At 35.3% G+C, this 57,671-nt stretch carries 60 protein-coding genes, 1 pseudogene and 3 riboswitches (1 of these 64 running past the window's edge); of the genes and pseudogenes, 46 read left to right on the forward strand and 15 right to left on the reverse strand.

Features of this window, described 5'->3' with window-relative positions:
* Positions 1-445: 445 nt before the first annotated feature.
* The 8 genes and pseudogenes from J4P91_RS12195 to J4P91_RS12230 all read left to right on the forward strand — a co-directional run.
* Positions 446-697: pseudogene (locus J4P91_RS12195) on the forward strand (glycoside hydrolase family 113); the annotation flags it as partial.
* 91 nt (positions 698-788) lie between these two features.
* Positions 789-980, forward strand: coding sequence for a DUF378 domain-containing protein (locus tag J4P91_RS12200; RefSeq protein ID WP_017151787.1), 192 nt, complete (start codon positions 789-791; stop codon positions 978-980).
* Between the two features lie 357 nt (positions 981-1,337).
* Positions 1,338-2,420 (forward strand): 3-phosphoserine/phosphohydroxythreonine transaminase, encoded by a 1,083-nt coding sequence (gene serC, locus J4P91_RS12205; protein ID WP_207994490.1) that lies wholly within the window; start codon positions 1,338-1,340, stop codon positions 2,418-2,420.
* Positions 2,421-2,432: 12 nt separating this feature from the next.
* Positions 2,433-3,605 (forward strand): phosphoglycerate dehydrogenase, encoded by a 1,173-nt coding sequence (locus tag J4P91_RS12210; RefSeq protein WP_207994333.1) that lies wholly within the window; start codon positions 2,433-2,435, stop codon positions 3,603-3,605.
* A gap of 15 nt (positions 3,606-3,620) precedes the next feature.
* Positions 3,621-4,868 (forward strand): DUF1015 domain-containing protein, encoded by a 1,248-nt coding sequence (locus tag J4P91_RS12215; RefSeq protein WP_207994334.1) that lies wholly within the window; start codon positions 3,621-3,623, stop codon positions 4,866-4,868.
* A gap of 320 nt (positions 4,869-5,188) precedes the next feature.
* The gene (locus J4P91_RS12220) at positions 5,189-5,854 is read left to right on the forward strand and encodes a formylglycine-generating enzyme family protein (protein WP_374192042.1); all 666 of its coding nucleotides are present in this window, start codon (positions 5,189-5,191) and stop codon (positions 5,852-5,854) included.
* Between the two features lie 226 nt (positions 5,855-6,080).
* Positions 6,081-6,752 carry a response regulator transcription factor gene (locus J4P91_RS12225; RefSeq protein ID WP_207994335.1) on the forward strand — a complete coding sequence of 224 codons (672 nt, stop codon included), beginning with the start codon at positions 6,081-6,083 and terminating at the stop codon, positions 6,750-6,752.
* Position 6,753: 1 nt separating this feature from the next.
* A complete protein-coding gene (locus J4P91_RS12230) occupies positions 6,754-8,130 on the forward strand; it encodes a sensor histidine kinase (RefSeq protein ID WP_207994336.1) in 1,377 nt (458 codons plus the stop codon).
* 335 nt (positions 8,131-8,465) lie between these two features.
* Here the strand turns inward: J4P91_RS12230 and J4P91_RS12235 are convergent, their stop codons facing one another.
* The 3 genes from J4P91_RS12235 to J4P91_RS12245 are packed head-to-tail and all read right to left on the reverse strand — an operon-like array spanning position 8,466 to position 9,984.
* On the reverse strand, positions 8,466-9,257 hold the full coding sequence (locus J4P91_RS12235; protein WP_207994337.1) for a DUF817 domain-containing protein: 792 nt from the start codon (positions 9,255-9,257) through the stop codon (positions 8,466-8,468).
* Positions 9,258-9,275: 18 nt separating this feature from the next.
* Positions 9,276-9,497, reverse strand: a complete 222-nt coding sequence (locus tag J4P91_RS12240; RefSeq protein WP_207994338.1) for a helix-turn-helix domain-containing protein — start codon at positions 9,495-9,497, stop codon at positions 9,276-9,278.
* A gap of 10 nt (positions 9,498-9,507) precedes the next feature.
* Positions 9,508-9,984 (reverse strand): DUF2975 domain-containing protein, encoded by a 477-nt coding sequence (locus J4P91_RS12245; protein ID WP_207994339.1) that lies wholly within the window; start codon positions 9,982-9,984, stop codon positions 9,508-9,510.
* Between the two features lie 407 nt (positions 9,985-10,391).
* Here J4P91_RS12245 and J4P91_RS12250 point away from each other — a divergent pair, with 407 nt between their 5' ends.
* The 7 genes from J4P91_RS12250 to cuyA all read left to right on the forward strand — a co-directional run bounded on the left by J4P91_RS12250 (position 10,392) and on the right by cuyA (position 16,935).
* Entirely contained in the window at positions 10,392-10,862 is a 471-nt protein-coding gene (locus J4P91_RS12250; protein ID WP_243763828.1) for a YbaK/EbsC family protein, read from the forward strand.
* Positions 10,863-11,148: 286 nt separating this feature from the next.
* Positions 11,149-11,973 (forward strand): helix-turn-helix domain-containing protein, encoded by an 825-nt coding sequence (locus J4P91_RS12255; protein ID WP_207994340.1) that lies wholly within the window; start codon positions 11,149-11,151, stop codon positions 11,971-11,973.
* Positions 11,974-11,997: 24 nt separating this feature from the next.
* Entirely contained in the window at positions 11,998-12,939 is a 942-nt protein-coding gene (locus J4P91_RS12260; protein ID WP_207994341.1) for a DMT family transporter, read from the forward strand.
* 505 nt (positions 12,940-13,444) lie between these two features.
* Complete coding sequence (locus tag J4P91_RS12265; protein WP_207994342.1) at positions 13,445-14,509, forward strand: ABC transporter permease; 1,065 nt, start codon at positions 13,445-13,447, stop codon at positions 14,507-14,509.
* Positions 14,509-15,180, forward strand: a complete 672-nt coding sequence (locus J4P91_RS12270; RefSeq protein WP_017151801.1) for an ABC transporter ATP-binding protein — start codon at positions 14,509-14,511, stop codon at positions 15,178-15,180. Before J4P91_RS12265 ends, J4P91_RS12270 begins: the two co-directional genes overlap by 1 nt.
* Positions 15,181-15,310: 130 nt before the next feature.
* Entirely contained in the window at positions 15,311-15,658 is a 348-nt protein-coding gene (locus tag J4P91_RS12275; RefSeq protein ID WP_207994343.1) for a DUF4260 domain-containing protein, read from the forward strand.
* 281 nt (positions 15,659-15,939) lie between these two features.
* On the forward strand, positions 15,940-16,935 hold the full coding sequence (gene cuyA, locus J4P91_RS12280) for a D-cysteate sulfo-lyase (protein WP_207994344.1): 996 nt from the start codon (positions 15,940-15,942) through the stop codon (positions 16,933-16,935).
* 112 nt (positions 16,936-17,047) lie between these two features.
* On the opposite strand, the gene J4P91_RS12285 is transcribed toward cuyA, so the two are convergent.
* Positions 17,048-17,440, reverse strand: a complete 393-nt coding sequence (locus tag J4P91_RS12285; protein ID WP_017151805.1) for a VOC family protein — start codon at positions 17,438-17,440, stop codon at positions 17,048-17,050.
* A gap of 114 nt (positions 17,441-17,554) precedes the next feature.
* Between J4P91_RS12285 and J4P91_RS12290 the strand changes: the two genes are divergently transcribed.
* Complete coding sequence (locus J4P91_RS12290; RefSeq protein ID WP_207994345.1) at positions 17,555-19,864, forward strand: AAA domain-containing protein; 2,310 nt, start codon at positions 17,555-17,557, stop codon at positions 19,862-19,864.
* A gap of 86 nt (positions 19,865-19,950) precedes the next feature.
* A riboswitch (SAM riboswitch) is annotated at positions 19,951-20,055 on the forward strand.
* Positions 20,056-20,148: 93 nt separating this feature from the next.
* A complete protein-coding gene (locus tag J4P91_RS12295; RefSeq protein ID WP_026049208.1) occupies positions 20,149-21,351 on the forward strand; it encodes a M20 family metallopeptidase in 1,203 nt (400 codons plus the stop codon).
* A gap of 208 nt (positions 21,352-21,559) precedes the next feature.
* Here J4P91_RS12295 and J4P91_RS12300 read toward each other — a convergent pair whose 3' ends face one another.
* Positions 21,560-22,624 (reverse strand): spore coat kinase CotI, encoded by a 1,065-nt coding sequence (locus tag J4P91_RS12300; RefSeq protein ID WP_017151808.1) that lies wholly within the window; start codon positions 22,622-22,624, stop codon positions 21,560-21,562.
* Between the two features lie 201 nt (positions 22,625-22,825).
* Between J4P91_RS12300 and J4P91_RS12305 the strand changes: the two genes are divergently transcribed.
* The 4 genes from J4P91_RS12305 (at position 22,826) to J4P91_RS12320 (ending at position 26,137) form a co-directional block, all read left to right on the forward strand.
* A complete protein-coding gene (locus J4P91_RS12305) occupies positions 22,826-23,971 on the forward strand; it encodes a glycosyltransferase family 4 protein (protein WP_017151809.1) in 1,146 nt (381 codons plus the stop codon).
* 16 nt (positions 23,972-23,987) lie between these two features.
* Positions 23,988-25,046, forward strand: coding sequence for a spore coat putative kinase CotS (gene cotS / locus J4P91_RS12310; protein WP_017151810.1), 1,059 nt, complete (start codon positions 23,988-23,990; stop codon positions 25,044-25,046).
* 1 nt (position 25,047) lies between these two features.
* A complete protein-coding gene (locus J4P91_RS12315) occupies positions 25,048-25,512 on the forward strand; it encodes a hypothetical protein (RefSeq protein WP_017151811.1) in 465 nt (154 codons plus the stop codon).
* A gap of 85 nt (positions 25,513-25,597) precedes the next feature.
* Entirely contained in the window at positions 25,598-26,137 is a 540-nt protein-coding gene (locus J4P91_RS12320; RefSeq protein ID WP_207994346.1) for a hypothetical protein, read from the forward strand.
* A gap of 195 nt (positions 26,138-26,332) precedes the next feature.
* Here J4P91_RS12320 and J4P91_RS12325 read toward each other — a convergent pair whose 3' ends face one another.
* Both J4P91_RS12325 and J4P91_RS12330 read right to left on the reverse strand, forming a co-directional pair.
* Positions 26,333-27,286: an NAD-dependent epimerase/dehydratase family protein gene (locus tag J4P91_RS12325; RefSeq protein ID WP_207994347.1), complete on the reverse strand. Its 954-nt coding sequence runs from the start codon at positions 27,284-27,286 to the stop codon at positions 26,333-26,335.
* Complete coding sequence (locus J4P91_RS12330; RefSeq protein ID WP_207994348.1) at positions 27,283-28,572, reverse strand: UDP-glucose dehydrogenase family protein; 1,290 nt, start codon at positions 28,570-28,572, stop codon at positions 27,283-27,285. Before J4P91_RS12330 ends, J4P91_RS12325 begins: the two co-directional genes overlap by 4 nt.
* Positions 28,573-28,774: 202 nt before the next feature.
* Here J4P91_RS12330 and J4P91_RS12335 point away from each other — a divergent pair, with 202 nt between their 5' ends.
* The 13 genes from J4P91_RS12335 (at position 28,775) to J4P91_RS12395 (ending at position 39,328) form a co-directional block, all read left to right on the forward strand.
* Positions 28,775-29,596, forward strand: coding sequence for a UTP--glucose-1-phosphate uridylyltransferase (locus J4P91_RS12335; protein ID WP_207994349.1), 822 nt, complete (start codon positions 28,775-28,777; stop codon positions 29,594-29,596).
* Between the two features lie 307 nt (positions 29,597-29,903).
* A complete protein-coding gene (locus J4P91_RS12340; protein WP_017151815.1) occupies positions 29,904-30,914 on the forward strand; it encodes a phosphotransferase enzyme family protein in 1,011 nt (336 codons plus the stop codon).
* A gap of 250 nt (positions 30,915-31,164) precedes the next feature.
* On the forward strand, positions 31,165-31,377 hold the full coding sequence (locus J4P91_RS12345; RefSeq protein WP_207994350.1) for a LysR family transcriptional regulator: 213 nt from the start codon (positions 31,165-31,167) through the stop codon (positions 31,375-31,377).
* A gap of 4 nt (positions 31,378-31,381) precedes the next feature.
* Positions 31,382-32,077: a LysR family transcriptional regulator substrate-binding protein gene (locus J4P91_RS12350; RefSeq protein ID WP_207994351.1), complete on the forward strand. Its 696-nt coding sequence runs from the start codon at positions 31,382-31,384 to the stop codon at positions 32,075-32,077.
* A gap of 307 nt (positions 32,078-32,384) precedes the next feature.
* Positions 32,385-33,131: an acyl-CoA dehydrogenase family protein gene (locus tag J4P91_RS12355; RefSeq protein ID WP_207994352.1), complete on the forward strand. Its 747-nt coding sequence runs from the start codon at positions 32,385-32,387 to the stop codon at positions 33,129-33,131.
* Positions 33,128-33,706: a GNAT family N-acetyltransferase gene (locus J4P91_RS12360; protein WP_207994353.1), complete on the forward strand. Its 579-nt coding sequence runs from the start codon at positions 33,128-33,130 to the stop codon at positions 33,704-33,706. Before J4P91_RS12355 ends, J4P91_RS12360 begins: the two co-directional genes overlap by 4 nt.
* A gap of 9 nt (positions 33,707-33,715) precedes the next feature.
* The gene (locus tag J4P91_RS12365) at positions 33,716-34,213 is read left to right on the forward strand and encodes a GNAT family N-acetyltransferase (protein WP_207994354.1); all 498 of its coding nucleotides are present in this window, start codon (positions 33,716-33,718) and stop codon (positions 34,211-34,213) included.
* 334 nt (positions 34,214-34,547) lie between these two features.
* Complete coding sequence (locus J4P91_RS12370; RefSeq protein WP_207994355.1) at positions 34,548-35,177, forward strand: YdcF family protein; 630 nt, start codon at positions 34,548-34,550, stop codon at positions 35,175-35,177.
* A gap of 168 nt (positions 35,178-35,345) precedes the next feature.
* A riboswitch (SAM riboswitch) is annotated at positions 35,346-35,435 on the forward strand.
* 58 nt (positions 35,436-35,493) lie between these two features.
* Positions 35,494-36,312, forward strand: a complete 819-nt coding sequence (locus J4P91_RS12375) for a MetQ/NlpA family ABC transporter substrate-binding protein (protein ID WP_207994356.1) — start codon at positions 35,494-35,496, stop codon at positions 36,310-36,312.
* A gap of 13 nt (positions 36,313-36,325) precedes the next feature.
* The gene (locus J4P91_RS12380) at positions 36,326-37,486 is read left to right on the forward strand and encodes an acyl-CoA dehydrogenase family protein (protein WP_207994357.1); all 1,161 of its coding nucleotides are present in this window, start codon (positions 36,326-36,328) and stop codon (positions 37,484-37,486) included.
* Between the two features lie 5 nt (positions 37,487-37,491).
* Positions 37,492-38,253 (forward strand): methionine ABC transporter ATP-binding protein, encoded by a 762-nt coding sequence (locus J4P91_RS12385; protein ID WP_207994358.1) that lies wholly within the window; start codon positions 37,492-37,494, stop codon positions 38,251-38,253.
* Entirely contained in the window at positions 38,243-38,905 is a 663-nt protein-coding gene (locus tag J4P91_RS12390) for a methionine ABC transporter permease (RefSeq protein WP_017151831.1), read from the forward strand. The genes J4P91_RS12385 and J4P91_RS12390 overlap by 11 nt, the downstream gene beginning before the upstream one ends.
* Before the next feature lie 201 nt (positions 38,906-39,106).
* Positions 39,107-39,328, forward strand: a complete 222-nt coding sequence (locus J4P91_RS12395) for a YdbC family protein (protein WP_207994359.1) — start codon at positions 39,107-39,109, stop codon at positions 39,326-39,328.
* A 156-nt stretch (positions 39,329-39,484) separates the two neighbouring features.
* Here the strand turns inward: J4P91_RS12395 and J4P91_RS28865 are convergent, their stop codons facing one another.
* Both J4P91_RS28865 and J4P91_RS12400 read right to left on the reverse strand, forming a co-directional pair.
* On the reverse strand, positions 39,485-39,829 hold the full coding sequence (locus J4P91_RS28865) for a hypothetical protein (protein WP_243763829.1): 345 nt from the start codon (positions 39,827-39,829) through the stop codon (positions 39,485-39,487).
* Between the two features lie 6 nt (positions 39,830-39,835).
* Entirely contained in the window at positions 39,836-40,984 is a 1,149-nt protein-coding gene (locus J4P91_RS12400; RefSeq protein ID WP_207994360.1) for an SH3 domain-containing protein, read from the reverse strand.
* Positions 40,985-41,381: 397 nt separating this feature from the next.
* Here J4P91_RS12400 and J4P91_RS12405 point away from each other — a divergent pair, with 397 nt between their 5' ends.
* From J4P91_RS12405 to J4P91_RS12455, 11 genes are all read left to right on the forward strand, one after another.
* Positions 41,382-42,059, forward strand: a complete 678-nt coding sequence (locus tag J4P91_RS12405) for a copper homeostasis protein CutC (protein WP_207994361.1) — start codon at positions 41,382-41,384, stop codon at positions 42,057-42,059.
* 28 nt (positions 42,060-42,087) lie between these two features.
* On the forward strand, positions 42,088-42,642 hold the full coding sequence (gene lepB, locus J4P91_RS12410; protein ID WP_207994362.1) for a signal peptidase I: 555 nt from the start codon (positions 42,088-42,090) through the stop codon (positions 42,640-42,642).
* Positions 42,643-43,044: 402 nt separating this feature from the next.
* Complete coding sequence (locus J4P91_RS12415; protein ID WP_207994363.1) at positions 43,045-43,962, forward strand: aminoglycoside phosphotransferase family protein; 918 nt, start codon at positions 43,045-43,047, stop codon at positions 43,960-43,962.
* Positions 43,963-44,270: 308 nt separating this feature from the next.
* Positions 44,271-45,038: an IclR family transcriptional regulator gene (locus J4P91_RS12420; protein ID WP_207994364.1), complete on the forward strand. Its 768-nt coding sequence runs from the start codon at positions 44,271-44,273 to the stop codon at positions 45,036-45,038.
* Complete coding sequence (gene pxpB / locus J4P91_RS12425) at positions 45,038-45,745, forward strand: 5-oxoprolinase subunit PxpB (protein ID WP_207994365.1); 708 nt, start codon at positions 45,038-45,040, stop codon at positions 45,743-45,745. Before J4P91_RS12420 ends, pxpB begins: the two co-directional genes overlap by 1 nt.
* On the forward strand, positions 45,742-46,731 hold the full coding sequence (locus J4P91_RS12430) for a 5-oxoprolinase subunit C family protein (RefSeq protein WP_207994366.1): 990 nt from the start codon (positions 45,742-45,744) through the stop codon (positions 46,729-46,731). The genes pxpB and J4P91_RS12430 overlap by 4 nt, the downstream gene beginning before the upstream one ends.
* A gap of 20 nt (positions 46,732-46,751) precedes the next feature.
* Positions 46,752-47,510, forward strand: a complete 759-nt coding sequence (gene pxpA / locus J4P91_RS12435; RefSeq protein ID WP_207994367.1) for a 5-oxoprolinase subunit PxpA — start codon at positions 46,752-46,754, stop codon at positions 47,508-47,510.
* A gap of 20 nt (positions 47,511-47,530) precedes the next feature.
* Entirely contained in the window at positions 47,531-48,226 is a 696-nt protein-coding gene (locus J4P91_RS12440; RefSeq protein WP_207994368.1) for a DUF969 domain-containing protein, read from the forward strand.
* A 1-nt stretch (position 48,227) separates the two neighbouring features.
* Positions 48,228-49,190, forward strand: a complete 963-nt coding sequence (locus J4P91_RS12445; protein ID WP_207994369.1) for a DUF979 domain-containing protein — start codon at positions 48,228-48,230, stop codon at positions 49,188-49,190.
* Between the two features lie 15 nt (positions 49,191-49,205).
* The gene (pcp, locus tag J4P91_RS12450) at positions 49,206-49,853 is read left to right on the forward strand and encodes a pyroglutamyl-peptidase I (RefSeq protein ID WP_207994370.1); all 648 of its coding nucleotides are present in this window, start codon (positions 49,206-49,208) and stop codon (positions 49,851-49,853) included.
* Positions 49,854-49,921: 68 nt separating this feature from the next.
* Positions 49,922-50,635, forward strand: a complete 714-nt coding sequence (locus J4P91_RS12455) for an NAD-dependent protein deacylase (protein WP_207994371.1) — start codon at positions 49,922-49,924, stop codon at positions 50,633-50,635.
* Positions 50,636-50,709: 74 nt separating this feature from the next.
* On the opposite strand, the gene J4P91_RS12460 is transcribed toward J4P91_RS12455, so the two are convergent.
* Positions 50,710-51,471, reverse strand: a complete 762-nt coding sequence (locus tag J4P91_RS12460; RefSeq protein WP_207994372.1) for a class I SAM-dependent methyltransferase — start codon at positions 51,469-51,471, stop codon at positions 50,710-50,712.
* Positions 51,472-52,250: 779 nt separating this feature from the next.
* Here J4P91_RS12460 and J4P91_RS12465 point away from each other — a divergent pair.
* Positions 52,251-53,030, forward strand: a complete 780-nt coding sequence (locus J4P91_RS12465) for a TerC family protein (RefSeq protein ID WP_207994373.1) — start codon at positions 52,251-52,253, stop codon at positions 53,028-53,030.
* Between the two features lie 39 nt (positions 53,031-53,069).
* On the opposite strand, the gene J4P91_RS12470 is transcribed toward J4P91_RS12465, so the two are convergent.
* From J4P91_RS12470 to J4P91_RS12490, 5 genes are all read right to left on the reverse strand, one after another.
* Positions 53,070-53,378 (reverse strand): iron-sulfur cluster biosynthesis family protein, encoded by a 309-nt coding sequence (locus J4P91_RS12470; RefSeq protein WP_207994374.1) that lies wholly within the window; start codon positions 53,376-53,378, stop codon positions 53,070-53,072.
* A gap of 97 nt (positions 53,379-53,475) precedes the next feature.
* Positions 53,476-53,985, reverse strand: coding sequence for a GNAT family N-acetyltransferase (locus J4P91_RS12475; RefSeq protein WP_207994375.1), 510 nt, complete (start codon positions 53,983-53,985; stop codon positions 53,476-53,478).
* Positions 53,982-54,554, reverse strand: coding sequence for a GNAT family N-acetyltransferase (locus J4P91_RS12480; protein ID WP_207994376.1), 573 nt, complete (start codon positions 54,552-54,554; stop codon positions 53,982-53,984). Before J4P91_RS12480 ends, J4P91_RS12475 begins: the two co-directional genes overlap by 4 nt.
* Positions 54,555-54,722: 168 nt before the next feature.
* Entirely contained in the window at positions 54,723-56,186 is a 1,464-nt protein-coding gene (locus J4P91_RS12485) for an amino acid permease (protein ID WP_207994377.1), read from the reverse strand.
* A 112-nt stretch (positions 56,187-56,298) separates the two neighbouring features.
* Positions 56,299-56,491: riboswitch (Lysine riboswitch) on the reverse strand.
* Between the two features lie 346 nt (positions 56,492-56,837).
* On the reverse strand, positions 56,838-57,671 hold the 3' portion of the coding sequence (locus J4P91_RS12490) for a sulfite exporter TauE/SafE family protein (RefSeq protein WP_207994378.1). 66 nt of this gene lie beyond the right edge of the window; the window shows 834 of its 900 coding nt (coding positions 67-900); its start codon lies beyond the right edge, outside the window — the gene reads right to left on this strand; the stop codon is at positions 56,838-56,840.

Raw genomic sequence — 57,671 nt, forward strand, 5'->3', positions numbered from 1 at the left:
CACCACTGGAGCCATTGGCATCAATTAAACAATCGATTGGATATTCGTACACATCATTTCTATCAGTTATATGATGTGAATCAGCCGGAAGAGGCATTACAAATCGAGGGATTAGACTTATTTGAAAGTGAAAAGAAAAAACTAGCAAAACTGTTGGCATAATGAAAAAAGAGCCCCTTGTCCCAGTCTCTTACGCTTGTCACCAGGGCAGATAACAGGTCTAGGAACTGGATGCATGACAGGGTGTTCATCGCCTCGATAGAGGAAGAAAGTAGCTGTACCTTTTCTGTTTTCCTCGGAAGAGAGAAAGAGGTCGTCTTGCCTAAGGACACTACTGAATTTCTATATCGTTGTATCCTCTTTGTTGAACGAGAGGAAGTGTTTTTGTTTGAGCAGAAACATATGAATCCCCCACCTCAAGCTCATGTAGAGGTAGGTGGGGGTAGTTCAATTTGGAGGTTTTAATATTCCAGCGCGAGAATTCGGGTTGCAAAATCCATGGAATCCAAATGCTTCAAAAGTATTTTCTCCAGAGGTTCAATCTAATGGATGGCGTGCTTTTCGAGATGTTCTAGAGCCTAAGCCATACTTTAAAGGATTTTCAATTTGGTTTATTGGTTCAAATAATCGAACTCATGCGTATCAGATTCATAGCAAGGAAGCTGAAATGGTTATAAAGGACTGGTACAAAAAATAATTTTAATAAAGAAATGCGCAAGTTTCGAATTTTGTTACATATATTTTAGTGAAAGGCCTTTCACCATTTTATCACCTAGGGGGCAATCATAATGAAATTTTTGTCTTACCTTACAGTAATTTTGGTGATTCTTGGCGGTTTGAATTGGTTGTTTGTGGCGTTGGATTATAATGTAGTTGAGAAATGGTTTGGTTCTACACCAGCTCTTGTAGATACCATTTATTGGCTCTTTGGTCTTTCTGCTATTTATCAAATTTTCGACCGGTTTTTTACGGACAATTAACTCTTATAAATTTATGAATGGAGTGTTAAGCATGATAAAATGCTTAACACTTTTTTGTATGTTTATAGATAAAAATGTATCTGCAAACGGTTCCATTGCGTCTTGCACCTTAATAAAGCAAAACAAATTGACCGTATATTTTATATAGGTTATAATTCAGAAAGTTTAAAAATTAATATAGTGAAACCTCGATCAGTGGGGTAGGGGTTTCCCCACTGATCGTTAGCCTTAACCAATCGGGCTTTTACGGGCAGTTGTCCTAAAATATCCCATCCTTTCATCTCTCTAAATCTTGAGATGGAGGCTTACTGCCCGTTAAAGCGGGATAAATATAGAAACAGGGAGGTTGTAAGAGTGATGGAGAGAGTTTACAATTTTTCAGCAGGGCCATCTATACTCCCTTTGCCAGTTTTAGAAAAAGTGCAAAAGGAGCTTTCAAATTATAATGGGACAGGCATGTCTGTTATTGAAATGAGTCACCGATCTTCACAGTTTCAAAGTATTATAGATGAAGCAAGTAGCTTGCTTCGTGAATTGATGCACATTCCTGAGAATTATGATGTTTTATTTTTACAAGGAGGGGCATCTCTGCAGTTTTCAATGGTTCCATTAAATTTAATGAATGAACATAAAAGAGCTGGATACGTACTTACGGGTTCATGGTCTAAGAAAGCTTTACAGGAAGCTCAAAAAACTGGGGGAGTAGAAGTTATTGCTTCATCAGAAGAAGATCGTTTTTCAACGATTCCACATGTAGATGTTTCAATGATTCCGAAAGAACTAGATTATGTACATATAACAACGAATAACACGATTGAAGGAACGAAATATGTTGAGTTGCCACAGTTAGAGAATATTCCACTTATTGCTGATATGTCTTCGAATATTTTATCCGAAGAATACGATATAGAGAAATTTGGTTTAATTTATGCAGGAGCACAAAAGAATTTAGGGCCAGCAGGGCTAACGATTGCAATTATTAGAAAAGACTTAATTGGCAAAGCGAACACTTCTTGTCCGACAATGTTAAACTATGAAACTTATAGTAAAAATAATTCCTTATATAATACACCGCCATCCTTTAGTATTTATGTGACGAAGCTAGTACTAGAGTGGTTAAAGGAGCAGGGCGGCGTATCTGCAATGGAAGAACAAAATAGAAAAAAAGCAGCGATTCTATACAATTTTTTAGATGAATCAAAATTATTTACTTCACCAGTTGACCCTGCGTATCGTTCGCTTATGAATATTCCATTTACAACACCATCGAATGATTTAAACGAGCAATTTTTACAAAAAGCTAAAACGTTAGGGTTTGTTACATTGAAAGGCCATCGTTCTGTTGGTGGTATGCGAGCTAGTATTTATAATGCAATGCCAGTAGAAGGTGTTCAACAATTAGTAGATTATATGAAGAATTTTGAGCTAGAGAATAGATAGGGAGATGGGGAAATGTTTCGCGTTCAAACATTAAATCAAATTGCTGAAAAAGGCTTGCAAATTTTTGAGGGAGAGCGATATGAGGTTGGAGAAGGATTAGAACATCCAGATGGTATATTACTTCGAAGCTTTTCCTTACATCAAGAAGAATTTTCAAAAGATTTAAAGGCAATTGCAAGAGCAGGAGCTGGTGTAAATAACATTCCTGTAGAACGTTGTACAGAAAGCGGGATTGTTGTTTTTAATACACCAGGGGCAAATGCAAATGCAGTGAAAGAACTTATTCTTGCGAGTCTTATTATGTCGTCACGTAATATTATAAACGGGGTTGGTTGGACAGCGGGATTAGAAGGTGAAGAAGTTCCGCAGCTTGTAGAAGCAGGAAAAAAACAATTTGTTGGCTCAGAGATAGCAGGAAAACGACTTGGTGTTATTGGACTTGGCGCAATTGGTGCTCTTGTAGCAAACGATGCATTATCTCTTGGTATGGATGTTGTTGGATATGATCCATATATATCTGTTGAAACAGCATGGCGATTATCAACACACGTACAACGTGCATTTAGTTTAGATGAAATCTTTTCGACATGTGACTATATTACATTGCATATTCCATTGACAGATCAAACGAGAGGTATTATTGGAGAACATGCTGTACAAACGATGAAAAAAGGTGTCCGTCTCTTTAACTTCTCAAGAGGAGAACTTGTGGATGAAGTTACGTTAGCAAAAGCTTTAGAAGAAGGAATTATTAATCATTATGTAACTGATTTTCCAAATGAAAATGTAATAAAACTGAAAAATGTGACAGCAACACCTCATCTTGGAGCTTCTACGTATGAGTCTGAAGAGAATTGTGCAGTTATGGCCGCTCGCCAGTTACGTGACTATTTAGAAACAGGAAACATTCGTAATTCAGTAAACTACCCAAATGTGGAACTTCCTTATGTCGGAAAGAAACGAATTACGATTATGCACCAAAACGTTCCGAATATGGTGGGGCAAATTACAGGCTGTTTAGCGGAACACCATATTAATATTGCTGATATGATTAACCGTAGTAAAGGTTCCTTTGCATATACAATGATTGATATTGATAATGGAATTGATGATATAATTAAAGAAAATGTAGTTGAAAACATAAAGAAAATCACAGGTGTAGTAGCTGTTCGAATGATTGTATAAAGGAGAGAGAGAAATTTGGCGACAATTCGACCATTTAGGGCTATTCGTCCAGTATCTGATAAGGCTGCACAAGTTGCGGCACTGCCGTATGATGTGTTAAATAGTGAAGAAGCAAGAGAAGTTGTAAAGGGAAATCCATATTCCTTTTTACATATTGATAAAGCTGAAATAGACTTAGACCCGGCTGTTTCACCATATGATAACAGTGTATATGAAAAGGCAAGTGAAAATTTACAACGTTTAATGAAAGAAGAAATATTGATTCAAGATGAAGAGCCATGTCTTTATATTTATCAATTAACGATGCAAGGGCGAACGCAGTCTGGACTTGTCGTTTGTACATCAATCGATGAGTATACCGATAATACAATTAAAAAGCATGAGCGGACCCGTCATGAAAAAGAACAAGATCGTATTCGTCATGTTGATATATGTAATGCGAATACTGGTCCAATTTTTTCAACATATCGTGCAAAAGAAGAAGTAACAAAGTTAATTGCAAATTGGCAAGAAAATAACACGCCAATTTATCAATTTACTGCTGATGATGGTGTAGAGCATGTAATATGGAAAATCGCAGAAACTGATGCGATTTCTGCATTAGTAGAATTATTTGAAGAGATTTCTTCCTTATATATTGCAGACGGACATCATCGATCAGCATCTGCTGTGAAAGTAGGACTAATGCGTAGGGAACAACATCCGAACTATACAGGAGAAGAAGAGTTTAATTTCTTTTTATCTGTGTTATTCCCTCATGATGAACTATCGATTTGGGATTATAATCGTGTTGTGAGAGACTTAAATGGTTTATCTGAGGAGCAATTTTTACAGCAAATTTCACAATATTTTTATGTGGAAAAAGCAGGTGTTTCTCCATATAAACCAACTGAACCAAAATCATATGGTATGTATTTGGATCAGGGGTGGTATAAACTCACTGTGAAAGAAGAAACATTTGCTGTCCATGATGTTGTAAAACGTTTAGATGTGTCTATTTTACAAGAGCATTTATTGAGTCAAGTACTACAAATTCACGATCCACGTGCTGATACACGCATTGATTTTGTTGGTGGTATTCGAGGTTTAGAGGAGCTAGAGCGCCTTGTAAATCGTGGTGATTATAAAGTAGCGTTTGCTTTATATCCTACATCAATGGAAGATTTATTAGCAATTGCCGATGCGGGAGAAGTTATGCCGCCAAAGTCAACTTGGTTTGAACCGAAGCTTCGTAGCGGACTTTTTATACATTCTTTAGAATAGAGAAAAGACAGCATATCAAATTCAAGACATATAAATATTACGAGTAAAGATAGTAAGGATTGAATATCCCTACTATCTTTTTTTACTATAAGCGCAAACGGAATGGATTGATCGAACTTCCTCTCCAATCCATAAAACAGTATGAACAGGTTCTATCCATTTTCATTCTCTTTGGTGTAGTGCTTGCGCTGCGTGAATGGCTAATGGATAGTTATCTGTAAAAAAACAACGTAATTTTTGTATTGATTAAATGGTTTTGAATGTGATGAAATTTGTAAAATTAAGATTGTTAGGAGGGAGATAAAGTGTCAAATGAAATAATGAGTTACATTGACTATCCAATGGTAAAAATTCCAGAGGGAGAAATAGAATTAAGAGACGATCGAATAAAAAGCAAATGGAAAGTTGAAATAAGATCGTTTCTTCTTTCCCGGTATCCTGTAACTATGGATCTATACTATGCTATTACAAATAAATCACCTAATTCTTTTGATGGAGATCTAAATCCCGTTGTAAATATTTCTTGGAATGATGCAATTTATTTTTGTAACCTACTTTCACAGAAAGCTGGATTGAAAGAGTGTTATTCTATAAGTAATGATGGTGAAAATATTATTTGTAATTGGGAATCTGACGGCTATCGACTTCCTACAGAAGCAGAGTGGCAATATGCATGTAAAGCAGGGACTACTGGTTATAGATATGGAGAGCTTGATAAGATTGCCTGGTATAATGAAAATTCAGGAGGCAAAATCCATGAAGTAGGCAGAAAGGAACCGAATACATGGGGTCTATATGATATGTTAGGGAATGTTTGGGAGTGGTGCTTTGATTTATATGATGAACAAGTGTACGGATCCTACCGAATTTTTCGAGGTGGTAGCTGGGCTGAAGAGGCCAGAGGATGTGGGGCTTCGTGTCGTCGTCGTAGTCATCCTTCATTTTGCATTGACGACCTTGGATTTCGACTTGCTCGGTCTTTTTAGCTCCTACAAACAAGCGGGTTTTACAGCTTAACGAACGGAGAGGTAAGGCTAAATAAAAAAGCCTGTATCGAAAATTACTTAGTAATCGAAGATACAGGCTTTCATTTGTAATGTCTATTAATATTTGTATATATTTAATTTTAAATGCAAGCTTTTTCTTGCAAAAAACACAATTGTTTCTTAATGTAATGGTGTAGAAGGATAAACAAGGAAGGATTTAACGAATATGATACATATTTTATTAGCGGATGATGACGGGCATATTAGAGAATTACTACATTACCACTTACAAAAAGAGGGTTATACAGTTTTTGAAGCTGAGGATGGAAAGGTAGCGCAATCTATATTAGAAAAGGAAAATATTCACCTTGCTATTGTCGATATTATGATGCCATTTGTTGATGGATATACTTTATGCGAAGAAATTAGAAAATATCATGATATACCTGTCATTTTATTGACTGCTAAAGATCAATTGGTGGATAAAGAAAAAGGATTTATTTCAGGAACAGATGATTATATTGTAAAGCCATTTGAACCAGCAGAAGTGATTTTTCGTATGAAAGCTTTACTTCGTCGTTATCAAATGTTGAGTGCAGACGTAATTACGCTGCATGGGACAACGATTGACAGAAAAAGCTTTGAAGTAAAATGTAATGATCAAACAATTTTACTGCCGTTAAAGGAATTTGAATTGTTATCACAACTTGCGAGTTATCCAGGTAGAACCTTTTCGAGAGAAGAGTTAATTGAACTTGTTTGGGGAATGGACTTCGAGGGGGATGAGCGTACAGTAGACGTTCATATTAAGAGGCTTCGAGATCGTTTTTCAAAGCGCACGGATGATTTTCAAATTAAAACGGTACGTGGATTTGGCTATAAGTTGGAGCTGAAATAAGATGAAGTCACTTTATTCTAGATTTGTATTGATTACCATTGGGATTATGCTTCTTAGTAGTGTCATTGGTTTTTTATTAACCAATGTTTATTATCAAGTGAAATTAAAGCCGTATAATAGTGAAAAGATTTTACGTTACGCAGAGGAAGTAAAACATCTGTATGAAAAACAGAATGAGGAAACGAAGGATGAGTATTTGCATTCTATTGCGAAATTAGGTTATGAGATTTATGTAGTAGATGATCAAAAACAGGGGAAACGGATTGGAAATGCCTTTCGGACTATAAAAATTAGCGATGCTACCATTGATGAAGTTTTACAAGGTAAGGTATACAATGGTGTTTCCACTTATCCAACCCGTCTATTTATAACAGGCTTTTTTGATAATGAATTAATTAATAGTGTAGGGGTTCCGCTGAAAGATGGTGATAAGCAATATGCCTTGTTTATTCGCCCTGATATTCAGCAGCAATTCGGTGAAATGAGGATTTTCTTAGCGGTATTGCTTGGATTTATTGTTGTATTAAGTATCATTTTTATTGCGGTTGCAGCGCGTTATATCATTCGTCCGATTCGCACATTTACAAAAGCGACGCAAAAGATTGCAAATGGTGAGTATGATATTGAATTAGAAGAAGGACGAAAAGATGAAATTGGGACATTATCTACAAGTTTTAAAAAGATGACAAAAAGTATAAAAGAGCTAGATCAAATGAGACAAGAGTTTGTTTCTAACGTATCTCACGAATTTCAATCTCCGCTATCTTCCATTCAAGGTTTTTCGAAGACATTACAGTCAGAGAAGATGACAGAAGATGAAAGGAAACATTATTTGCAAATTATTGAAAGCGAAAGTAAGCGAATGTCTAGCTTATGTAAACAGTTACTTATGCTTGCTTCTTTAGATAAAGAGGAAAAAGTTCTTCAAATAAAAGAGTTTGATTTGCAAAAACAAATGAAAGATGTCATTTTTATGTTGGAATGGAAATGGCGTGAAAAAGACATAGCGGTTGAATTTGACGTGCCTAACATAAATATAAAAGGCGATGAGAATTTACTTCATCAAGTTTGGACAAATATATTTACAAATAGTATTAAGTTTACAGACAGTGGTGGAACCATTGTATTTGCTGTAAGGGAATTAGAAACAAGTGTAGAAATTTCAATCTCAGATAGCGGGATTGGCATGGGGCAAGAAGAAGTGAATCGGATTTTTGATCGGTTTTATAAGGTGGATGCGGCAAGGGCTCGTAATGTTGAAGGAAGTGGCTTAGGTTTATCTATTGTGAAGAAAATTGTTGAATTGCATCATGGGGAAATTTCAGTGGAGAGTGTAAGAGGAGAAGGTACAAAGTTTCGAATTGAATTACCTAAATAATGAGGGGCTACTTGAAATAAGTAGTTCCGTTTTCGGGAAGAAACACTTTAAATAATATATGAATTAGCATATCAATTCACATACGAATTGGTATGGTTTTTTGTTGAGGTAACAATATTTTCAAGGGAAACAAGTACAAATATATGCAGAGATAATAAAGTTGTTTAATTTTAACTCTATAAATGTAACAACCACCTAAAAGTTAATCTAGTAGGTGGTTTTAAAGTTGCTTAAAAATAAGTTTTATTTGTTGCTTTTTCCAATGTATCTGATTCGGAATTTTGTACGCTAAAAAGTCCTAAGGATCCGCCCTTTTTTAAGAGGGTTCTTAACAGTTATAAAAATTGACTAGTATCTACCTCGGTGGGATTTTTCCCCTTAACCTGTTTTAACGTCGCTACTATAAGAAAGCTAACAATCACTAATAAAAGCCATGAACTCACCTTTCCTAGATGAACGAGATTCCATGCATCGGTTTGGTTTGGATACTTCCAAGCTCCAAAGAAAGTTGCGATATTTTCAGCTATCCATATAAAAAATCCGATGAGCACAAAAGAAAGTGCGAGTGGCATACGATAACGAGTTCTATCAATCTCGTATGTGACCCACGATTGCCAAAAGACGATAATTACAAGGCCGGATAACCACCAACGAACGTCAATCCAATAATGGTGGGTGAAAAAATTCAAATAAATCGCAGTTACAAGAGGGATAACTACTAAAAACGGTGGCCACTTAACTAGTTCAACTTTCAATCTCCTCCACGCCTGGCAAAGGTAACTCGCTACACTTGCGTACATGAATCCGCTATATAAAGGCACTCCAAAAATTTTGAAATATCCTTCCTCCGGATAAGACCAGGAGCCCATATGTACCTTAAAAAGTTCAAGAGCAAGTCCAATAAGATGGAATAACGTGATAACCTTTAGTTCATCACGTGTTTCAAGCCCGGAACGCACCATCCACCACTGCATCAAAAGACAGATGATGAGCAACCAGTCATACCGTGGTAGGAAGGGAAGTGGCATGATTTGTGTAAAAGCCAAAGAGGCAAAAATAACGACAGGAAACAAACACGATAGGGCCTGCTCAAAGCCGAAACGAACGAGTTGTTTTAGTGCTCTCATGATTTGCGCCTCACTTTATTAATCTTGATTGTCTTCGTCATTTCTGTATTCTAAAATGTCTCCAGGTTGGCATTCCAATGCTTTGCAAATTGCCTCTAAAGTGGAAAATCTAATTGCTTTTGCCTTTCCATTTTTCAATATAGAAAGGTTAGCCATTGTTATTCCAACCCTCTCCGAAAGTTCTGTTACGCTCATTTTCCTTTTAGCCAACATCACATCAATATTGATTATTATTGCCATGTTAATCACCTCAGACCGTTAAGTCATTTTCTGATTTTATATCAATCGCTTCTTTTAACAGTTTTTGGAGAACAGCAGCAAAGACTGCAATCACCATTGAAGCAAAAATAACGACTAATCCGATTAATATGATACCGGGGGCATCGTCTATCTCCGCCATGAGATAAAAGAGTGGCATGCCTACCACATATAAAATACTGATTGTGATAGCACAGTATTTTATATTTTTTAAAGCTCTTACAGATAATTTCGAGAAAGCTTTGTTCTTGTCAATGTAGCTTAGAAGTAGGAACGCCTGATACAACGCAACGAAAAATGGTATCACTGATACATACATAATGATTAAAATGGGATATAGTATATGGGCATAATCTGGATTTACTGGATTATTAGCTAACCAAGGTAAGCCAAATATACATAAAGCAAGAATCGGAATTCCAATAAGAATAACAGCGATCTTTAAAAAGGTCGTTGACACTCGTTTCATAAAAAGCACCTCACTTATTTATTGTCAATTTGAATTTAACACATTATTTATCGTTTAACAATAAATATTTATTTATTATAATGATATTTTTATTGCTACACAAGCGTTAGTTTTAGACAAAGATAAAAAGCATTTCTCATTACAAAGAAATGCTTTATAAAACTTAAAACTATTCAATTTGAAAGTAATATTGCCTGAATGTATGAAACAAACGGGTGATTGAACTAAATAAGCGAAATGATAAATCAACGCTCAGAATGATATTCTCTGAGCGTTTTTGTTTGCTATTAGGTATGCGAATTATAATGTGAATGACCATGTTATTAGAAATATTTTTTAGTTTTCCTTCACAGGAAGTTATATAAAAGCGTGGAATAAACATATAGGTACAGAATGGAGTGATCAAAATGTTAAAAGAAAGTGCACAAATTGTACAAAACAAATTAATAGAATTAGGTTTGAAAAATGAAGTGGTAGAATTGCCAGAGAGTACACGTACTGCACAAGAAGCAGCAGACGCAATTGGCTGTGAAGTAGCTCAAATTGCAAAATCAATTATTTTTAAATTGAAAAATTCTAATGAGCCAATTCTAGTTGTAGCTAGTGGGATTAATCGAGTGAACGAAAAGAAAATAGAGCAATTACTTGGTGAAAAGCTTGGAAAGGCTGCTGCTGATTTTGTTCGTGCTCATACTGGATTTGTGATTGGTGGCGTCCCTCCATTTGGACATGTTCAGGAAATCACGACCTTTATCGATGAAGATCTTCTTCAATATAATGAGATTTGGGCTGCTGCGGGGCATCCGAAGGCAGTATTTCAATTAACTCCTGTACAATTAAACGAAATAACACAAGGGCAAGTTGTTTGTGTGAAATAAAGCGAAACTTAAATCAGCGGGAAGCGGGGCATCCCACATGTCCATCAACCTAAGATTCACTCTAAAAAAATTAATAGATACATTATTTGATATTTTTGGAATCACTTCTGGAAAATGGATTAATAGTTATTGTGACCCCAGGTAGGACGTTTTAAAATGCAATAATTATGGGCATGGCAGTGTTTGTAGTTGCCACGTCCATTTTTTTATTAGTCAATATCATACAATAAAGGTTGAAAAATATGTGCTACACTTACTTTCACAATATCGAAAGGGGGATATTCATATGATACAAGAAGAAAGAACCGTTCTCTTTGACTATGATTTACAAATTGAAGCCTATCGTTTTCATGGTATTATGCAAAAATTTCCAAACCACTTCCATGAATACTATGTAATTGGATTTATAGAGAGTGGACAACGACGATTATCTTGCAAGAACGAAGAGTATGTCATAGGTGCAGGTGATTTAATATTTTTTAATCCTCTAGATAATCATGCTTGTGAACAGATTGACAACAAAACTTTAGATTATCGTTGTTTGAATATTAAGCCTGAAATCATGCGAAAAGTGACAAAAGAGATTACTGGAGAAGATTATCTTCCCCATTTCACAGATCCAGTTGCTTATCGAAGTGAACAAACAAGTTTGTTACATAATCTTCATCAGATGATTATGAACGAATCACCAAATTTTAAGAAGGAAGAAACGTTTTATTTCCTTATTGAGCAATTAATTGAAGAATATACCGAGACCCCCAAAGAAACAGAAAATAGAGCGAAAGAACAAAAAATTGAAAACATATGTCAGTATATAGAAGCACATTATAAAGAGCGTATTGCTTTAGATGATTTAGCAAGAATTTCAAATATGAATAAATATTCTTTGTTACGTGCATTTACCCGTGTTCGAGGAATTACACCGTATCGGTATCTGCAAACGGTTCGTATCAATGAAGCAAAGGAGCTATTGGAACAGGGCGTGAAGCCGTTAGACGCGGCCCTGCAATGTGGTTTTGGGGATCAAAGTCATTTTAGTCATTTCTTTATGGAATTTATCGGACTGACACCTGGACAATACCAAAATATTTTTATTAACCATGATAAATAATCAGCTACAGGAAAGGACTAGACAATGGAAAATAAAAATACTGTTGGTCATATATCAGCACTTATTACCATTTTGATTTGGGGTATAACATTTATTTCTACAAAAATTTTATTGAATGATTTTTCGCCTATTGAGATCCTATTTTTTCGTTTTGTAATAGGGTTCATTGCGTTATTGGTTATATACCCGTACCGACTAAAAGTAACCAATAAAAAACATGAACTCACCTTTGTATGTGCTGGTTTATGTGGTGTCACTTTGTATTACCTTTTGGAAAATATCGCCTTAACCTTTACAATGGCTTCCAATGTAGGCGTAATAAGTTCCGTTGTACCATTTTTTACAGTCATTCTCACATATCTATTTTTGAAAGAGGAACCATTACAGATTAATTTTTTTATTGGATTTGTTGTTGCAATTACTGGCATTTACCTCATCAGCTTTAATGGAACTTCAAATTTCCACCTAAACCCATTGGGGGATTTGTTAGCAGTAACAGCTACTCTAGTTTGGGCTACTTATTCTGTATTAACTAGAAAAATCAGTAGTTACGGATATAATACGATCCAAACGACAAGAAGAGTGTTTTTTTATGGGATTTTACTAATGATTCCTGCTCTATTCTTGTTTGACTTTCAACTGGAACTGGAACGTTTTGCAAATCCCGTTTCCTTATTCAATATATTATTCTTGGGCCTTGGCGCTTCTGCTCTTTGCTTTATTACATGGAACTATGCCGTTAAAGTGTTAGGAACCGTTAAAACCAGCGTCTATATTTACCTGGTCCCTGTCATTACGGTACTTACTTCTATAATTGTATTACACGAACAAATGACATATCTAGCTGCATTGGGGACAATTCTTACATTAGCTGGACTATTTATTTCAGAAAGCAAAATTAAGTTGAAGAAAAAAGAGAAATTTACAAATGAATATACAAAATTAAAAATACGTAATGGTGATTGATTTTGAATCTCTTTTTTGCTTAATTGCTAATACGTCGGCTGTGTGGGCTTTAACATCAAGGGAGAAAATAGATGGAATTATTATTGGATCAGCCGCGAAATGTGTAAAACTAGGTCACAACGATACATCATTTTCTATTAGGTGTTTTTTGGAAGTGTCTATAACATAACTGATTATTCATTTTCACCAACCGAGATTTTACGAGCATATTATCTCCCGCCTAACTTTTTTGTTTTTAGTAAATTTTGAGGTGGAGGATTACGGTTCGTTAAATAAAAATAGTATGAAAAAATTACAGGCGGTGAGTGTTTATAAGGCTGTTTCTCCATTTTTTACACTCCTCTTTAAAATAGAACTGAAAAACAATAAATAGAACAATTTTCAATATTTTTTTGAAAATTGTTCTATTTATTAGGTGTTTTTTTCTGTAATGTTCTGTTCATATTCCGTTCATATTTCTTTTTTAAGATTAGTGCATAGAAAGAAATAGGAAGGAGCGAGCGAAATGTTTTTAGCTCTGCGTGAATTAAAACAATCAAAATTAAGATATGGATTGATCGGACTCATCATGATTTTATTATCATTTTTAGTCCTTGTGATTTCTGGGTTAGCAAATGGCTTATCGTATGATAATGCCTCCTCCATTCAAAATATGGATGCGGCCCAATTTGTATTAGCAAATGATGCGGAAAATAAGTTACTCCGTTCACAAATTAAGAAAGAAGATGTGGATGATGTAGTAGGGCAAGTAGATGCAAAAGATGCTGTACCATTTCATGTGAAAGTTTCCACGTATGAAAAGAAGGATAGTTCGAAAAAGGTTGATATTGCAATTTTTGCGAGTGAACGCGACACGTTCTTGGAACCAAAGATTGTGAAAGGAAACGCATTAGGAACAGCACAAGATGAAATGGTTGCTGATGAATCGATTAAAGAAAAAGGCATAGATATTGGAGATACAATTATTGATCCCGTTTCTAAAAAAGAATTCAAAATCGTTGGCTTTACGAAAGATCAAATGTTTAGTCACACGCCTGTTGTGTATGTGAATCAAGATGTATGGGGGGAAATTGCACAGCCAAATCAAAAGGATTACAGCGCAATTGCACTTCGTACTGATAAAGAGGTAAAAAATGCACATGTGATAGAGAAAAAAGAAGTTCTTCAAAGTATTCCAGGTTATAAAGAGGAACAAGGAACATTAACGATGATCATTGCATTCTTGCTTGTCATTGCTGCCTTATTAATCGGTGTGTTCTTTTATGTCATTACACTACAAAAAACACAACAATTAGGTGTACTAAAAGCAATTGGAACAAAAAATTCGTATTTAGCAAATAGTTTAGTTGTGCAAGCATTATTCTTATCTGTTGTCGCAATGGCTATAAGTATTGTGTTAGTAGAAGGATTGCAAAGAATTTTACCAGAAAGTATGCCATTCTTATTAACAACAGCAATGATTGGTCAATATGCAGGAATCTTTATTGTCATTAGTATTCTAGGAACACTTATTTCCTTATATCAAGTATTAAAAGTTGATGCATTAGAAGCAATTGGAGGTGGCATGTAATGACTTCATTATTAAAATTAGAGGAAGTAAGTAAAGTATATGGAGAAGGGAATACAGAAGTAACTGCCCTTCATCCGATTTCACTTGATGTGAAAGCAGGAGAGTTTATCGGAATTGTTGGTCCCTCTGGATCAGGGAAAAGTACTTTGTTATCGATTGCTGGTGCGTTATTATCACCATCAAAAGGAAACATTTATATTCGTGAGCAAAACATCACGCATTTATCAGAAAAGGAAATGACAGATATTCGTTTAAGAAAGATTGGGTTCATTTTTCAGTTTGCAAATCTCGTTCCATATTTAAATGTAAAAGAACAATTGCTCTACATTGCAAAATTAAAGAAAGAAGACCGAAAAGAATCTGAAAAGCGTGCAGATCATTTGCTAGCTGCATTTGGACTATCTCAGAGAAGAAATCATTACCCAAATCAATTATCTGGGGGAGAAAGACAAAGGGTTGCAATTGCCCGTGCTTTCATGAATAATCCAGATTTAATATTAGCGGATGAACCAACAGCAAGCCTTGATTCAAAACGCGGACGCGAAGTTGTCGAAATGATGAAACGAGAAGTGAAAGAAAGTCAAAAAGCAGCGATTATGATTACGCACGATGAGAGAATGCTTGATGTATGTGATCGTATCTTAACATTACGTGATGGAAAGTTATTATAGGTAGTATAAGAAAAAGCGCAGGATGGATTCCTGTGCTTTTTTGTGTATTATAATTCGTTTAGTTTGGTTTTGGAATTAAATGTTATAATAGTATTATTATTCTGTTATTTGCAGGGGAGGAGGGTGAAAGATGGAGAAAAAAATCATACATATGGAAGGGCTTATTGTTTTAGTAGCTACTATTTATATTTATACATTATATGAGTTTAGCTGGTTGATGTTTCTCTTATTGCTTTTAGCACCTGATGTTTCAATGCTAGCATATCTTATTAATAATCGTATTGGAGCACAAGTTTATAACCTGTTTCATACTTACATAGTATCAATATTCCTTATTTTGATAGGCGTATTTCTAAAATCAGATGCTCCCCTTATGATCGGTTTAATTTGGACTGCTCATATCGGGATGGATCGTCTGTTAGGATATGGTCTTAAATATCAAACGAGTTTTAAAGATACCCATATCCAAAAGTTATAATGTGAAGTGAGATTACTAAACCATATATCTTCTATATAACAAATATGTTTCTAAAGAAATTAGTGACATGTTAGATGAAAGAACAGCTTTTTAGTCATTACAGTCGATTTATTATGCTGAATCAAGTATACTGAGAAATGTTTCCGGAAAATAATTCGAGATAAAGATTCATTGAGGTTGTCTAATTACTGAAGACTTTTTAAAGCTATATTAATGAATAGATGATGTTTAATGGACATTTGAATTAAAATTTTGATCTTACATACAGAAGGAGAGTTAATATGAATTTAGCAAAATTTCCTAGAAAGAAATACACAGAATCATATACGCCAATTGAAAAATTAAATCACTTTTCTGAAGCTCTTGGGGGACCTTCTATTTATTTTAAACGAGATGATTTACTTGGTTTAACGGCTGGTGGAAATAAAACAAGAAAATTAGAGTTCCTTGTGGCGGATGCACAAGCAAAAGGAGCAGATACGTTAATTACATGCGGAGGTATTCAATCTAATCATTGTCGTTTAACGTTAGCAGCTGCTGTGAAAGAAAAAATGAAATGTATCCTTGTACTTGAAGAGGGGCTTGAGGAAGATTCTAAGCCAGATTTCAACGGTAACTACTTTTTATACCACTTACTAGGTGCTGAGAATGTAATTGTTGTGTCGAACGGGACGGACCTTATGGATGAGATGCAAAAAGTAGCGAAAGAGGTAACGGAAAAAGGACATTCACCTTATATCATTCCAGTTGGAGGATCAAACCCTACTGGTGCAATGGGATACATTGCGTGCGCTCAGGAAATCTTAGCGCAGTCCTTTAATGAAGGAATCAATTTCGATGCTGTTGTTTGTGTAAGTGGTAGTGGGGGCATGCATTCTGGTTTGATAACTGGATTTTATGGAAGTCAAAGCGGAATACCGGTAATTGGAATTAATGTAAGCCGAGGAAAAGCTGAGCAGGAAGAAAAAGTATTTCAGCTTGTAAAAGAAACTTCAGCACACGTTGGGATTCCAAACTTTATTCCTCGTGAGGCTGTTACATGTTTCGATGAGTACGTTGGACCAGGATACGCCTTACCAACACCTGAGATGGTTGAAGCTGTTCAGCTATTCGCAAAAACAGAAGGAATTTTACTTGATCCAGTATATACAGGTAAAGCGGCAGCTGGACTTATTGATTTAATCCGTAAAGATACATTTAAGAAGGAAGATAATATTTTATTTGTACACTCAGGTGGTTCACCGGCGTTATATGCGAATACATCGCTTTTTTCCTAAGGATTAATCATACAATTAGGATAAAAAAAGAAAAATGATATAGTATTAGTAGAAGTCAGCACCGGACACTATCTGGTGCTGACTTTTTGTCCTGTGAAATGGAAGTTTCACTTTATCGCTCCGTCTCAAAAAACTCTATCCACTCTCCATCAGGACCAGAGAAGAAAATATAACGTGTTCCATCAGGTAATGTTTCAATTTCCCCTGTTAATAAAAAAGTTACCTGTAACTTCTTCAGTCTCTTAATTTCATCTTCTAGTGAATCCACTTTGAAGCAAATATGATGTACTTTTCCTTCTGCAGGAAGAGAGGGATTATAGCCTTCTATTAATTCAACAATTGTTTCTTGTGATTCCTCTACACCTAAAAAAGCGAGTTTTAAGTTTGGATCTGGATGTCCCATACGTTTTATCAGTTTGAGTCCAACAACTTTTTCGTAAAATGAGATCGATGTTTCTAAGTTTGCAACCATGAGCCCAACATGTTCAATTCGTCTTACTGGCATGATGAATTCCTTCTTTCCATAAATTTCATATGTATCATAATATTGAAAATTAAGAAAATAAGCAAGATAAAAACCTTACAAATTTTATCGTGTTCTATGATATAGTGAGAAAGTATGTTTGGAGAGAAGGAAGGAGACAAAAGGATGAACACAACTTCGCAAACTCCTTCATTAACGGAAACGATGAAAGAGTGGCATCAAGCGTTAGCATATGAAATTAAACATTGGAAAACGATAGGCGGCAGCAAATTATCTATTATAAATGGCCGTTTTTTATATACAGATTATGAGAGTACGGTTTATGTATTTCAGCTTATTTCGGAAGTAAGTCTACCTGATGGAACACCAATTCGAATTGAATTTGATGGTGAGGAAGCAACAGGAGAAGTGCTATCTGTACATGGATTAGAAATCGAACTGAAATTAAATGATTATATACAAGGTGAAATAAGAGAAGCTACTTTATATAGTGAGCCATGGCAGTTATTAGAACAACTGCAAGAGCGGTTGAAAGAAATACGAAAAGATAAACAAAAGCGTCAGCGGGTAAGACGTCTTTTAGATGGAAAGAGCACACCAAAGCATATGGAAAAGATGAAAAATCCGAAGAATGAACTTGCATATCGTTCTTTTTATAATAGGGCGACATATGTTTGGGGACCACCGGGAACAGGGAAGTCTTATAATTTATCACGCATTATTTCGGCGCATTATCAAAAAGGAAAATCGGTACTTGTACTAGCTCATAGTAATGCAGCAGTGGATGTATTAATGAGTGAAGTAACAAAGCAAATAGAAAAGAAAGGAAAGTGGACACCAGGAGAAATTGTCCGGTATGGATTTAGTCAACATGAACATATACGTAATCATGAAACGTTGTTAGCTTCTAGATTAGTGGAAACGACGAATGGATCATGGGGGGAAGAAAAGCTTTATTTAGAAGAAATGCGCCAAGATCTTCGTCAAAAAATATTATCGTATGAAGCAACTTCTTCTGATAAAAAACGTATGCAAGAAATTGAAGGCGATCTTAGAAAACAAAGAGCGAAGATTAAAGAAGTAGAAAGAGAATATATTGAAAATGCACAGGTAATTGGTGCAACACTATCCAAATGTGCAATTGATTCTCTTATTTATGAACGAACATTTGATTTAATTGTTGTGGATGAAGTAAGTATGGCCTATGTACCTCAAATTGCCTTAGCGGCTTCTCTTGGAAAAAGAATTGTCGTTTGTGGTGATTTTTTACAGTTGCCACCAATTGCGATGGCAAACCATGAGCTTGTTAGAAAATGGCTAGGGGAAGATATGTTTTATCATGCCGGCATTGTCCAATCTGTAAATAGTTATGAAACGCATCCAAATTTATTTATGCTGCAAGAACAAAGACGTATGCATGCGGATATATCTAAATTTACAAACTCATTTATTTATAAGAATAGAGTGTTCGATCATCCATCTGTTTCGGCAAGAAAAGACTTAGCGAAATTACAGCCGTTTGCAAACGAAGCGACAGCTCTATTTGATACAAGTTTGATGGGAGCTTATTCGTTAAAAGATGCAGCTTCTGGCTCACGTTTCAATATGATGTCAGGGTTGATTGCGATGCAAATGATTTTAATTGGATTGTTAGATGGCGTTCAATCTATTGGAGTTGTAACCCCATATCGCGCGCAGTCCCGTTTTTTATCAACGTGTATAAGAGAAATTTTGCAAAAAACAAAGTATCGAAATACACCTATTCTAGCAGCGACAGTTCATAAATTTCAAGGATCTGAACGAGACATGATGATATTTGATACAGTAGATAGTTATCCGCAAGAAAGGCCTGGCGTGCTATTCTTTGATCATAAGAATCATCGTCTTGTAAACGTTGCGGTAACGAGGGCGAGAGGGAAGTTCATTCAGTTATCAGACTGTCAGTATATGCGGAAAAATCTTTCTAGAAAACAAGCGTTATCTCACTTAACTGCTCATTTAGAAAGACACGGAAATGTATACGATCGTACAACATCGCGTCCATTGTTAGAACGAAAAATTACAAAACGCTTGAGATGGTTTATGCAAATGAATTTGGAAGAACCAAAAGGATTATTAAAAGATATTTTATCAGCAAAACAAAAAATTATTATTTCGCTTCCAAGTACAAGGCAGATAGATAAAAGAGTATGGCAGGCGTTAATGCGTACGTCAGCGCAAGTAACAATCTATAGTGATGGCCCAATTCCATTAAAAAATGTGAGAATACAAAGGCAAAATAAATCACTGCCATTTTTATTAATTGATGATGAAATCTTTTGGGCAGGAGCGCCTTTAACATCTCAAATGATGTTTGAAGGAAGTCCAGAATTCCCTTATATATGTGCAAGATTACATGCACCTGAAACGATTGGCGTTTTAAAAGGGTTTTTAGATATTCGTTAAAATCAGATCGGAATTCCTTGACATTTACTCGGAATAACACTAGAATGAAAATAATTTAATATAATTTTGTGAAAATAAAAACGATTTTCTTATCACGAGAGGTGGAGGGACTGGCCCTATGAAACCTCGGCAGCGGATTCGATACGAATACTGTGCCAATTCCAGCAAGTGAAAGACTTGAAAGATAAGAAAGAAGGCTATTTTTGAATTTGTATTTTCAAGCCTCTTTCTATCTTTTAGAAAGAGGTTTTTTTATGCGTAAATTTAAAGGAGGAATGGGGAAAATGACAACAAAACAAGTAACGTCACACCGAAATATTATTACGGAAAGTATAGAAGGAAATAAAGAAAAATACTTAAAAGCAAGTCATGATATACATGCGAATCCTGAAATCGGTAATCAAGAATTCTTTGCATCTAGAACATTAAGTTTACTTTTAGGGAGTGCAGGATTTCAGCTTCAACACAATATAGCAGGACATGAAACAGGTTTTATCGCACGAAAAAGCTCTGGGGAAAATGGACCTACAATTGCCTTTTTAGCAGAGTATGACGCTTTGCCTGGATTAGGTCATGCGTGTGGTCATAATTTAATTGGAACAATAAGCGTTGCGGCAGCCGTTGCGTTATCAGAAACAATTGAGGAAATTGGCGGTGAAATCGTTGTATTTGGAACACCAGCAGAAGAAGGTGGTCCAAATGGAAGTGCAAAAGCAAGTTATGTGAAGGCAGGTTTGTTTAACAATATCGATGCAGCACTTATGATTCACCCGAGCGGAAAAACAGCAACGACAAGTCCGTCACTCGCAGTTGATCCATTTGATTTTCATTTTTATGGAAAGTCGGCACATGCAGCAGCGTCACCAGAAGAAGGAATTAATGCATTAGATGCGATTATTCAGCTTTACAATGGAATTAATGCACTGCGTCAACAGCTTCCATCAGATGTGAAAATTCATGGTGTCATTACAGAAGGAGGAAAAGCACCAAATATTATTCCAGATTATGCATCAGCGAGATTCTTTATCCGAGCAGCAACACGTAAGAGATGTGCTGAAGTAACTGAAAAGGTACGGAATATCGCTAAGGGAGCTGCTTTAGCAACAGGAACAACAGTAAAAATCAATCAGTTTCAAAATGAAATAGATGAATTGTTAGTTACGAAGACATTTAATGAGGTGGTTGCGGAGGAATTGGAGCTACTTGGTGAAGATGTAAATCGTAAAGAGAGATTTGGAATCGGTTCAACAGATGCAGGAAATGTGAGTCAAGTCGTACCAACGATTCATCCTTATATCAAAATTGGGCCGGATAATTTAATTGCCCATACGAATGAATTTCGAGAAGCGGCGCGTTCAGAGCTGGGAGACAAAGCATTGGTTACATCTGCGAAGGCATTAGCCTATACAGCATACCGATTAATTACAGAAGAAGGAACGCTTAATCAAATTAAGGAGGAATTTAAGGAAGCGCAGCGAAATCAATGATGCAGAAATATAATTGGTTTGACCTTGGTTATTGGAAAAATGATAGTGAAAGGAGCCTGTCGCTTATTTGGTAGGCTCCTTATTTTTAGTTTCACTTAATTCTCTTATTTGACAAATATAATTAGATATCAGAGTAAAGGTAATGAATTATCGCTTATAAAGAATTTTATTAAGGGAAAGAGTGATTGTTTGGATACAGTTTTAATCTTTAAAATTTCTCAATTAAAGTATTTAAAGCTGTTGATTTTATTCTCTCATATTCCATAGCTCCGGTAAGTTCATCAGCAAGAAGAGGAGATTTTCTAACGTATCTTTCACGAATTACATCGTAAAGTTCATATGGAAATAGCATATCGATAAACATGATTTTTTTCTGTTCAGCTGTTAGGGGAGAAATTGATTCATAAGCGTTAATCATAATATTGAATTGATCATCGTTCCAAACTCCTGTTGTATCTAATAAAGGGATAATCATTTTACGCAAGTCACGAATCGGAAGATCAAAAGAAACTGTATCTAAATCTATAACCCAAATTTGATTGTTAGGATCTAGAAGGGAGTTTCCTGTGCCGTAATCTTGATGGCATAGGTTGGGGCTTGTTTGTAATTGGGTGGTCCATGCTTGATATTCAGAATCTAATAGTCGCTGAAGTGTATGTTTTGCTTCTATAATAAAAGGGTCAATTTCTGCTAAGTACAATTGTGAAAATGGATCATCCTTAGTATTTTGAGCTAGGTTTTTCCAAACCTCCATTTGTTGAAATCTCTTGATATAATGGTTTGGCCAACGTCCTAATTTAGTGAAAATAGGCACTCCTGGTGGTGGCTTGTAACCAATAGACGAAAGATGAAAGTCAGCTAACCCCTTCATAATCATTTCAAGGTCTTCTTGCATAGTAAGTTCAAAAGGCCTTCCCTCAATCCATTCGTATCCAACAAATAAAAATGGACCATGTTTTGTATACAACTGATTATTTTTGTTTGGAATAATACTTGGAACACGCATTCCTTTTTTTGCAAGATAATCTTGTGCATGAATAGAAAATAACGCTTTCTTTTCTGGGCGATGAATTCTTTTTAAGCACATAGGTCCATCTGGTGTATGAATTTTCCATACTAAAGCAAGTTGTCCTCCTTGTATTAATTCAATTGTATTTACAGTAATATCCCAATCTTGAATCATTGTTTCGGCTAATGTTAGTAATCTGTTCTCCTCTTCAGGCGATAATATATATTCTGCTTCTTCTGTATGTTTTTCCAAATATGTCACCATCCTTTATACATTCTCTTATTACTGTATGGTACAGGGCAATTGGTTGTTCTAGCCATTCGCCTTTAAGGATAAAAAGTAGAGGTTTTACCTATTTTGTGTTTGAAATTTGGAAAAGGGTGTTGGATAACTCACAATGGTGAGGAATTTTTCGTAACATATGTTGAAAAGGGTTGTATTTTTTATGAAATGGAGGGTATTTGTATGAAAATCGCGATAATATCTACTGAAAAACTACCCGTACCAGCAATACGAGGAGGAGCTATTCAAATTTATATAGATTCCGTTGCTTCTATTATTGCTTCGAAAGGAAAAGATGTGACAGTTATTTCAATAAATGATCCAAATTTAAAAGAGCTGGAAAAAAGAGAAGGTGTTCGGTATATACGTTTTTCGGAAGATGAATATATTCCTCGTATTATTGAGCATCTACGCAAGGAAAATTATGATGTAGTTCATTTATGTAATCGTCCAAACTGGCTGAAAGTTTTATACGATGCTGCACCAAAGACAAAATTTGTATTAAGTGTGCATAATGAAATGTTTGCATATGAAAAAATGAGTGATGAGGAAGGCCAAACATGTCTTTCAGTGGTTTCAAAAATTGTAACAGTTAGTGATTATATCGGTAAGACAATTACTTCTCGTTTCCCAGCAGCGACAAGTAAGACGAAAACAGTATATTCGGGTGTAGATTTAGATCAATATACTCCTGCTTGGACAGCGAGGGGGAAAGAAGTTAGAAGGTCTGTTCAAAAAGAATTGAATTTACAGAATAAAAAAGTAGTTTTATTTGTTGGTCGATTGAGTAAAGTAAAAGGTCCTCATCTTTTGCTACAAGCACTTCCGAAAATTATTGAACAGCACCCGGATATTATGATGGTTTTTATTGGTTCAAAGTGGTTTGGTGATGATAACGTAAATAATTATGTGAAGCATTTGTATACATTAGGAGCGATGTATAAAGAACATGTAACTTTTATAAAATTTGTAAAGCCGAAGGATATCCCAATTCTTTATGCGATGTCAGATCTTTTTGTTTGTTCTTCTCAGTGGCAAGAGCCACTAGCTAGGGTGCATTATGAAGCGATGGCTGCAGGACTTCCTATTATTACGAGTAACCGAGGCGGTAATCCAGAAGTAATAGATGAAGGGAAAAATGGTTTTATTGTAAATGATTTTGAGAACCCTGATGCATATGCTGAAAAGATTATTGCTCTATTAAATAATAGAAGTAAGGGTGAACAGATGGGAAGAACTGGACGATTAAAAGTTGAGAAGGATTTTAGTTGGGATCGTGTTGCTATGAATTTACTTGGAGTATATGAAGAAGTGTACAGAAAGAAGTAAGAAAGGATGAGGTGAATTGGAAGAGACAACTGGATTAGAGTATGAACATTTAGATAGAGTACTTCGATATTATCCATTTGAGACGAATAATGTTACGCTGCATTCAAGTAGAAGTGGAAGAACGATTTGGGAAGTAGAAACGAATGAAGGAATAAAAATATTAAAACAAGCACATATGAATCCGAAAAGAATGTTGTTTATTGCGGGAGCACATTTACACCTTTTAAAAAATGGGTTGCCAATTACAAAGATTCATAAGACGAATAGAGGAGCTTTTTGTATTGGGGCCGGTGAATATGCATATGTACTATATGATAAACACCAGGGGAAGGAAGTAATCTATTATAGTAAAGAACAATTAGAAAAGGTGCTTATATACGCGGGGAAATTTCAGCGAGCATCCGAGGGGTATATTTCAGAACCAGAAAGCAAGATACGAAGCCGCTTAGGAAAGTGGCATAAGTTGTATAGATGGAAATTACAAGAATTAGAGGGGAATAAGAGGATTGCTCTTTCTTTTCCAAATGATACATTTTCAGTAATGTTTTTAGAGTATGCAGATAAGATGCTAGCGCGTGGCAAGAAAGCATTACAAGAAATTGATGAGCCATACTATAGCCAATGGACAAAAGAGGTCATCGCAGCAAAAGGTTTTTGTCAACAAGATTTTACTTTAGCGAGATTTACAGAAATTGAAGATACTATTTTTATGAAAGAGTTACATTCTATTACAAATGATTTACCCGTTCGTGATTTACGTATTATTTTAAATAAAGTAATGAAAAAGATGTCAGTTTGGGATACTGATTTTGCTGTTCATATGTTGAAGGCATATGATTCTGAGAATCCCTTGTCACAAGAACAATATCGTGTTCTTTGGACAGAGTTATCATTTCCACATTTATTCTGTGCGATTGCTCATAAATATTACTTGGCGCAGAAACGCTCTTGGTCTGATGAAAAATATATTTGGGCATTACAAAATATCATTGCTTTGGAGGATTCAAAAGAGGAATTTCTACAAAACTTTCCTGATATTTTTCACGCAATTAAAAACGAAAGCGGAGGGAAATAAAATGGAATCAAAACAAGAACAGATGGTTATCCCAATTCTAGACTTAGACAAATTTATTTTTTCTCCACCGGGTCCAATGGGATGGGCCCTCACAGAATATGAACAAACGTTAGGTACACCTCAAGATATTGTTTTGAATGAATTGTCTGTAGTAGAAAATTTAGCAGCTGTTAAAGAAGAAGAGTTAGTTGAATTGCCTACAATTGGCTTACTCGATTTGAAAGAGGTGGATAATAACCAAGAAATTGCAACGAGTGAGGAGTTAGTAGAGGAGGTAACTGACGAAGTAACTGACGAAGTAACTGATGAAGTAACTGATGAAATAATTGAGTTGGAAGAGAAAGAAGATCTAGTTCCGCTTGAACCGGAAAAGCCGAAAATAAAAGTCAGGCTTATTGCTCCTCATCAACCAGTAGCTCCCAAGCTAATGGCAGGTGTTGAAATTTCTAAAAAGAAAGAGAAATAAAGAGAAAAAGTCCGCAAGTATATCAATCTTTATGTATCTGCTTAACATACTATATATATGAAACTACAGTGAAGGAGGTTTATAAATGTCTGAAGTGAAAAAAGCAGAAATCAAGTTAGATTTTGACAACGGACTTAATTTTGATTCAAAAAATGGTTTACAGGAAGCTTTAAGGGTTTTAGTTGATGCAATTCAATCCGGATCACATAATGGTATAGAAGTTGAAATTCAGTATGTGGATGAGTCAGAAATGAATATTTCTAACGAAGAAGAAGATGACGAAGAAGAAGCAGTAGAAACAGCAGAAGCAGCAGCAGCAGAAGGCGAAGAAGAAGAAGAAGGCGAAGATGAAGAAGAAGAAGATGAAGAAGAAGGCGAAGATGAAGAAGAAGAAGAAGAAGAAGAAGAAGAAGAAGAAGAAGAAGAAGAAGAAGAAGAAGGCGAAGATGAAGAAGAAGAAGAAGATGATGAAGAAGGCGAAGATGAAGAAGAAGAAGATGAAGAAGAAGGCGAAGAAGAAGAAGAAGAAGAAGAAGGCGAAGAAGAAGAAGAAGAAGAAGATGAAGAAGAAGATGAAGAAGATGAAGATGAAGATGAAGATGAAGATGAAGATGACGATGAATAAAAAAGTACCCCCTATAAAAGGGGGTATTTTTTTATTCTAGATTATTTGAATGTTTATTGAGAAGAATCAGTTGCTTTTACAACTTTTTCATACACATGTTCTAGTCTATTAGCTGTATGCTGAAATTTGGATGGTCTCACCTCTAATTGCTGAAGATGGTAGTTTTTCTGTACATATATATGCTATTTTCATAAATTAACCTCTTTTGTAGAGTTGCTTTAAATAATTTAGTTCTGTTTGTAATCCGTCAGCTAACGAAATGGAAGGGGAGTATTGTAAGAGTGAATTTGCTTTAGAAATATCCGCCCATGTGTGTTTAGGTTCTCCAGGTACCGCTTTGAGAAAATGTGTTTTCGCTGTCTTACCAAGTTTATTTTCTAGCAAGGAAATGATATCTAAAACGGATGCTCGTTCTTTTCCACCAATATTGATTATTTCACCTATTATAGGCTTTTTCGTTTCTAAAGCAGCTATAGTACCGCGTATACAGTCGTCGATATAAGTAAAATCACGTGTTTGAGTTCCGTCACCAAAAATAGTAAGAGGTTTATCTTCTAACATTTGTTTTATTAGCCTATGAAATGCCATATCAGGACGTTGGCGTGGTCCATATACTGTAAAGTATCTTAGAATAACAATCGGTATATGGAAGTTTGTTCGATATATATGACATAGATGCTCTCCGCTTAACTTCGTCACCCCATATGGTGATAAAGGTGTAGGAAACAACTCTTCAGAAACTGAGCCTGATTTTTCGCCATAAACAGAAGAGGTAGAGATATGAATAAATTTACTTAAATTTATATGCTTACACGCTTCAAGTAAACGTTGTGTAGCGACAATATTATTTGTTACATAAGGATCAAAATCTTTCCCCCAACTTGTTCGTACACCAGGAATAGCAGCTAAATGATAGACAATATTTACATCTTGTAAAAGCTGAGATAAATCAGTAGTTAAAATATCACCCTGTATAAATTGAAACCGTGGGTTGTTTTTGAATTGTTGTATATTTTGATTTTTTGATGTAGCAGGAGTAGGACCGATGAAATGATCAATTCCAATTACATTGTAGGATTTGTTTTTGAGTAATGCTTGACATAGATGGGAACCAATAAAACCAGCTGCGCCTGTAACAAGGATTTTCATGGACGACCAACTCCTATATATTGTAAACCATGTTTCTCTACTTCATTTTTTTCAATACAATTACGACCATCAACAATTGTACTTCCTCGCATTAATTTTTTCACTTGTTGCCAATCAAGTGTTTTAAATTCATTCCATTCTGTCGCAATGATTACACAATCAGAATTTATAATAGAAGATTGCAAGTGAGTATGCTCCGTGACATATTTTTTTAGAGGAGAAGGAAGGTGGGCTTTTGGATCATAGGTATGAATTTCGTAGCCAAGAGGAATTAATTTTTCAATCAGTGTAATAGCGAGGGAATAGCGTATATCGTCTGTATTCGGTTTGAAGGAAATTCCTAAGACTGTTATTCGGTTTGAAGATGGGTCTTTTAATTTGTCTTTAATTTTTTCAATATAATGGTCTACTTGTGTGGAATTAATAGATTGTACAGCTTGTAAAATGGGAGTCTCCACTTGTCTGCTCTTCGCTGTATAGATTAATGAATTCAAATCTTTCGGGAAGCAGGAGCCACCATATCCAATTCCAGCTTGGAGAAAATGAGGGTTAATTCGGAAATCATACCCTATTCCTTTTGCTACTTCCGTAATATCAACTTGATATGCGTCACAAATTCTAGCAATTTCATTGATAAAAGATATTTTTGTAGCTAAAAAAGCATTGGAAGTGTATTTAATCATTTCCGCACTACTTAAAGTTGTATGAAAGAATGGAGCTTTAATATCTTTATATATTTCTTGCATAATTTCAAGCGATTTTGTATCGTCTTTTTGTATGCCTACCACTGTTCTATCTGGAAAGAGCATGTCATGGACAGCGGATCCTTCTCGAAGAAATTCGGGATTAGAAACAATATTAAAAAGCGAAGAGTCTATCCCTTTTTTTATGAGTATTTCACCCATGAGTTCATTCGTACCAGTTGGAACTGTACTTTTTGTGATAATCGTTTTATATGATTTTATGTTTTGAGCTATTATATCGATAACAGAATAAATGTATTGTAAATCTGTTTTTCCACTGGGGGCTGAGGGAGTTCCAACAGCAATCATAATAACAGGTGTTTGATGAATAATTTGATCAATATCACTACGAAATTGCAAGCGATTTCGATTTTTATTTAGTAGTTCTTTTAAATCTGGTTCGTAAATAGGGATATCTCCTTTTTGAAGAAGATCAATTTTATTTTGATCTTTATCAACACAAACAACATGATGTCCTAAATTTGCTAATACTGCTGCTGAAGTTAGTCCAACATAGCCAGAACCTATTATACATATGTCCATAATAAGGCACTCACCTTTCTGAAAATTAGTACTTGCTTGTATATTATATTGGTGGACAAGTCTGACTTGTGCCATATCAAAAGCCCTATTCATACGATAAGCGATAGGGAGAGATAAGTTAAATGCCTTTTTTTGATAGATTGATGAGCGGATAACGGATTACTGAATATACTATTCTAAATAGGATGAAGGGGCGAGGATCGTGATAAAAAAAGCAATAATTCCAGCTGCCGGTTATGGTACGCGTAGTCTTCCTATTACAAAAGTAGTTCCAAAAGAGATGTTTCCAATAGGGAATAAGCCTGCAATTCATTATATTGTAGAAGAAGCTGTAAAATCTGGAATTGAACAAATATTAATTGTTCTTTCAAGAACAAAAAATTTAATAGTTGATTATTTTGATTATTCATTAGAATTGGAAGCGTTTTTAGAAAGAGGGGACAAATCACATTTGTTAAAAGACCTTTCTATCCCTAGTATTCAAATTCATTATACGAGGCAGCCATATGCAAGAGGTTTGGGGGAAGCGATAAAACTAGCGGAAACATTTATAGGTAATGATCCTTTTGCTGTGCTTTTACCAGATGATATCGTAATTTCGGATAAAGAAACAGCTTTAAATCAATTAATTAGGACATACGAAGAGACAAAAAGCAGTGTACTAGGTATTCATACAGTACCGGATGAACATTTAAAAAAATATGGGATTGTAAAAGGAGATATTGTAAAAAAGGATTATATTCAAATTACAAATATTGTTGAAAAACCGAAAGTAAATCCCCCATCTAATTTTGCAGTGATTGGTCGATATGTTTTTACACCAGATATTTTTCCTTTGTTAAAAAACATTCAGCCTGGGGTCGGGGGCGAATATCAACTAACTGATGCGATCCATTCTTTACTTACAATGAAAAACGTATATGGGAAAATCATCGAAGGAAACCGATATGATATTGGACAAGAAGATGAATATATTCAACTTCTTAATCGTATACATGGACAAAATAAAGGGAGTAAGAATTAAAGGGTGGTAATATTTCCTTATGCATGTGAGTAATTTAATAAGTACATATTAAGTTACCTACATGCATTGTTGTATGTTTTTTATAAGTGTATTACCTATTGAAAAGGAAGAGAGTATCATGGGAGTTTGATTCAAAGTTTGAAATGATACATTTCTGCTTTTTGAAAGAAATAGTTTTGTTATTTTCCTCCAATTTTAGAGTTGAATATTCATATCAGAATTCATTACAATTAAACTAATGTGAGCTTTACAGATATACAACGAAGTATAGTATGTAATGTCTGAATTTTTAAAAAGGAGAAGATTAATGCAACTATTGGTAAGAAAAGCTATAAGTTATTATTTTACAGATATTCACGCATTACAAATAGAAGAAGAATTAAACAAAGGAAGTTGGAATAAAGATTTACATTATAAAATAATGATTAATGGAAAGAGATATTCTGCAAGATTTTTAGGTGTCAATCGAACAGAAAATCCTGCTTTTGGGCATATAACAAATAAGCAATTAGAAGAGCAAATAAGATTTTCGCGTTATTTAAGGGAGCATGATATTCCTTTTATGAGGATTATGCAATCATCTACTAATCATCCATTTGTTTTTTTTACATGGAATGATGAAGTGTATCGATTTGTATTATCAGAATGGATTGAAGGTATTCATATTACATATTGTGATGAAAATATTGCAGAGGAATTTGGCAGAGAGGCAAGAAGGTTTCATGATATTTCCAGCAGATTTCAAAGTTCTACTTTTTCAAAGAAATCACATTTACATGGATATAAGGAATTCATAAAACTACTTCGTAACGAAGTACCTGCACGTATTGTTTTGAGTGAGAGCACAAGCGTATTACAAAATTATCTAGAAGTGGCGGAATACCATATTGAGAAAGCGTATTCAAAAGACTTGAACTTCATTATGCAATCAGATTTAAACCCTCTTAATATTATTTGGGATTCGAACCAGAAAATAAAAGGAATTGTAGATTTTGAATCGATTGGTTATGGAGATCGTATAGAAGGGTTGGCGTGGCTCATAAAGTGGTATTCTCGAACGAAAGGGATATCTTCACATGAAGTTTGTCCTAAAGTTGCTCAAGCATTTTTGAAGGGATATGATTCAGGGGATTTTCTAGATTCGACTGATAACGAAAGACTATCCTCACTATTATGGTTGTCTGGTTGCTTGAATTGGAATTTTGTTAAGAAGACACTTGAGAGTTTAGAAGAAAATTGTGAAAGGTTACTTGAAGAGCATCTAGAGTTTTATAAGTTACGAGGAGAAAAATTATATTCCTTATTAAAGGTAGATTAATTGTTTCTTTTTTATTTTTAAAAAAGTCTAGGGGGTAAAAAAGAGGAAGAAAATTGTATTAAAATACTTTAGAAAGGCGCAATGAAATCAGTAATCTGATTAATCTTGTAAAAGTAGTCTTCCGAAAGTCTATTTGGGTAAAAAGGTAATTTCACTCAGCTGCTTTATAAGGAATTAGAAAAAACATAATTGAAAAGGAACTTGTTTAGATGCATGATTCGGAAAAGGAATTTAAAAAGGATGGGTTGCAATGAATATTGAACAATTACAATATATTATCAAGGTTGCTGAGACACGCTCCATTTCTAGTTCATCGGAAATCCTCCACATCTCTCAGACTGGAATCAGTATGGCTGGCTATTACAAACCTGGAGAAAGAACTCGGTATAAAAATATTCAAGCGATCGCGAACAGGTACAATACCGACAAAAGAGGGGAAGGAAATCATCCAAAAAGCTTATGAGGTCGTGAGCAAACTTCAAGAAATAAGAGATAAGGCTCAGACTTATGCAGATACTATGGAGAAGGAATTGAGATTATCATCAACTCAAGGTTTGTTTCTCACCATTTTGCCTAAAGCTTTAGCCTTATTCAAGAAAAAGTATCCGAATGTAAACGTTATTATCGAGGAAAAGGGAGGACATTATGTTATCGACGATGTTATAAAGAGTAAAGTTGACATTGGACTAATGCATATCCCGAAAAAGAAACCGAAAGAAGAAGAATTAGATTTTCAAATTCTATTGAAAGGAAAACTAATCGTCACTGTCAGTAGGCATTCCCCATTGGTAAATCGAAAAAATGTAACTCCACAGGATTTGCTTGAGCAGAATCTTGTAGTCTATAACGGACCGAACATGCATACATTTATCCGATATTTTTTTAATCGCTTTGGTAAAATGAATATTTTATTTTCTACAAACAATACAGAAATTATGAAAAAAACAGTGGCTGAAGGTTTAGCTATTGCTTTTTCTTATGACGTTGGAATTAATACCGATCCATATTATCTGAGTGGTGAACTTGTTCCTATTCCATTAATCAATATGGAACACAATTCCCTAGACATGGGATGGGTACAATCGAGGAAACATTGCTTGTCGAAAGCTGCCAAAGAGTTTATCAAGTGTCTTGAACTCTATGCATCTACTTATAAATATTAGTGCGGTATCTTAGTGATATTCGTACTAATATTTTTTTTATTCAATGATTATTCATCATATTTTTGAAACAAGGTTGAATATTATTTGTTATTTTTAAAATTTTATATCAATTTTATTTAAGTTATTATAACTAATTGTTAATTTACTTAAATAAAGTTTATAACTATAATTAACTAAAGATTCAGAAAAAATGGATTCAAGGAATTTAAATCATAATACAAGGAATGCTAACAGATTATAATTCTGGTATTCATTTAATTATTTATTAGACTATACGAAATCAAACAAGTAGAAAGAAGGGAAATATATGATAACAGCAAATGGAGAGAATTTAAAGGTACTTCATACCAAATTGTGTAGTTTTATTCAAAATGAATTACTTCCTTATGAAGCAGAACAGAAATTGAATGCCGAAAAGGATATTCCGATGGAAGCGATTAAATGGGTTAGAAAACGATCAAGAGAATTAGGGTTTTACGGGATTAACCTACCTAAGGAGCTTGGAGGAAAAAACCTTAGCTTAAAAGGACTGTGCTTGTTGAAAGAAGAACTGGCTCGTTCGGGAGCGGTATTATGGGGACAGGTTATCGGAGAAATAGGGGGGCCACTAAGAATTGGGCAAATGCTGGACAGTTTTACACAAGAACAGAGAGAAAAGTATCTTCTTCCAATTGTTACTGGAGAATCTAGTTGTTGTTTTGCTCTCACGGAATCCAATGCGGGCTCAGATGCATTTGCAATCGAGACGACAGCTGTTAGAGAAGGAGATGATTATATATTAAATGGACAGAAGCGTTTTATCAGTGCAGCTCCTTATGCTGATTTTGCCATTGTGATAGCCAAGGAATTGCTGGGTGAAAAGAAAGAGAGAATCACTGCTTTTCTCGTAGACAAAAAAACACCGAGTAATCCCGGCTTCGAATTAGGAAATATTCAAGTCCCAATTTCAGGATTTGTTTTTTATAGAAAGGAAACGAAGTCTTTATATTTTGAAAATACTTTCGTTTCTAGATATTATATAGCTAGACACATAGAAAAGGGGATTTGTTCATGAGAATAATAAATGAACGAGCAGTGTTACGATTAATGGATACAAATGACACAGATAAATTATTTTCAATTATAGAAGGAAATAAAGAAATATGGACGTATTTAATATCTAAAATGGATAACTATCAAGATATGAAGCAATATGTTGAAACTGCAGTGAAAAGATATAAAAAGGGGACGGATTTACCGTTTGTTGTGATAGATCAAAAGACGAATGAAATTGTAGGCAGTACACGTTTGTATAGTATTTCAAATGACAACAAAACGGTTGAACTCGGTCAAACATGGTATCATCCGAGTGTACAACGAACAAGTATTAATACGGAATGTAAGTACATGTTATTACAATATGCGTTTGAAGAATTACAGATGCTTCGTGTACAAATAAAGACAGATCTACGAAATGAAAAAGCACAGCGAGCAATTGAAAGGCTAGGCGCAGTAAAAGAAGGGGTATTACGAAATGAAAGAAGGTTACCGAGTGGCTATGTAAGGGATGCAGTAGTATATAGCATCATTGCAAGCGAGTGGCCAGTCGTAAAAGAACAGCTACTGCAAAAAATGCATTTGTATAAATAGGAGGTTTATATGGCAAGCATTGAAACAAAGAGACTAAAGATGATTCCTTTTACATTAGAACTTGTAGAGGCAACGATAAAAGGAAGGGAAGAGCTTCAAGAAATCATACCGTATAAAATATCTTTAGAATGGCCAATGCCTGATTATAAAGATATTTTACCTTGGATTGCTGAAGGTTTACGAAAAAATCCAGAACAAAGTAAGTGGAGTGGGCTAATTATTCATAAGGAAGATAATATCATCATTGGTGATATGGGGTGTAAAGGTGCACCCGATTCAATCGGAACAGTTGAAGTTGGATATAGTATAGTATCAAGTTATCAAGGAAATGGTTATGCGACTGAAATGGTGAGAGCCTTTGTAGAATGGTTGCAGCAGAATGAGGAAGTACAAACGATTCAAGCAGATTGTTTCACCAGTAACGTTGCTTCAAGTAGAGTGTTAGAAAAAGCAGGCTTTACATGTGTACTTGAGGAACAACATATGAAATATTGGATTGTAAAGTGAAGTGGAAGAGGTATACGTCCCTAAGAGGGGAAAATATACCTCTTTTTCTTACAAAATGATTACTTCTTTTATATACTTTTGTTTCATCATTCCCTTCTGTGAAGAAATTCGTTACAATGGAGTTATATGAGAAATTTGTACATAAATCAAATTCATAAAGTATGAACCACACATAATAGTAAATTAAAAATCCTCTATTTGAATGAAAACCCTTTATAGCACGAATCGATTGTTGAGAAAAGTGCCTTCTTTCAAATAAACTCAAATGTAATGATTCAAAAAAGGATCATTTTAAATTAATAGAAGTATGGATGATGCACGGAGGCTAGTACAAATGAAACAAAATAAGAAAAATAAAAAAAGAAGAATCTTGCAAGTGTTCTTGCTTATGATTAGTTCTATGATTCTATTTGTAAGTTATGTAGCTTACGATATTTGGAGTTATCGCTTTAAAACAGATGAGGTACCTACAGATGCTGCTGTTGTACTAGGAGCGGCTTCTTGGAACGGAAAACCGTCTCCTGTATTTCGCGAAAGAATCAATCATGCGATTTCCTTGTACAAGAATGGAAGTATTAAAAAAATTATTTTTACAGGTGGTACCAAATTTGAAGCGGAGCAGGAAGAAGCACGTACTGCGAAAGCGTATGCATTAAAGCATAACGTAAAGGATGAAGACATATTAATTGAAACACAGTCACGTTTTACAGAAGATAATTTAAAGAATGCTAAGCAGGTCGGAATTGACAATGGCTTACATACATACACGATTGTAAGTGATCCTCTTCATATGAAGCGAGCGATGAGAATAGCGAAGCATATTGGGATGGATGCGTATGCATCACCAACTCCAACATCAGCATATAAAACATTAGATACAGAAATTCCGTTCTTTTTTAAAGAATTATGTTCTTATATTGGGTATGTTGCATCGTTACCTTTACGTATTTTAAAAGGTGATTAAAAAGCAAGAAAAGGATAGATAAAGGCAGAGTAATTCTGCTAAGTCTATCCTTTTTTATGTAAGTACGGTTTGAATTTTCTATAACTTAACAAATTATAGAATTTTTTTCGATTAAAACCTTGTATTTTCATCGGAATAGTGACACAATAGAGGGCATAATCAAATATAATCTTATCGAGAGAAGTGGAGGGAACGGCCCAATGAAACTTCAGCAACCTGAAAGAGAATGAAAAGGTGCTAATTCCGAGTAGATAAGAAGGAAAAGAGATGACAACCTTCTTATATGTAAGGTTGTTTTTTAGTAGGAGGAGAGAAGATGAAGCGTTTATTTTTTACACTTGTAAGTATTGTATGTAGTTTATTTGTTATTACTGGTTGTACGCAGTCATCAGCGGGCGATCAAAAAGAAATTCGTTTAGGTTTTACGCCTGGTCCGTATAGTGATCAAGTGAAAAAATCCGTACAACCGTATTTAGAGAAAAAGGGGTATAAAATTAAAATTGTAGAGTTTAATTCACCAAACGAAACAAATCCCGCACTAACGAATAAGGATATTGATGCAAATATATTTCAAAGTACTGCTTTTATGGAATCTTACGCAAAAGAAAATAATGCGAAAATTTCAAGCATTATTCAAGTTCCATCAGCACCTCAAGGTGTATACTCTGAAAAACATAAATCATTAGATGATTTGAAAGATGGAATGAAAATCGGGGTACCAAATGATCCGGTTAATTTAGAACGTGCATTACGTATTTTAGAAGGCATTGGCTGGGTGAAATTAAAAGAAAATGTAAATATTTTAACAATTTCCGAAAAAGATATAACGTTTAAAAAGAAAGATTTTAAATTGGTACCGCTTGAATCACCACAAATCCCAAGGGCAATGAAAGATTTAGATTACGGTATTATTAACGGAAACCTTGTCATTTCATCTGGACATAAGTTAAAAGAAGCACTGGAATTAGAAAAAACGCCATCACAACATAGAATTATTGTTACTGTTCGTGATGAAGATAAGGAAAAAACATTTGCTAAAGATTTAATTGAGGCATATCATTCACCAGAATTTAAAAAGATGATTCAATCTGAAGAACAATTTGAAGGTTTTGTTTTACCAGACTACTTAAAGTAAAGGAGATTTTCATATGACGCTCACGTTTGTAGAAACAGAAGAACAGCTTCTCATATTAGAGAAAATAAAAGGATTAACTCCTAAGTTTGCGGAAAGAGAACATCAACTGAGTGAACTGGGATCTTTTCCTTTTGAAAATATTAAAGATTTACAGAATATTGGTTATACAAAGTTAACCCTCCCGAAAGACTTTGGGGGAAAAGCTATTTCATTATATGATTTTGTTTTATTTCAAGAGAAAATTGCAGAGGGTGATGGAGCAACGGCTCTATCAATTGGTTGGCATCTTGGAATTGTGAAAGAGCTTGCTGAAAATCGGTCGTGGAAACCTGATATGTTTTCTTGGTTTTGCGAAGAAGTAAAAAAAGGTGCTCTCTTTAACCGAGCGGCAACAGAACCAAAAACAGGGAGTCCAACGCGGGGCGGAAAACCAGAAACGTTAGCTGTACAAAAAGGTAATAAATGGATTGTAAACGGAAGAAAGACTTTTACAACGATGGCACCAGTGCTCGATTATTTCATCATATCTGCGAGCATCGAAGGGCGAGATGAGATCGGTGAATTTATTATTCCAAGACATGAAAAGGGTGTGATTATTGAGGAGACATGGGATAGTGTTGCGATGCGTGGAACTGCTAGCCATGATCTTGTATTACAGAATGTTGAAATCCCGAATAAATTCTTTACAGATATAAAAGGTTCAAAGTCGAAACCAAAAGGAATTGGATGGTTACTTCATATACCAGCATGCTATTTAGGGATTGCACAGGCTGCAAGAAATTATGCCATTGATTTCGCAAAATCATATCAACCGAATAGTCTCAATCATCCTATTAGCTTACTCCCTAATGTTCGAAGATTAGTTGGAGAATTAGAGCTAGAACTCTTGCAGGCTCGTACTTTTTTATACCAAGTTGCTAAAAAATATGATGCCGTAGAAGATAAACAAACCTTACAAGCGGAATTAGCAGCGGCGAAATATATTGCGACGAATGCGGCGATATCGGTTGTTGATAAAGCGATGCGAATTGTTGGGGCAAAAAGCTTATCTGAGAAAAATCCATTACATCGCTATTATTTAAATGTTCGTGCTGGTTTACACAATCCACCAATGGATGATGTAACACTCTCATTATTAGCAGACGATGCCTTTAAATCAAATGAAAAGGAGTGAACGAAATGATAACGTTACGCGATATAAATAAAACCTTTCAGACGAAAGAAGGTGTATTTCACGGTGTAAAATCAGTCTCTTTGCAAATTGAAGAACATGATATATATGGAATTGCTGGTTTAAGTGGTGCCGGAAAGTCGACGTTATTACGTACAATGAATTTACTGGAAAAACCAGATTCTGGATCGGTGATTGTAAATGGGGAAGATTTAACAAAGTTATCCAAGAAAGATTTGCGAACCGCAAGACAGTCAATCGGTATGATTTTTCAGCATTTTCATCTTCTTCATAATAAAAATGTATCGGATAATATTGCCTTACCATTAGAATTGAAATCAGTTTCAAAAGAAGAGAAAGAAAAACGAGTGAGAGAATGTTTAGAAATTGTTGGCTTAAGTGATAAAGCACATCATTTTCCTTCTCAATTAAGCGGTGGGCAAAAACAGCGTGTTGCGATTGCTCGTGCATTAGCAAATGATCCAAAAGTATTACTTTGTGATGAACCGACATCGGCACTCGATCCGAAAACGACACTATCTATTTTGCAATTTTTACAAAAGATAAATAAAGAGTTAGGAGTTACAATCGTAATTGTAACTCATGAAATGAATGTAATTAAACAAATTTGTAATAAAGTAGCAGTGATGGAAGAAGGAGAAGTTGTTGAATCATTCCACTTACGTGATCAACACTTAAAACCAACATCAGAAATTGCGAAGCTTCTATTAGGTATAGAGGAAGAGAGGGGCATGGCACATGTTCAATAATGTTATTCCGCTGCTTCCAGAGATTTGGACATCACTTTTACAAACATTATTAATGGTTGGACTCTCAGTTGGAGCAGCAATTATTTTAGGTGTTCCTTTAGGTGTAATTTTATATTTTACAAGTAAAGGACAAATTTTGGAACAAAATATTGTCCATCGTATTTTAAATGGCATTGTAAATATTATTCGCTCATTTCCATTTATTATTTTGCTAGTGGCTCTTGTACCACTTACAAGAACTTTATTAGGAACTACAATTGGTCCAATTGCTGCAACGATTCCTTTATCAGTAGCAGCAATCCCTTATTTTGCGAGACTCGTAGAGCAAGCACTGCGTGAGGTTCCAAAAGGAGTAATTGAAGCTGCTGAAGCAATGGGAGCAACCCCGCTGCAAATCGTGTGGAAAGTACTACTTGTTGAAGCGCGTTCAGGTCTTGTATTAAGCTTAACTGTTTTAACGGTAAGCTTTATTTCATACTCAGCTATGGCAGGTGTTGTTGGTGGCGGCGGTGTCGGTGACTTAGCAATTCGTTTTGGTTATTATCGCTTCCAAACAGATGTTATGGTTGTTACAGTACTTATGCTTGTTGTCCTCGTTCAATCTGTTCAATTTATTGGGAATAGGATTGCTGCAAAAATTGATAAAAGGTAAGTATGAAAAAGGGCTTCGGTATATACCGAAGCCTTTTATAGTGAAAAATGAATTGCTAAAGGTATTCTACTAAGTTCAAACAATCGGTGGAGTTCATAATAAATCGGAGGTAGATGTGTGGAAAATTAGCTCTATCGATATAGATATGAGAGAATGTAGGAGATCTAAATAGGGAATATATATTTTAAAGGGGGAATAACAGTGGCGGAAATTAAATTTGATATTAAAGAAACATTTGGAGCGTTATCACAGTCACCTAAAGGCTGGAATAAAGAGCTCAATTTAATGAGTTGGAACGGAAAAGAGCCAAAATATGATCTGCGTGATTGGGCGCCTGAGCATGACAAAATGGGGAAAGGTGTCACATTGACGGTTGAAGAATTAAAAGCATTAAAAGATATTTTAAACCGTATGGAGTTATAAAAACGAAATGCTTGTGCAGAGAAAACCACTTTTGAATCATTATTTCAAAAGTGGTTTTCTAGTACATATAACATTTCATTCTAGAGTTATTTTTAAATTGTACTCTACAATAGAAACTAGATGTTACTTTTGCATGAGCATATATGTCAGAAAAGACTATATGATCTTTGCCTCTTCGTCTTCTTTTTTGTGATGTTCAGGCGTGTAGATATATTGGGATACGATAAGGAGAACGCTTATAAAAAATACAGGAAACATACTCGATATAAATAGACCATCATACTTTAAATTAATGATTAGACATACAATAATAATGAGTGATGTATATAGATGAGAAATGTGTTTTCTTAATCGTATTTTAAATATTTCTCGCAATATTTCACAGCATACAAATAGAATGAGCATACTTAAAAAAATTACATTTGTATCATAAATAATGAAACAACAGATTAGGCCGAAAAAGGCTAGGTATTCAATGAGTAATGGAATATTACGTGGCATAACATGTTACCTTACTAAGTAAGGAAGTGGATCAACGGCATTTGTTTTTTCAAAATTCCATTCCCCATTATGTAATTCGAAATGAAGATGTTGCCCAGTTGAATGTCCAGTATTCCCCATCTGCCCCAACACTTGTCCAGTTTGAACGCGATCTCCAGCTTGTACAGATCGGTTTTTCATATGTGCATAAACAGTTGTATATAATTTTCCTTTTATGTAATGAGTGACGAATACGACGTTTCCATAGCTACTAGAATAGTAGGATTTGATAACTTTTCCAGCAGCTGCAGCGCGAATAGGCTTATCTCCAGTTGCCGTAAAATCGACACCATAATGCATTTGCCCCCATCTGACTTCGAAGTTTGAGCTAACTTGTCCTTGTGTTGGAAATTTAAAAACAGCAGGGATAGAAGGGGATGAAGATTTTTCTTGCTGTTTATTTTGTAATACATAATGCTGTGCAACATATCCATATCCAGAGCCAAAACGAATTTTATACCATGTACCTATCGTGCCTACTACTTGTATTTGTGTCCCATTTTGCAAGGAACCAATAACAGCAGTATTTGTTCCTGCACCACTTCTTACCCTTAGTTTAGGAGTTGCAACATAATAAGAATTATTTTGTATAGTGATTCCTTTAACGAATGGTTGTGAGTTATGTGATACAAATTCTTTTTTTACATATCCTATTTTTCCGTTGTGAGAGATGAGATACCAGTCATTATGCGTTTCTTGTACAGAGATAAATGTCCCGTTTGGTAATACGTCAAGGATTGATGATTGTATACTCGGTTCTGAACGAAGGTTTAAAGCATTTGTATTTACGATATATCGGTTACGCTGTTGATCTAATTTTGTCAACGACAAATTAGATTTTTGTATGTAACCAATTTTGTTTTGAGCGTTTACTTTATACCAGTCATGTGTAGTTTCGAGAATGGTAACAGGTGTATTGTATGAAATACTGCCAAGGGAATCACCATTTGTTGTATTTTCTTGATATAGTTGGACGTTATCAAGTTTTACATATCCGATTTTTACGTTGTTTTTTGGCTGTACAGCAGCTGTTTGCATATCCGCTTCAGTAATTGATGGGAGAAGAGAAGTAACTGCGACAGTTGCTAACGTCAATGTTGTAGCTTTCATATTCATCGTATAATGAGCCCCCTTGTATAATTTGTGACAAAATTTAGAATTATATTAAAAGAATAACAGAAATATAAGGATTATGGAAATAAATGAAAGGGATTTTTGGTTTTCTCAACATAAGTTTTATTCGTGCGATAATATTTGGAGAAATCTATAAAATATTTGATGGTTTAAGTGATGCGTGGAAATTCTCCGATATTCTCTAGGAAGATTAACTGTTTTATAGAATTGACAGACTTCATGTGATAACCGTAACAGTTTTGAAAAAATAATAAATCTGTTAGGGATTTTTGAAATCTTTCTTTTCAATTCTTTTTTTTATGTTTTATATGAGAAACCTAGGTTTCTTATTTATGCTGCGGTATAATAATGTGGAAAAAGTACGAAAAGAGGTAGTTTCATGCTAGAAGTCATTGCAACTTGTTTAGAAGATGTGAAACAAATTGAAAAATCTGGTGGAAATCGAATTGAGCTAATTTCAGCATATACAGAAGGTGGGTTAACGCCAAGTTATGCGTTTATAAAAAAAGCGGTGAAAGCAGTAAGTATACCGATCCATGTTATGATTCGTCCCCATGCTAAGTCATTTATATATACAGCAGAAGAAATCGAAATGATGAAAGAGGACATACAAATTGCGCAAGAACTTGGTGCAGCAGGTGTTGTTTTAGGTGTGTTAAATGAACGAAATCAAATTGATGAAGAAAAATTAACAGATTTATTATCTGTTGTAAATGGGATTAATGTAACGTTTCATCGTGCAATTGATGAAGCCCCTGATTTAATCGAGGCAGTTCAAACATTACGTAATTTTGAAAAGATAACCCATATTTTAACCTCTGGTGGTCAAGGGAAGATAGAAGAGAATATTCCTGTACTTTATGAAATGCAAAGAGTAAGTCAAGGCGATATCCAGCTCATTGCTGGAAGTGGCGTGACAAAAGAAAATATAAAGCGACTATTGAATGAAACAGGAATTTCAGAAGCACATGTTGGTACTGCAGTTCGAGAAGGTAAATCTTGTTTTGCTGAAATTGATCAAAAATCTGTACAAGAGTTAGTAAACTTAATAAAGTAATTTTTATGACAGAAGGAGAGGGAAATAGATGAAAGAAAGCAGGAAAAAAGAAATCGTTTCATGGATTAAAACAATCGGAATAACACTAGGAATCGCTATTGTTGTACGAGGTGTTTTATTCACTCCTTCATTAGTACAAGGTGAATCTATGATGCCTACTTTAGAAAATAATGAGCGTGTTCTTGTAAATAAAATTGGTTTTAATATACAAGGTTTGGATCGGTTTGATATTATTGTTTTTCATGGGAAAGAAGGATATGATTTAGTGAAGCGAGTAATTGGCTTACCAGGAGATACGATTGAGTATAAAAATGACGTCTTGTACGTGAATGGAAAAGCAGTTGATGAACCATATTTAGCCGATTACAAGGCCGAGGTATCTAAAGGGAAATTAACTCCTGATTTTACATTAGAACAAAAAACGGGGAAAACAAAAGTGCCAGAAGGCCAAGTGTTTGTGTTAGGAGATAATCGTCAAGTTTCCAAAGATAGCCGTATGTTTGGTTTTGTTTCTGAAGATCAAATTGTTGGAAAAGGTGAGGCGGTATTTTGGCCGTTGCAACAAGTAAGAGCATTACATTAAAGAGAAGGTTTTCATTTATGCGCAACAAGCATTGAATGTTCATTTAGGCAGTTTGGATAATACGGAAAAACAATAGAAATAGCATATGAAAACGAGTATGAAATCGCAAAGGTTTTATACTCGTTTTTTGTTGTCAAGCAAGGATTTAGCATTTACTATATTTTATCCCGCATTAACGGGCAGTAAGACCCCCACCTCAAAATTCAGCAAAAGCAAAGAAGTTAGGTGGGGAATCAACTGCCCGTAAAGGCTCGATTGGTTCAACTAATAATCAGTGGGGGATGAAGAAAACCCCTACTGATTAAAGTTTCACTTTATCCAAAACACCAGGTAATGTTTTGACAGATATTGTATGAGGTGTTATTCTATTTTTCTGAAATTTCCTGTAGAGAGAGTGAGAATATGTCATACTTGATTCACGATATAATTGATGAATTACCGTGTCTAAATGGACATTCATCTATCAAAAAAATTGAAAAGGGGTATTCATTAGATAGTAAGTACATTGTCAACGTAGGGAATAACAATTATTTTCTGCGTGTTTCAGACACAAAACAAAATGATAAGAAAGAATTAGAATTTACATTACTTAAAGAATTAGATAGATTACATGTAAAAACCCACAAACCGATAGAATATAGCGTATTAAGGGATAAAGAACTATCTTTGATGGTAATGAGCTATATTGAAGGAACCCCTGCAAATGAAGTGATTGCTTATATATCTGATGAAACGCAATATAAAATCGGACTAGCCGCAGGAAAAGAATTAAGAAAAATTCATCAAGTTAAATCTCCAAAACATATAAACTGGGAGGAAGTTCAAAAAAAGAAATTTAGCTTTTATTTAAATAAGTATAAAAGAGATAACTTCCAACTTCAAAAGGACGATAAAATAATCATGTTTATTGAGGATAACATATCTTTATTAAAGAATAGACCAGTAACATTACTTCATGATGATTTTCATTTAGGACATGTAATAGTACTTCATGATAATTATAATGGAGTAATTGATTTTAACGGATATGACTTTGGTGACCCATATCATGATTTCTATAACCTTTCATTATTTAGTAGAAGACAAAGTATCCCTTTTTGTATTGGGCAGATACAAGGTTATTTTCGATACGAACCTGACGAAACATTTTGGCGGTTGTACGCACTGTATGCCGCGATGAATGTATTTTCTACCATTGTATGGACTAGAAAAAATGACCCCACATCATTTAATGATGCCTTAGAAAGAATTGACTTCATATTAAGAGACCATGAGTTTTTTAATTTGAATACTCCTATATGGTATAAATCCTTTGAATAATTTACTTTATTAATGAGGGCTTTCATTTAGTGCCGCCTTTAAAAAGATAAGCTCAGAGCCATAAAATCTGAGCTTTTTTACGTGCTATTTACTGTGTGATTTAAGTTGCGATTTTTAATGTTATTTAGGCTATGATTAGAGATTTTCTCCACAACAGTTGAACTACACTACTTCATGTGTATCTCAATGCTTTTATTATTTGAGAAAACTATTGTTTAAAAAGAAAGAATATTTTATAATTTTAAATTATATATTTGTTTCGAAAAACGGAATTCTTGTTCCGAATTTTGGAACTTAGGGGAGTTAAGATGAGTTTAAATAAAACGGCAGTAAAGACGATGGATATTTTAGAATTATTTTATGAACATGAAGAGCTAACATTGACAGAAATGGTTCAGCATACGGGAATGCCTAAAACATCTGTATATCGTTTGATTGGTTCGCTTGAAGAAATGAGTTTTTTACAAAAGACAACAAAGGGAACATATAGGCTGGGATTAGTATTTTTAAGATTTGGTCAACTCGTGTCGAAGCGATTGTCAGTACGAAATATTGCAAAGCCATATATGAAAGAGCTCAGGGATTCTCTTGGTCAAGCTGTCAATTTAATTATTCGAGATGCAAATGAGGCAATTTATATTGAAAAAATGGATGGAGATCAACCGGTAAGAGTATATACAGAGATTGGAAGGCGGGCTCCTTTGTATGCAGGAGCATGCCCTCGTATTTTACTTTCATATTTTTCAGAAGAAGATCAAATGCAGTATATGGAGAAAGTACAATTAAAGCGATTTGCAGATGGAACGATAGTGGATAAAGAAGAGCTGCAAAGCCGATTACGTAAGGCGAAGAGAGAAGGATATACGATAAGTTATTCGGAACTTGAGAATCATACAGCTGCAATTGCAGCACCTGTTTTTGCAAGTGATAGTCGTGTAATAGCTGGTATTAGTATTTCAGGATTAGAAATAGAGTATAATGAATCGACAATTCCAAACTTTATTACAAAAGTAAAAGAAACAGCGCATCAAATTTCGAAAGAACTTGGCTGGACAGGTGAAAAGGAAGGTATATGATGAAATTTTCAGCACTAGGGGATCGAGCAGTTGTTGTTACGTTTGGAGAAAAAATTGATTTGGATATATATGAAAATGTACAAAATTTACGCGGGCTATTACAGAAAAATCCGTTTCATGGAATGATTGAGTGTGTACCTTCTTTTACTTCTTTAACGGTTTACTATGACGTATATAAGTTATGGAAGAAAAATGAAAGAAAGGTAGTACCCTATGATTTTGTATGTGAATACATGAAGCAATTGTTTAGTCATAATCAAAATAAAATACAAAAACAATATGATTGTATTTCAGTTCCTGTTTGTTATGGGGGGGAATATGGGCCTGATTTAGAAGAAGTTGCGGCGTATCATAGCCTTTGTATAGAGGATGTGATTCGTCTTCATAGTGAAGCGACTTATTTTGTTTATATGTTAGGGTTTACACCAGGTTTTCCTTATTTGGGTGGTATGCCAAAAGAACTAGAAACGCCTAGAAAACAAACACCACGTTTACAAATAACAGCTGGGTCAGTGGGGATTGGTGGCAGTCAAACAGGAATATATCCATTAGAAACACCAGGTGGCTGGAATATTATTGGCCGAACACCAATTGCGTTGTTTCAACCAAATGAAGAAAAGCCTACATATGTCCAGAGTGGAATGTATTTACGTTTTATCCCAATAACAGAGGAAGAGTACCTGGTTATGGAGGGAGTTAGAAAATGAATGTTGAGGTTTTACATGCTGGGATGTTTACAACGATTCAAGATTTAGGAAGGTATCACTATCAACAATATGGTGTGCCTGTTGGCGGTGCTATGGACCAGGTAGCATTAAGAATAATAAATATGTTAGTTGGAAATGAAGAGAAGGAAGCTGGATTAGAAATTACAATGATGGGACCGAAACTGCTTATAAAGAAAACAACGTTGCTGGCAATTGGTGGTGCGAATATGGAGCCCTTGTTAAACGGGAAGCCAATTCCACTATGGCGACCAGTGTTAGCGAAAGAAGGTAGTATGCTTTGCTTCGGGAAGGCGCAGTTTGGGTGTAGAACATATGTAACATTTGCAGGTGGAATTGATGTTGCAAGTAGTATGGGAAGTAAAAGTACATATGTAAGAGCAGCTATAGGTGGAATAGAAGGACGGGCGCTGAAAAAGGGAGACTTTTTTCAAATTAGTACACCGTCAAAATTTGCTACTTGTATGATAAAGAAATTGATGGATGAAGAAAGAATAGCAACACGTTGGGGCATATGTAATCATGTTTTACCCAAATATAATCGCAGTCCAATCATTCGCGTGATTCCAGATTTTGAATGGGATCAATTTAAGAATGAGAGTTTAGAGGCGTTTTTTACAAAAGAATATAAAGTATCAAACTACGCTGATCGTATGGGCTATAGGTTTGAAGGTGAAGAACTAAAAAGAACAGAACAATCTGAGATTTTATCGAGTGCAGTTACGTTTGGAACGATCCAAGTGCCGTCTGGTGGTCATCCAATTATCTTAATGGCAGACAGACAAACAACAGGCGGATATCCGCGAATTGGTAATGTGATATCAGTTGATTTACCTATTCTTGCGCAATTGAAACCAGGTGATTATGTCACGTTTGCAAAGACTTCTATAACAGAAGCAACGGAATTTTACATCGAACAAGAGCAAAATATGAATCTACTAAAGAAATTCATCGCTTTACAAGCGTAAAGTAGGAGGAGAAATAGGACATGGCTACTATTGATTTAAATTGTGATTTAGGAGAAGGATTTGGCGCATATCAAATAGGAAACGATGATAAAATTCTTCCTTTTGTTTCATCTGTAAATATTGCATGTGGTTTTCACGCTGGTGACCCAACTGTCATGCGCCAAACAGTTGAAAAGGCGCTGAGAAATGATGTGGAAATAGGTGCGCATCCTGGGTTTCCAGATTTAATTGGGTTTGGGAGAAGAATGATGCGTGTTTCACCAGAGGAAGTATATGATTATGTTTTATATCAAATAGGGGCATTAGATGGGTTTATAAGGGCGGCAGGAGGTAGCATGCATCATGTCAAACCACATGGCGCATTATACAATATGGCCGCTGTAGATCAAGAAATTGCAGATGCAATTGCAAAAGCGATACACAATATCAATCCGAATCTATTTCTTTATGGATTAGCGAATAGTAGATTTGTGCAAGCTGCTAAAAAATACGAGGTGAAGCTCGTGCAGGAAGCATTTGTAGATCGTACGTACCAACCAGATGGAACGTTAACAAGCCGAACAGAAGAAAATGCACTCATTAAAGGCGAAGAGGAAGCAATTAAGCAAGTGTTGCAAATGGTCCAAGAGGGGAATGTACAAGATGTTGATGGAAATCATGTATCCATAAATGCACAAACAATTTGTATACATGGTGATGGAGAGAGAGCTGTACAATTTGCAGAGAGAATATACAGAATATTGCGATTTAACAACATTTCTGTTTGTGCACCAAAATAGAATAAGGGAGAGATACATAGATGTTGAAATTAATTGGAATATTGCTTGTAGCGATTGGCTTTTTATTTCGTCTTAATACGTTATTAGTTGTTATGGTTGCAGGAATTGCAACGGGTATGATTTCAGGGATGAGTTTTCATGATGTGATTAGTATGTTTGGAAAGTTTTTCATCGAAAACAGATATATGTCGATGCCAATTTTATTAACACTTCCTGTCATTGGAATATTAGAGAGGTATGGACTGAAGGAAAGAGCGGAAGCATTAATAACGAAATCTAAAGGAGCTACAACAGGGAGAGTACTAATGTCATATTTTGCGATTCGCGAAGGATCAGCGGCGGTCGGGCTTAATATTGGTGGGCATGCACAAACAGTAAGACCGCTAGTTGCACCAATGGCAGAAGGAGCAGCACATGGACGCTATGGAAAGCTACCAGAAAAATTGAAAGAAAAAATTAAAGCAAATGCAGCGGCAGCTGAAAATACAGCATGGTTTTTTGGTGAAGATATTTTTATAGCAACAGGAGCAATTCTATTAATGAAAGGATTTTTTGATTCTGTAGGAATGCATGTTGGGGTGTGGGATATGGCGCTTTGGGGAATTCCTACTGCAATTTCGGCTTTTATTGTCAGTTGGATTCGGTTTAGACGATTTGATAAGTATATTGAAAACACAATGAAAAAAGAAGAAAAGCAAGAAAGAGAGGCGATGTAAGGTGAATCTCATAACTCTTGATACAATTTATTATCTACTAGGCATAATTGTTGCCTTTGTTGCGATTCGTGTTGCTTTTGATCGCCAGCATCCAAATCGCCTTGGTTCGAGTTTGTTTTGGGCATTATTTTCTATTACATTTTTATTTGGAAATATGATTCCGTCATTTTATATTGGTTGTATTGTATTAGCGATGGTCGTTTTAGCATCGTTGAATAAGGTAACGAAGTCTAATGAAAAAGAAGCACCTACAGAAGAACGAGTGAAACATGCGGAAAAGCTGAGAAATAAAATTTTTATGCCTGCTATTTTAATCCCTATTTTTACGATTATTGGTACATTAACATTAGGAAAGTTAAAGTTCGGAGATGTATTTCTCGTTGATCCGGATAAAGTCACATTAATTGCATTAGCTCTTGGGGCATTGCTTGCTTTTGTAGCAGCAATGGGAATCACAAAAGCAAAAATAACAGCCCCTGTACAAGAGGGAAGCAGATTATTACAAGCTGTCGGCTGGGCAGTTATTTTACCACAAATGCTAGCCGCGCTTGGAGGGATTTTTGCAAAGTCTGGTGTTGGCCAAGTTGTCTCCGATTTAGTTGGACAAGTATTGCCGACAGAATATCCATTTGTCGCTGTTATGGCATATTGTTTAGGTATGATGCTATTTACGGTTGTAATGGGGAATGCCTTCGCTGCCTTTGCTGTTATTACGGGAGGGATTGGTTTACCTCTTATCGTTCAAATGCATGGTGGTAATCCGGCGATTATGGCAGCGCTTGGAATGTTTGCAGGGTATTGTGGTACGTTGTTAACGCCAATGGCAGCAAACTTTAATGTTGTACCAGCTATGCTATTAGAATTAAAAGATAAAAATGCGGTAATTAAAGCGCAAGCACCAATCGCTATTACGATTTTTGTTATTAACATGTTTATTATGTATGGGCTCGTATATCGATTTTAGTAAGGAGTGGGAATGGTGAAGACAGTATTGTTAACAGGGTTTGAACCTTTTGGTGGAGAGGAGATTAATCCTGCCTGGGAAGTTGCAAAGCAGCTTGATGGACAAGTGATTGGAGATTACAAGATTATTAGTAAACAAGTTCCGACTGTATTTCATAAATCATTACAAGTGCTGCAGTCTTATATGAAGGAAATAGAACCAGAGCTTGTCGTATGTATCGGGCAGGCAGGAGGACGCCCAGACATTACAGTGGAACGAGTTGCAATAAATGTAGATGATGCAAGAATTGCTGATAATGAAGGAAATCAGCCAGTTGATGTACCTATTGTAGAAGGAGGGCCAGTTGCGTATTGGTCTACACTTCCAATGAAGGCTACTGTGAAAAAACTTCGGGAAGAAGGGATACCAGCTTCTGTTTCTCAAACTGCAGGTACATTTGTTTGTAATCATCTTTTTTATGGACTGATGCACATGTTGGCAAAAGAGGAAAATGAAGCTCGTGGAGGATTTATACATATTCCTTTTTTACCAGAGCAAGCAAGTAGTCATCCAGGACAACCGAGTATGTCGCTTTCAACGATTACAAAGGGAATTGAATTATTGATACGGGTCGTATTAGAGGTAGAAACGGATATTATAGAATGCGGCGGGGCAACACATTAAGTAAATATACGACATCTTTTACTACACCTGCTATAATAAAGGAAGAAATATACATAGAGGTGAGTGCTTTGCAGCAATACGAGGAAGTTCGTTCTATTATAGAAAAAGCAAATAAAATTACGGTGTTAACGGGTGCTGGGGCCAGTACTGAAAGCGGGATTCCGGATTTTCGTTCAGCAAATGGTTTATACGCAGATGCGAAAGTAGAAATGTACTTATCAAGAGGTTATTATAACCGTAGTCCAAAAGAATTTTGGAAACATTATAAAGAAATATTTCAAATTAATACGTTTCATCAATATAAACCGAACCGTGGGCATAAGTTTTTAGCAGGCTTAGAAGAAGGAAAAGACATCGCTGTATTAACACAAAATATCGATGGTTTACATCAATTAGGTGGTAGCAAACATGTTATTGATTTACACGGTACGTTGCAAACGGCTCATTGTCCAAAATGCCGAGCAAAATATGATTTAAAGTATATGATTGATCATGAAGTACCACGATGTGAAAAGTGTAATTTTATTTTAAATCCAGATGTTGTTTTATATGGTGATACATTACCACAGTATCAAAATGCGATTGAGCGTTTATATGAAACAGACGTATTACTTGTAATGGGAACTTCGCTAAAAGTGCAGCCGGTTGCATCGTTCCCGCAAATTGCAAAAAAAGAAGTAGGGGCAACGACTATTTTAGTGAATGAAGAGTTAACAGGTCAAGAGTATAATTTTGATTATGTCTTCCAGCAGAAGATTGGACAGTTTGTAGATCAATTTTAAGGATAGAATAAATAATGCATTCAAAAAAGAGTCCTAAAAGGTAATGAAGCACACCTTTTAGGGCTCTTTTCAGTTTATATATTCTGAGCTTTCATTATAAAACGATGTTGTTTCACATCGAAATACCCTTTTTGTAGGATAAGTTGATGTATCTTGTATAGTTCATTTACATATGTTTCAGTTTGAAAATTAGGTACTTGCCAAGGAATGGCTTTTAAATAATAGACGAAAGCACCGATATCATAAAATCTTTGAACGGGAAACTCTTCTTTATATTTTAAAACTTTAAAACCATGTTGCTCAAGTTCGTTTAGAGCCGCCTCTAACTTCCAATTTGTAAATTCAGGATTGAGTGGTACTCCGAGTGTCTCATTGATTTCCGCACAATCTAAGCCACCTACTTGTTGCGTAAGAAAGATGCCATTTGGAGAAAGGATCCTTTTTACTTCGGAAGCAGAGTAGGATTCATGTTGATTTAAAATCAAATCGAATTGTCTGTTATCAAACGGTAAGGCGTTGTCATCCGTTACTTCTACAACTGTTACACCTAAAGGTTCTAACTTCTTTTTTGCTATTGGGATATTGGGTGTATAACCTTCAGTCGCATAAATAGTGGAAGGGAAAGGTCTTAACAGGGACAAAAATTCACCGCCGCCTGTTCCCATATCAAGTACGGAAGTAGTATTTTGAATAAGGGAAAAAGCCATGCTACCGTAAGACCAAGAAAGCAACTGACTTTTCATACGATCAGTTTCTGTAATAAAGGAAAAATCCCATCCGCTAAAGCTCTTGTTTGCATTTTCTAAAAGTGCTAAAAATAATTTGTCATTTTTCATGTTAGATCCTCCTGTTTATTATATGAATAGTGAATAAACAGTGGAGGAGGCCCTCTAATTACAATATACGGTTGTTACGTTTCGTGTTCTAGGATTTTCATATGGAATCACTCCTGGCAAAAAAGTATGTTGTTTTACCTTCTAGGTTTGTGAGTATAATACCTTCTAAAAGTAAAAATAAAATCGATGTAGCTATGGTATTGAACTACCCCATACCCATCAAGCATACAAAAGCAAATACCCCAAAACGAGAAAATTGACATCTCCAGATGAAAATGTACAAAATTTTTGTTTTGGGGACACTTCAAGCTACACCAAAAACAAATTACTAAAACTGCAACAACGTTTTTAGACAAAATAATCTTTAGCGCAAAGAATTCACGGTTTTTATCATAAATAATGTTTTATGATAATAAAGTTGTTTAAAAAAATGCCAGTCATGCTAATTAGCAGTACTTTTTGTAACCGCCAAGTTGAATTGGTTCTTACGCACTTTTGGTGAAGAGCTTTATAAAAGTATATTTTTATGATTTTTTGCCATTAAAGTCACAACTTAATTTCAAGTTGTCCAACTGTGTGTTGTTTCAATATATACTATGAGAAGCACAATCTAAACTTGGGTTTTTGTTTTTGATTGAAATTATAACAAATAGAGGACAGAGAAGTAACTGTCAAAAAATTTTAGCCATATGTTTTAGGATTTCATTTGGCTTAATGGGAAATTCTATTGTTAGCAAAGCTTTTACCTGGATTTTTAGTTTTAGAAAGGAGAGAAGTAGATGGAGTCATTATGGCTAGAGTATGCTTGGACATTATTAATTCTAATCGGATTAGAAGGATTGTTATCGGCTGACAACGCCCTTGTACTAGCAGTTATAGCCAAGCATTTACCCGAAGAGCAGAAAAAAAGAGCTATAAATTACGGAATCATTATGGCCTTCGCTTTCCGATTTGCTGCCCTTTTTGCCATTTCATTTATTGCAAATGTCTGGCAGATACAGGCAATAGGAGCAGCTTATCTTCTTTACCTAGGATTAAAGCATGTCATTCAGGCACGATTCGGAAAAGACAATAAGAATATTCATAAGGACGATGAAAAGGAATCGGCGGGCAAAGGCTACTGGTCCACAGTAGGAAAGATTGCAGTAGCTGACCTTGCTTTTGCAATTGATTCGATACTAGCTGCAGTTGCTCTTGCTCTGGGTCTTCCAGATTCACCGCTAGACGATTTCGGTGGTATGGATGGAGGTCAGTTCATTGTTGTTCTTCTTGGAGGTATTGCCGGACTTGTCTTAATTAAATTTGCAGCAATCTGGTTTGTGCAACTTCTTGAAAAACGTCCAGCATTGGAAACAACAGCATATGCAATTGTTGCATGGGTCGGTGTCAAACTTGCTGTAATTACACTTGCCCATGAGGATATTGGTGTCTTAGATCATCATTTTCCACACAGTACATCTTGGACTTTGATCTTCTATGGAGTATTAGTCGGTATTGCCCTAATTGGTTGGTTTGCACCGAGAGATAAGTCATTTCAGAAAAATTCTACAAGGGAATAATGAAGAATCCCCCACGCTTCGGTTAAGAAATAGGGGGGACTATTCATTTTTTATCGATAAGCCATATACAAGTGTCTCACTAGGGATCGTAATACTAAAACCGGTTGTTTTATAATCGAGTTTTAACGTATCTCCTGTATAGTCTTTTGTAAAATCATCCATTTGAATGATAAGCTGCTCATCTTCATAAACAACTTCGTTCGAATTATACTCATCGAAAATTAAATCAATATCAACAAATATACTACAAGAGTTTGTCATTGTTCCTCTAATACGTATGATGTTTTTGTTATTTGCGTTGAATTTATGTAGTACTGCTTTTGCCTTATCAGTTACGCGAATGTTCATGGAATCCCAACCTTTGTTTATAGTTCTTATTCTATTATTGCAAAAACATGAGAAATAGGGAAGGAAAGGGATTCAATGAATGATAAGTGTATAGGAATCACGGTTTGAAAAGTAAGGATGGTACTGTAAATGTTTGTGTTAAGCATAACTCGTCATTACTCACTTTCTCAACTTCTTCATACTGAATTTCATTCTTTTGGTAGAATTTTTTCCAGAAATTCACCGCTGCTTTATTGCTTTTTAATTGCATTACATAATAGGTTCCTTCGTGCTGCTTTAACAGTTCTAGAATTGCTAGCTCTGCTATCTTTTTTCCACGGTACGCTTTTAATATGAAAAGATCGTTAATGCAGCAGTCTGTTCCTGATACGGTGAATGGTGGTTTCGCGAATAGAAGAAATCCGACATATTTTTCTTCAAATGTAATGAAGTAAGGAGAAAGCTCATCACGGTTAAAAATAAGTTCAAAAGCATCAAATTCAAAAAATCCATTCTCATTCGGATGAAGGGTAGAGGAGAATTCGGATAAATCATGTAAGTATAACGAATAAAAATTTCTTAATATCTCTCTTTGCTCTGTAGAAACAGCTTCAAGGGTAATATTCATTTTAATCCCGCCTTTTGTAAAAATAACTCCTTTGAAATCTGAAAGTACAGCATACCTTCATACTCGTGGAGAGATTTCTCTAAGTTTTGTACAGTTTCTTTGAATTGAAATCCAAGTTTTTCTAATACATGAATAGATTTTTTGTTTTCTGGAAAGACGGAGGCCATAATCGTTTCGATTCCAATGATTGAAAAAGCATATTGTAAAAGAGCTGATGTTGCTTCGGTTGCATACCCTTTTCCCCATGTATCATGAGAAAGTGCGTAATATAGTTCAGTTGAAGCTGGTTCGAAATCAGAGGGACCTAATCCGCAGTAACCTATGAATTTTTGAGAAATGTTTTCTATAATAGAAAGATTGAATTTAGCGATATGGTTTATAGAATTCTTTTTATTCATGTCTATGCTCCAGCTGATGATATCTTCAATTTCCTTGTACGAATAAATAGGTTCTGGGATATAGAGGTGTACTTCAGGTTGTTTTTGCAATTCATATAAGGCTGGTGCATCAGTAATTTGATAAGGGCGTATATGTAATCTTTCTGTTTCAAGTTTTGCATTTATAAACATGCGGCACCTTCTTTATATAAAAAATTCACACATAATACACTGTTCGACAAAAAGTAAATATATCCTTTCAATAGAGACATTCATTTAGATGAAGTGAATCTTTGAGTAAGGGGGGATTAAGATAAAAAAATAACAGCAAACATTATAATGTTTGCTGTTATTTATCAATTATAGTTCACATTTATCAAGAGGAATTACTTTTGTTTTCTTTGTAAATTTATATCCTAACCACATCGCAAGGAAGAGAGGTAAGCCGATATAAGAAACAAGTACACCATTCCAATCGATAGACTCGCCCATAAATGCTCCGTAATTTTGTCCTAAAATGACAATGACACAAAGTGCAAATGCGAAGATTGGACCAAATGGGAACCATTTTGCTTTATACGGTAAATCATTTAAGTCTTTTCCTTGTGCGATATATGCTTTACGGAATCGGTAATGGCTGATTGCGATACCTACCCATGCGATAAAACCGGACATTCCAGATGCATTTAATAGCCAAACATATACAACACCGTCTCCAAATAAGGAAGCTAGGAAAGCGACGCAGCCAACTACTGAAGTTGCGATTAACGCGTTAACAGGTACGCCGCGGCTATTTAATTTACCTAGAAATTTCGGTGCTTTTCCTTGTCGTGCTAAATCCCAAAGCATACGAGTTGATGCGTACATGCCTGAGTTACCAGCAGATAAAACTGCAGTTAAAATAACAGCATTCATAACAGAAGCAGCAAATGCAACTCCAGCTTTCTCAAATACAAGTGTAAATGGACTTACTGTTACATCACTAGCTGCAAGACTTTCAGTTGTATACGGAATTAATAGACCGATAACAAGAATTGCAAAGATATAAAATAATAGGATGCGCCAAAAGATTGAACGAATTGCTTTTGGAATGCTGCGCTCTGGATCGGCAGTTTCACCAGCAGCTACACCTAATAATTCAGTTCCTTGGAATGAGAAACCAGCCGCCATAAATACGCCGATGATTGCCATGATGCCACCGTTAAATGGTGCATCTGCAACTGTGAAGTTTTTAAAACCTACTGGTTCACCACCCATGATGCCGAAAATCATCATAAATCCAACAATTAAAAAGATAATAACAGTTGCTACTTTAATAAGGGCAAACCAATATTCTGCCTCACCAAATCCTTTAACAGATAAGTAATTTAAAAGAAACATAATGACTAAACAAAGGCCACTCCAAATAAGGGAAGGCGTATTTGGGAACCAAAACTTCATAATTAATGTAACTGCAGCAAGTTCAGCTGCGATTGTAATTGCCCAGTTATACCAATAATTCCAGCCGAGTGCAAATCCAAGAGATGGATCAACAAATTTTGTTGCATATGTGCTAAATGAGCCAGCAACAGGCATATATGCGGCTAATTCAGCTAAGCTTGTCATTAAAAAGTAAACCATAATTCCGATTGCCGCATAAGCTAAGAGAGCTCCACCGGGCCCTGCTGTGTGAATGACACCACCACTGGCAAGAAAGAGCCCGGTACCAATTGTACCGCCGAGAGAAATCATTGTAAGGTGGCGAGATTTTAATCCGCGTCTTAGTTCACCTTGTCCTTGTGTAGATTGAGTTTTAGAGGTAGCTTGATTCGTTGCGCTATTCATGTTCAACACTCCTTTTCTTGTAAGATAGGAAGGAACGGGGGAGAAAAATACAAAAAACCGCCAAAGGAATTTGGCGGAACGTTTCACAAATAACCACCCCATCATACCCTTCCGTTAAGATAGCACCCCACGTTTACACGGTATTTTGTAAACGTGACAGTTCTGTTCCTATTCGGAGACAGACCCAGCTCGTACTTCCAGAGAAGAAATACGAACTTCGGCAGCATTTCCTTTCGAACGGAGTCATTGACATCCTCTGTGTCTAAGCCGTTCTACTAATAAAAGCCGCAACCTCTACCTCATCGGATTGATGAGGATTTATTCATTGCTGTGATTTTTAATATATGGCAATTGTAATTAGTTTCTGAAAATATTGCAAGGAATTTTTGTAGGAAAATATCAAAAAAAATCGGTTATTGTATAGGAAACGTTTTCAAAATTCCACCCGAACCTACTTGATATGTAAAAAATGAAGAAAAAATTGTTATACAAATGTTTCGCAAAAAGATATGGAAAATCCTTTAAAGTTAAAAGAAAATTCAGAAAAATAAAATTCGACATTGACTATAAACAAAATAAAGAGTGCCTAAGAGTGTAAAAAAGGTAAGCAAACTTATCGTTTGCTTACCTTAGTATTTTACATCACCTTATTTAAGGCAAAACTCGCTTTTGTCCAGTCGTATATCCAACGTTTTGCTTTGTAAGTTGGGAATGATTTCGAACTGAGATGAAAAGTGCAATGATAACGATAAGACCTACAACAATATAGGAAAGGGTAATAATGGTTGGATCCACTTTAAATGATGTAAGTAGCGTCCGAATATTTGTAAAAATTATCAGTCCACCAACAAGTACACCCAGTAAGTGTGAAGGTACAATTCGTACTAACCATGCAGCAATTGGAGCTGCTAGAATGCCACCGAGCATAAGGGCAAATACCCAAACCCAGCTAACTTGTTCCCATCCTAATGAAATGAAAAATCCGATAGTTGCTGCTAAAGATACTGGGAATTCACTCGTATCAACGGAACCAATGACTTTTCGTGCTTCATTTCCACGCGCGAGAAGTACCGGTGTAGTGATAGGTCCCCAGCCACCTCCGCCAGTTGAATCAACAAATCCAGCGAACAACCCTAATGGGATAAGCTGCTTTCCAGACATACGTTTATTTGATTTGGCAATTTGTTTTTGAATAATAAATCGTAATAAAATATAGACACCTAATGTAAATAAAAAGAGTGAAATGTATGGTTTAATTAAATCGCCAGGCAAGTTACTTAAAAAGCATGCACCGACAAAGGCACCGATTGCACCAGGTAATGTCAGTCTTGATACGGTATACTTATCAACGTTTCCAAATCGAATATGTGACACGCCAGAAGCTGCGGTTGTAACAACTTCAGCTAAATGAACGGATGCGGAAGCGACAGCAGGTGCAATTCCAAACATTAATAATAATGAGGAAGACGTTACTCCGTACGCCAT

Origin of the sequence: Bacillus sp. XF8, assembly GCF_017498755.1 — a bacterium.
GTDB lineage: Bacteria > Bacillota > Bacilli > Bacillales > Bacillaceae_G > Bacillus_A > Bacillus_A bingmayongensis.

Coding starts and splice junctions, on each gene's coding strand:
- J4P91_RS12320 (WP_207994346.1), top strand. CDS start 25,598: ATGTCTGAAGTGAAAAAAGCAGAAATCAAGTTAGATTTTGACAACGGA.
- J4P91_RS12330 (WP_207994348.1), bottom strand. CDS start 28,572: ATGGACATATGTATAATAGGTTCTGGCTATGTTGGACTAACTTCAGCA.
- J4P91_RS12305 (WP_017151809.1), top strand. CDS start 22,826: ATGAAAATCGCGATAATATCTACTGAAAAACTACCCGTACCAGCAATA.
- J4P91_RS12230 (WP_207994336.1), top strand. CDS start 6,754: ATGAAGTCACTTTATTCTAGATTTGTATTGATTACCATTGGGATTATG.
- J4P91_RS12365 (WP_207994354.1), top strand. CDS start 33,716: ATGGCAAGCATTGAAACAAAGAGACTAAAGATGATTCCTTTTACATTA.
- J4P91_RS12360 (WP_207994353.1), top strand. CDS start 33,128: ATGAGAATAATAAATGAACGAGCAGTGTTACGATTAATGGATACAAAT.
- J4P91_RS12260 (WP_207994341.1), top strand. CDS start 11,998: ATGGAAAATAAAAATACTGTTGGTCATATATCAGCACTTATTACCATT.
- J4P91_RS12270 (WP_017151801.1), top strand. CDS start 14,509: ATGACTTCATTATTAAAATTAGAGGAAGTAAGTAAAGTATATGGAGAA.
- J4P91_RS12345 (WP_207994350.1), top strand. CDS start 31,165: ATGAATATTGAACAATTACAATATATTATCAAGGTTGCTGAGACACGC.
- J4P91_RS12440 (WP_207994368.1), top strand. CDS start 47,531: ATGTTGAAATTAATTGGAATATTGCTTGTAGCGATTGGCTTTTTATTT.
- lepB (WP_207994362.1), top strand. CDS start 42,088: ATGAAAGAAAGCAGGAAAAAAGAAATCGTTTCATGGATTAAAACAATC.
- J4P91_RS12275 (WP_207994343.1), top strand. CDS start 15,311: ATGGAGAAAAAAATCATACATATGGAAGGGCTTATTGTTTTAGTAGCT.
- J4P91_RS12255 (WP_207994340.1), top strand. CDS start 11,149: ATGATACAAGAAGAAAGAACCGTTCTCTTTGACTATGATTTACAAATT.
- J4P91_RS12200 (WP_017151787.1), top strand. CDS start 789: ATGAAATTTTTGTCTTACCTTACAGTAATTTTGGTGATTCTTGGCGGT.
- J4P91_RS12325 (WP_207994347.1), bottom strand. CDS start 27,286: ATGAAAATCCTTGTTACAGGCGCAGCTGGTTTTATTGGTTCCCATCTA.
- J4P91_RS12235 (WP_207994337.1), bottom strand. CDS start 9,257: ATGAGAGCACTAAAACAACTCGTTCGTTTCGGCTTTGAGCAGGCCCTA.
- J4P91_RS12400 (WP_207994360.1), bottom strand. CDS start 40,984: ATGAATATGAAAGCTACAACATTGACGTTAGCAACTGTCGCAGTTACT.
- J4P91_RS12480 (WP_207994376.1), bottom strand. CDS start 54,554: ATGTTTATAAATGCAAAACTTGAAACAGAAAGATTACATATACGCCCT.
- J4P91_RS12240 (WP_207994338.1), bottom strand. CDS start 9,497: ATGGCAATAATAATCAATATTGATGTGATGTTGGCTAAAAGGAAAATG.
- J4P91_RS12300 (WP_017151808.1), bottom strand. CDS start 22,624: ATGGTGACATATTTGGAAAAACATACAGAAGAAGCAGAATATATATTA.
- J4P91_RS12385 (WP_207994358.1), top strand. CDS start 37,492: ATGATAACGTTACGCGATATAAATAAAACCTTTCAGACGAAAGAAGGT.
- J4P91_RS12250 (WP_243763828.1), top strand. CDS start 10,392: ATGTTAAAAGAAAGTGCACAAATTGTACAAAACAAATTAATAGAATTA.
- J4P91_RS28865 (WP_243763829.1), bottom strand. CDS start 39,829: ATGCCACGTAATATTCCATTACTCATTGAATACCTAGCCTTTTTCGGC.
- J4P91_RS12415 (WP_207994363.1), top strand. CDS start 43,045: ATGTCATACTTGATTCACGATATAATTGATGAATTACCGTGTCTAAAT.
- J4P91_RS12465 (WP_207994373.1), top strand. CDS start 52,251: ATGGAGTCATTATGGCTAGAGTATGCTTGGACATTATTAATTCTAATC.
- J4P91_RS12470 (WP_207994374.1), bottom strand. CDS start 53,378: ATGAACATTCGCGTAACTGATAAGGCAAAAGCAGTACTACATAAATTC.
- J4P91_RS12370 (WP_207994355.1), top strand. CDS start 34,548: ATGAAACAAAATAAGAAAAATAAAAAAAGAAGAATCTTGCAAGTGTTC.
- J4P91_RS12340 (WP_017151815.1), top strand. CDS start 29,904: ATGCAACTATTGGTAAGAAAAGCTATAAGTTATTATTTTACAGATATT.
- J4P91_RS12475 (WP_207994375.1), bottom strand. CDS start 53,985: ATGAATATTACCCTTGAAGCTGTTTCTACAGAGCAAAGAGAGATATTA.
- J4P91_RS12285 (WP_017151805.1), bottom strand. CDS start 17,440: ATGCCAGTAAGACGAATTGAACATGTTGGGCTCATGGTTGCAAACTTA.
- J4P91_RS12420 (WP_207994364.1), top strand. CDS start 44,271: ATGAGTTTAAATAAAACGGCAGTAAAGACGATGGATATTTTAGAATTA.
- J4P91_RS12225 (WP_207994335.1), top strand. CDS start 6,081: ATGATACATATTTTATTAGCGGATGATGACGGGCATATTAGAGAATTA.
- J4P91_RS12430 (WP_207994366.1), top strand. CDS start 45,742: ATGAATGTTGAGGTTTTACATGCTGGGATGTTTACAACGATTCAAGAT.
- J4P91_RS12210 (WP_207994333.1), top strand. CDS start 2,433: ATGTTTCGCGTTCAAACATTAAATCAAATTGCTGAAAAAGGCTTGCAA.
- J4P91_RS12460 (WP_207994372.1), bottom strand. CDS start 51,471: ATGAAAAATGACAAATTATTTTTAGCACTTTTAGAAAATGCAAACAAG.
- J4P91_RS12485 (WP_207994377.1), bottom strand. CDS start 56,186: ATGAATAGCGCAACGAATCAAGCTACCTCTAAAACTCAATCTACACAA.
- pxpB (WP_207994365.1), top strand. CDS start 45,038: ATGAAATTTTCAGCACTAGGGGATCGAGCAGTTGTTGTTACGTTTGGA.
- J4P91_RS12355 (WP_207994352.1), top strand. CDS start 32,385: ATGATAACAGCAAATGGAGAGAATTTAAAGGTACTTCATACCAAATTG.
- J4P91_RS12380 (WP_207994357.1), top strand. CDS start 36,326: ATGACGCTCACGTTTGTAGAAACAGAAGAACAGCTTCTCATATTAGAG.
- J4P91_RS12295 (WP_026049208.1), top strand. CDS start 20,149: ATGACAACAAAACAAGTAACGTCACACCGAAATATTATTACGGAAAGT.
- J4P91_RS12405 (WP_207994361.1), top strand. CDS start 41,382: ATGCTAGAAGTCATTGCAACTTGTTTAGAAGATGTGAAACAAATTGAA.
- pxpA (WP_207994367.1), top strand. CDS start 46,752: ATGGCTACTATTGATTTAAATTGTGATTTAGGAGAAGGATTTGGCGCA.
- J4P91_RS12265 (WP_207994342.1), top strand. CDS start 13,445: ATGTTTTTAGCTCTGCGTGAATTAAAACAATCAAAATTAAGATATGGA.
- cuyA (WP_207994344.1), top strand. CDS start 15,940: ATGAATTTAGCAAAATTTCCTAGAAAGAAATACACAGAATCATATACG.
- J4P91_RS12315 (WP_017151811.1), top strand. CDS start 25,048: ATGGAATCAAAACAAGAACAGATGGTTATCCCAATTCTAGACTTAGAC.
- J4P91_RS12245 (WP_207994339.1), bottom strand. CDS start 9,984: ATGAAACGAGTGTCAACGACCTTTTTAAAGATCGCTGTTATTCTTATT.
- J4P91_RS12290 (WP_207994345.1), top strand. CDS start 17,555: ATGTTTGGAGAGAAGGAAGGAGACAAAAGGATGAACACAACTTCGCAA.
- J4P91_RS12375 (WP_207994356.1), top strand. CDS start 35,494: ATGAAGCGTTTATTTTTTACACTTGTAAGTATTGTATGTAGTTTATTT.
- J4P91_RS12390 (WP_017151831.1), top strand. CDS start 38,243: ATGTTCAATAATGTTATTCCGCTGCTTCCAGAGATTTGGACATCACTT.
- J4P91_RS12220 (WP_374192042.1), top strand. CDS start 5,189: ATGAGTTACATTGACTATCCAATGGTAAAAATTCCAGAGGGAGAAATA.
- serC (WP_207994490.1), top strand. CDS start 1,338: ATGGAGAGAGTTTACAATTTTTCAGCAGGGCCATCTATACTCCCTTTG.